This is a genomic window from Actinacidiphila sp. bgisy167 (assembly GCF_057707665.1).
On sequence record NZ_JBYIQP010000003.1, the window covers coordinates 1 to 57,671 of the forward strand.

General features: G+C 70.8%; 17 protein-coding genes (1 of these 17 running past the window's edge). 6 read left to right on the forward strand and 11 right to left on the reverse strand.

Features of this window, described 5'->3' with window-relative positions; genetic code table 11:
• Nucleotides 1–260: 260 nt before the first annotated feature.
• From AC3ET4_RS01790 to AC3ET4_RS01800, 3 genes are all read right to left on the reverse strand, one after another.
• Nucleotides 261–2,795 (reverse strand): CehA/McbA family metallohydrolase, encoded by a 2,535-nt coding sequence (locus AC3ET4_RS01790; protein ID WP_431945089.1) that lies wholly within the window; start codon nucleotides 2,793–2,795, stop codon nucleotides 261–263.
• Nucleotides 2,796–3,185: 390 nt separating this feature from the next.
• Nucleotides 3,186–4,787, reverse strand: a complete 1,602-nt coding sequence (locus tag AC3ET4_RS01795; protein WP_431945091.1) for an FGGY-family carbohydrate kinase — start codon at nucleotides 4,785–4,787, stop codon at nucleotides 3,186–3,188.
• Between the two features lie 116 nt (nucleotides 4,788–4,903).
• The gene (locus tag AC3ET4_RS01800; RefSeq protein WP_431945093.1) at nucleotides 4,904–5,338 is read right to left on the reverse strand and encodes a hypothetical protein; all 435 of its coding nucleotides are present in this window, start codon (nucleotides 5,336–5,338) and stop codon (nucleotides 4,904–4,906) included.
• Between the two features lie 510 nt (nucleotides 5,339–5,848).
• Between AC3ET4_RS01800 and AC3ET4_RS01805 the strand changes: the two genes are divergently transcribed.
• On the forward strand, nucleotides 5,849–6,598 hold the full coding sequence (locus AC3ET4_RS01805) for a lysophospholipid acyltransferase family protein (RefSeq protein ID WP_431945095.1): 750 nt from the start codon (nucleotides 5,849–5,851) through the stop codon (nucleotides 6,596–6,598).
• A gap of 145 nt (nucleotides 6,599–6,743) precedes the next feature.
• Here the strand turns inward: AC3ET4_RS01805 and AC3ET4_RS01810 are convergent, their stop codons facing one another.
• On the reverse strand, nucleotides 6,744–7,127 hold the full coding sequence (locus AC3ET4_RS01810; RefSeq protein ID WP_431945097.1) for a VOC family protein: 384 nt from the start codon (nucleotides 7,125–7,127) through the stop codon (nucleotides 6,744–6,746).
• Nucleotides 7,128–7,368: 241 nt separating this feature from the next.
• On the opposite strand from AC3ET4_RS01810, the gene AC3ET4_RS01815 reads away from it, so the two are divergent.
• From AC3ET4_RS01815 to AC3ET4_RS01830, 4 genes are all read left to right on the forward strand, one after another.
• Nucleotides 7,369–8,763, forward strand: a complete 1,395-nt coding sequence (locus AC3ET4_RS01815; RefSeq protein ID WP_431945099.1) for an MFS transporter — start codon at nucleotides 7,369–7,371, stop codon at nucleotides 8,761–8,763.
• A 304-nt stretch (nucleotides 8,764–9,067) separates the two neighbouring features.
• Complete coding sequence (locus tag AC3ET4_RS01820) at nucleotides 9,068–9,280, forward strand: MbtH family protein (protein ID WP_431945101.1); 213 nt, start codon at nucleotides 9,068–9,070, stop codon at nucleotides 9,278–9,280.
• A gap of 440 nt (nucleotides 9,281–9,720) precedes the next feature.
• Nucleotides 9,721–25,701: a non-ribosomal peptide synthase/polyketide synthase gene (locus AC3ET4_RS01825; RefSeq protein WP_431945249.1), complete on the forward strand. Its 15,981-nt coding sequence runs from the start codon at nucleotides 9,721–9,723 to the stop codon at nucleotides 25,699–25,701.
• A gap of 68 nt (nucleotides 25,702–25,769) precedes the next feature.
• The gene (locus AC3ET4_RS01830) at nucleotides 25,770–48,947 is read left to right on the forward strand and encodes a non-ribosomal peptide synthase/polyketide synthase (protein WP_431945103.1); all 23,178 of its coding nucleotides are present in this window, start codon (nucleotides 25,770–25,772) and stop codon (nucleotides 48,945–48,947) included.
• Nucleotides 48,948–48,988: 41 nt separating this feature from the next.
• Here AC3ET4_RS01830 and AC3ET4_RS01835 read toward each other — a convergent pair whose 3' ends face one another.
• Nucleotides 48,989–49,771, reverse strand: a complete 783-nt coding sequence (locus AC3ET4_RS01835; RefSeq protein ID WP_431945105.1) for a thioesterase II family protein — start codon at nucleotides 49,769–49,771, stop codon at nucleotides 48,989–48,991.
• 467 nt (nucleotides 49,772–50,238) lie between these two features.
• On the opposite strand from AC3ET4_RS01835, the gene AC3ET4_RS01840 reads away from it, so the two are divergent.
• Nucleotides 50,239–51,492, forward strand: coding sequence for an MFS transporter (locus AC3ET4_RS01840; protein WP_431945107.1), 1,254 nt, complete (start codon nucleotides 50,239–50,241; stop codon nucleotides 51,490–51,492).
• Between the two features lie 58 nt (nucleotides 51,493–51,550).
• On the opposite strand, the gene AC3ET4_RS01845 is transcribed toward AC3ET4_RS01840, so the two are convergent.
• From AC3ET4_RS01845 to AC3ET4_RS01870, 6 genes are all read right to left on the reverse strand, one after another.
• On the reverse strand, nucleotides 51,551–52,780 hold the full coding sequence (locus AC3ET4_RS01845; protein ID WP_431945109.1) for a L,D-transpeptidase: 1,230 nt from the start codon (nucleotides 52,778–52,780) through the stop codon (nucleotides 51,551–51,553).
• Between the two features lie 23 nt (nucleotides 52,781–52,803).
• Nucleotides 52,804–53,595, reverse strand: a complete 792-nt coding sequence (locus AC3ET4_RS01850) for a hypothetical protein (protein ID WP_431945111.1) — start codon at nucleotides 53,593–53,595, stop codon at nucleotides 52,804–52,806.
• A gap of 514 nt (nucleotides 53,596–54,109) precedes the next feature.
• Complete coding sequence (locus AC3ET4_RS01855; protein WP_431945113.1) at nucleotides 54,110–55,336, reverse strand: CU044_5270 family protein; 1,227 nt, start codon at nucleotides 55,334–55,336, stop codon at nucleotides 54,110–54,112.
• Entirely contained in the window at nucleotides 55,333–55,896 is a 564-nt protein-coding gene (locus AC3ET4_RS01860; protein ID WP_431945115.1) for an RNA polymerase sigma factor, read from the reverse strand. Before AC3ET4_RS01860 ends, AC3ET4_RS01855 begins: the two co-directional genes overlap by 4 nt.
• A 369-nt stretch (nucleotides 55,897–56,265) precedes the next feature.
• Nucleotides 56,266–56,712 (reverse strand): nitroreductase family deazaflavin-dependent oxidoreductase, encoded by a 447-nt coding sequence (locus AC3ET4_RS01865; protein WP_431945251.1) that lies wholly within the window; start codon nucleotides 56,710–56,712, stop codon nucleotides 56,266–56,268.
• A 307-nt stretch (nucleotides 56,713–57,019) separates the two neighbouring features.
• Nucleotides 57,020–57,671 carry the 3' portion of a helix-turn-helix domain-containing protein gene (locus tag AC3ET4_RS01870; protein WP_431945117.1) on the reverse strand. It continues 56 nt past the right edge of the window, so 652 of the gene's 708 nt are visible here — the last part of the coding sequence; its start codon lies off the right edge, out of view — the gene reads right to left on this strand; its stop codon occupies nucleotides 57,020–57,022.

Consider the following 57,671-nt stretch of genomic DNA (forward strand, 5'->3'; position numbering starts at 1 on the left):
GCCGCCTATCCGCGCGACCTCTTAGTTAGCCGAACGCGGCCCTCACGGCAAGGCCGGTCGCGGACGACGGCGGTCGGCGAGCCGACCGCCCGCGTGACTGACGCAGCGTCGGCTTCTGCCTCATGCACCGGCGCGGGCCGAAACGCGGGTGGAGCGCGGCGGGGCCCCGCCCGGACCGGTCAGGTGGAACTGCCGGTCCGAACGGGGCCCTGGAACGGGACGGTGCGGCGGCTCCTGGGTGCCGCCGGCAGCCAGCTCCCTCAGGCGAGCTTCACCCGGAAGACCTGCTGCGTCTCGTCGCGCTGGGTGCGGGTCGCGCCGCGGTCGCTGGTGAACACCACGACACCGCGGTGCAGGGCAGGCCAGGTGTTGTTGCCCTGCCGGCTCACCTGGGTGGCCGCGGACCAGCCCTTCTTGCGGTCGAGGGTGGCGGTGAGGACCTTCCACCGCCAGTCGGCCGAGCGGGAGTCGTACCAGACGGCGCGGACCGTGCCGTCGGGGTCCACCCCGAGCCTGGCCCGCTGGCTCATCGCGTCGGCGTCGAGGGCGACGTTCTCGAACGCCGTCCACGTGGTGCCGCCGTCGGTGGAGCGGCTCGCCCGCAGCTGGAGGTTGGCGCCGGAGCTCTGCAGCGCGCCGCTCTCCCAGATCGCGACGAACGTGCCGTCTTGGTCCACGGTCAGCGCCGGGTGACGGTCGGAACGGTCGCTGACCTTGCTGACCTGGACCGGGTTGCTCCAGGACTGGCCCGGCGCCTTGCGCACCGACGCCAGGATCTGCCAGTTGTCGGGATCGGTGCCGCCCGCGGCGGCCTGGCCGGCGGGCGGGGTGTGGCCGGTCCACAGCGGGTCCGGGTCGTAGCGGTCGTCCTGCCAGGTGATCACGGCGTGCCGGCCGTCGTGGACGGCGATCGCGGGGAACAGCGAGGCGGGGTAGCGCGGGGAGCGGGTGTCCTCGGGAACGCCGGGGCTGGTGGTCTTGCCCGCGGCGGAGACGTTCACCGCGGCCTTGTCGACGCCGACGATCTGCGCGTAGACGTCGAACGCTCCGCCGCTGTTGTCGGACCAGGCGACAAGGGGGTGCTTGTCGTCGACCAGAGCCAGCGCCGGGTGCACGGCGCGCCCCTTGCCCTTGCTGACCTTGCTCGGGGCCTTGAAGGACGTGCCGCCGTCGGCGCTGTGGGCCAGCAGGATCACCGGACGGTGCGGCTGCTCCTTGCCCTGCTCGTCCTGCCAGACCACCCAGACATCGTCGGACGTGGCAGCGATGCGCGGGAACCGCGCGGTGGCCGACCGGCCCGAGAGGGTGGCGGACGCGGTGGTCCTGCCCTTGGCGTCGAGGCGGCGGTAGACGACCTTGCTGGCGTGGTCCTCGTGCACCTCCGCCACCACGTGCGTGATGCCGCCGACGACCGCGACATCGGAGAAACCGGTGAACGCGCCCGGGTTGCCGACGACGAGTTCCGCCTTGTCGTGGGCGGTGTCGGCGGCCGGGAGCGGGATCTCGGGCCGCGGAACGGCCGGAGCGCCCACGGAGACGAAGATCGGCGAGGTGGCGCCCCGGAGCTGGTCCGGCAGGTTCGGGTCGGCGTCGGAACCGGAGGCGGCGCCGGGGGAACGGGCCTCGACCCGGAACCAGCCGTGGTCCGTGTCCTTGAGGACGAGCGGAAGCTCGTAGCTCTCGTTGGCACGCTGCGGACGGTAGGTCGCGACGGGCCCCGCCGAACGGCCGGGAGCCGCGTAGACGTGGACGGTGGTGCCCTTGCCGCCCTTGACCTTCACACGCAGTGCGGCCTTCTTGGGCAGCTTGCGGCTCGGCACGACCACTTCGTCGCCGCCGATCGCTTCGAACACGCCGTCGCCGTCGACGTCCGCCTCGATCGTCAGGAACGGCCCCGCGGTGTTCTGCGCGACCGTCGTACGGCCGCTGCGGAACCCGTCGAGGATGCCCAGGACCGAGCGCTCGGCCGCGAAGACGTGTGTGGTGGGCATGCCGGGGGCGTCGACGTCCCACAGCTCGCGGAAGTGGCAGTCGCTCGCCGCCGCCACGCCGAAGCGGAAGCCCGCGTTCCACCGGTTCTCCGCGTACTCGACCTGCTCGTCGGGGCCGGTGGAGACGTTGAGTACCTCGACGAGGTCCGCGCCCTGGACGCTGGCGTTGGCGCTCGGGCCGTCCGCCGGGGTGTACTCGCCGTCGTCGGGGTGGGCCTGCGACCACACGGCGCCCTGGGCGTGGGCGTCCCAGACCGACTGCTGTACGTGGCGGAAGGGCGCGGAGCCGGGCGGGTTGGCGCCGTCCACGATCACGTCCACGTTGCCCAGCACGATGGCGTGGGGAGAGCCGTTCGCCTCCTCGCCCGGGAGCAGCAGCAGTTTGGACGACTTCCACTGGGGGTCCCAGACCTGGTCGTACGTCCGGTGGTCGGTCAGGGGCATGAAGTCGAGCTTGGCCTCCTCGCCCTTCGCGATCTGGTCGCCGACGGAAAGGTTGCCGGGCAAGGTCTGGTGGGACGTCTGGCGGGGACCGCTGCCGTCCGACGAGTGGTCGTCGTGGACGTGGGTGTCACCCGCGAGCCATGTCCCCTTGGGGGCCTTCTTCCGGTTGAGCGCAGAGTGCCCGCCCGCCGGCTTGACCTTGCCGCCGGCCCCGGCGGCGGAACCCGTGGCCGCCTGGGCGGTGCCCACGCCGACGCCGACGGCCACGACGGCGGAACCCGCCATGACCACGAACCTCCGGCGGGTGAGGGCCGCCTCGGAACCGTGGTCCGGCTCGTCGGCCCGTGTTGCTGTTTCCATCTGCTGCGCCTTTGTGCGTGACGAACAAGTACGGGGCGCGCACCCGTTGTGCGCTGCCTCACAGAAGGACGGGTGAGCCACCTGCGGGCAACGCCGGTGTGACATACTGGTGAACGAATGCCATACGAGCTGACCGCGCCTCCTGCTCTCGTCACGCTGCCAGCCGCATCTTTTCTGTGCATGGGTCACATACCCCTCATGTGCGCGTGCCCCATGGGTCATTCGACCCTCATCGACAAGGTCGAACGGTTTTGGGGTGCCTCCGCCCGTGTCACCGCGCCGGACACAGCGTCTGTACACGTCCTTGGACCGTCCTCGTCGGTGGCCTCCTGTCACGGGTACGCCGGCGCCCCCGCTGTCCGGCCACACCGCCCAGGTGGTGCGGATCCGTCATGAGGGCGCACCGCCGGACGCGGCGTCCTCGGTGCCCGCGGCCTCGCGCCGCAGCCGGGCGAGGGCGTGGACCGTGTCGCGCGTCGCCGGGTACAGCTCCCGGTACAGACGGTGCAGCCCGTCGTATGCGGCACCCGCGGCCGGGTCCGGGACGCACCGGTCACGGACCGGATTCCACGCTGCGGTCGCCGCCTCGCCCTCCAGGTGGGCGGCCGCGAGCCGGGCGGCCCCGTAGGCGGCGCCGACGGTCACGGTGGGGATGTCCTGGGGCAGTCCGGTGACGTCGGAGACGATCCGCGTCCACAGCCCGCCCCGGGTCCCCCCGCCGACCGCGACGACCCTTTCGATGGCGGCGCCCGCCCGCCGCATGGCCTCGACGTTGTGCCGCACGCCGTGCGCGGTGGCCTCCAGCGCGGCCCGGTACAGGTCGCCGCGCGTGTGCTCGAGGGTGAGACCGGCGATCACGCCGCGCGCGTCGGGGTCGGCGATCGGGGTGCGCTCGCCCGCGAAGTAGGGGAGCATCGCGAGGCCGCGTGCGCCGACGCCGCTCTGCTCGGCCTCCGCCAGCAGGACCGCCCGGTCGGCCGCGCCGAAGAGGCCGCGCAGCCACTCGGTGACGGCTCCGGAGGTGGCCATGCCACCGGCCAGGGACCTGGTGCCAGAGTACGCGCCGACGGTGCTCCACAGCTCGGGCACCCGCAGTTGGCGGGTGACGGTGGCGATGAGGAACATCGTCGTGCCGTACATGAGCATCAGGTCGCCCGGTCGGGTCGCGCCGACGCTGACGGCCTCCGCCCAAGCGTCGACGGTGCCGGTGAGGACGGGTGTGCCGGGTGCGAGCCCGGTCGCGGCGGCCGCCTTCGCCGTCACCGTTCCGGCACGGTCACCGGGCCAGCGCAGCTCGGGCAGCTCCATGTGCGGCCATACCGCGTCCACCCAGGGGCGGTACCAGTCCTCGGCCCCGGTGTCGTAGAAGGGCACGGACTGACTGGCCGCATGGTGGTCCAGCACATAGGCGCCGGTGAGCCGGTGGACGAGGAAGGAGGACGGCATGAACAGCCGCCGGGCGGCCGCGAACACCTCCGGCTCGTGCTCGGCCACCCAGGCCACCTTCGGACCCACGGCCTGCGTGGAGAGGACGCTGCCGCACCGGTCGAGAACGGCCGGGCGGCCGAGTTCCGCGTCGAGCCGGGCGATCTGCGCGACGGCCCGCGTGTCCACCCCGTAGAGCACGGCCGGGCGCAGCGGCCGGCTCGCACCGTCGGCCAGCGCGACGCACGGGCCCATGCCGCTGATGCCGACCGCCGCCACCGGTCCCGGGCGTCCCACGCCGACGCCGGTTGGGCTGCTTCCGCCGCTCGCACCGCTCGCAGGGCCTGCGCCTCCCTTCGCGTCCGGGCCGCCCAGGTGACCTGACAGCAACTCGCGGGTGATGTCGCGGAACTCCCGCCACCACACTTCGGGGTCCATCTCGACGTGTCCTGGTCGCGGGCGGGAGACGGTGTGTGCGCGCACCGCGGTCGCGATCACCGTGCCCGAGGCGTCGACCAGGACACCCTTGCTGCTTGATGTGCCGATGTCGACACCGAGGTAGGCCATGACCGCATGTCACCACACCGCCGGGCGCCGACGACGGGCAACGCGGCCGCCCTTGACGGCCTCCGCCTTCCGCGCACCGCCGCCCGTCCCGACCCGGCCCCGCCCCCGGCTGCCGCTCAACCCGGTGGGCGGGAAGTGCGGCGGGCCTGCTTCATCTCGGCCTCGTACAGGTGGTCGCGCCCCTGTGCGAGTTCGTCGACGAGGCGCCGTTCAAGGTCCGCGAACCGCCGGTAGTAGGTCCGGTCGTAGGACTCGACGATCTGGAAGGTCCAGTGGCCGGGGATGACATCGCGTCCCAGGATCTCCCGTTCCACGACGTCGGCGTGTGACGCGTGACCGGCTTCCCTCAGCAGTCGGACGGTACGGTCGAGTTCGAGGTCCGCGGTCCCGGTCAGCTGGTGGAAGGAGTACAGGTGGCCGCGGGCGCGCTCGGTGGTCTCCAGTGCCTTCGACAGGGACCCGAGTGCCTCGACCGTCAGATCGGTCATCCCGGGCGGGCGCCGATGCGCGGCGTCCGGCGGCTGCTGCGGTGTGTCAGGTTCTTCGCTCATCCCTGCGGTATGCCACGCGAGGGCGCCGGCCTATCGCCGTCCTCCCCCACCCGAGGGTGCGGGCCGTCGCGTGGGCCGCACGTCCGCCCCGGTCACGGCCCCTCGCCGGTGTGCACGGGGGCGGCAGGCCGGAGCGGCCGGGTGACAAGGGCCACAGCGAGCCGCCGGGGGGGACGGCGGGTTGCCCGGCGGACTCCACGGCACCTAGGATCTTGCAAAGTCAAGTAATCTGTCGGCACCACGGCGGTCCCATGCGCACGTCCACGAGTCCCCCTTCGAGCCCGCCCCGAGCGGCGGCACCCGCGGCGGACATCCGCCCGGCGGCCTGAACCGACAGGGCCCGCATCAGCCGCGCCCCCCATGCCGGCCCAGGCCCGTGCGCGGCGACTCCCGCCGCGACCGACACAACGAGCACGGCACTTCACAGGGGCACCGGTCTGCCGCAGCACCGGGGAACGACAGGAACAAGGCGGCGCCGCATGACGCCGCACGAGCAGAGGAGGACCCGGGGTGACCGGCAGATCCCACAACCCCTATGGCTTCTGGTACCGGCTGGCGGCGGCCATCGCGAAGCCCGTGCTGTTCGTCCTCGTCAAACGCCAATGGCGCGGGCACGAGCACATACCCGCGGAGGGCGGCTTCATCACCGCCGTCAACCACATCTCGTACTTCGACCCGCTCACCTACGGCCACTTCCAGTACAACAGCGGCCGGCCGCCCCGCCTCCTCGCCAAGGCGTCCCTCTTCAAGATCCCCTTCGCCGGCACGGTGCTGCGCAAGACCGGCCAGATCCCCGTCCACCGCGGGACCGCCGACGCCGCGCTGGCGCTGAGGGACGCGATCACCGCCGTCAACAGGGGCGAGTGCGTGGCGCTGTACCCGGAGGGAACCGTCACGCGCGATCCGCAGCTGTGGCCGATGGTGGCCAAGACCGGTGCGGCGCGCATCGCGCTGACGACCGGCGCCCCGGTCATCCCCGTCGCCCAGTGGGGCGCCCACCGCATCGTGCCGCCCTACGCGCGCGGAGGCCGCGGCGACCGCCGGGTGCGGCTGGTGCCCCGTCAGGCCGTGCACGTCGTGGCCGGACCGCCGGTCGACCTCAGCCGCCACCACGGCAAGGACATCACCCCCGACGTCCTCAAGGAAGCCACCGAGGACATCATGGCCGCCATCACCGCGCTCCTCGCCGACATCCGCGGCGAGCAACCGCCCGCCGAACGCCACTCCGTGCGCCGTTTCCCGCGTCAGCAGGCCGGATAGCCGCACGACCGCCTTCGGCTCGCTCTGTCACCGGTGGCGGGGACGGGTCGTGCGAGACAGCGCCGCGGGCCGGCGCCGTCCGGTCCGCTCGTGCCGCCGTCCGTCTCCCCGCCGTCTCCCTCCCCGCCGTCTTCTGGCCGCCGGGTCAGGAGGCCGTCGCGGCACGGTCGGACGCACTGCGCAGGACGCAGAACTCGTTGCCCTCGGGATCCGCCAGGACGGCCCATCCCGAACCGTCGGCTTCCCGGCGGTCGGCCACCACGGTGGCCCCCAGACCGAGCAGCCTCTCGACTTCATCCTCGCGCGAGGTCTCCGGACGCAGGCACAGGTGCAGCCTGTTCTTGCACGACTTCGGCTCGGGGACCTCGTTGAAGTACAGCGACAGCCCTGTCGGCAGGATCACCTGCGTCTCCCTGTCCCCCGGTCCGGTGCCCGGGGGCAACGGGCGGCCGGTCACCCCGCCCCAGAACCTGGCCAGTTCATACGCGTCCGCACAGTCGATCGCCACGTTCTGCACTGTCGAAACCATGCGCACGAGCCTGCCAGATCCCGGAACATGGCAGAACAGCCGCGCGGAGACCGAATGCAGCGCTGCATCGATCGGTGAGCCGCTGTCACCCAACCGGGTGTCCGGGGGTGTCGATCGCGGATCGGTTGGCGCGGCGGGTTGATCCGGCGCGAACCGTTGCTTTGACTCCGTGCACGTGGCGACCAACGGTTCTTCCTCCCGTACTCCGCAGTCTCTGGGAGCGGCACTGGACGGTGCGGCGATGTCGCGGCTGCACATGAGGTTCTGGCTGCTGGCCGCGCTGGGGATCCTGCTCGACGGGTTCGACTTCTTCGTCATCGCGGTGGCGAACCCGCTGATCGCCAAGGACTTCGGGGGCAGTGCGGCAGAGCAGGGGGTGCTGTCGGCGGCCGCGATCGTGGGGGCGGTGTTCGGTGCGGCGCTGCTGGGGCCGCTGGGCGACCGGATCGGGCGGAGCCGGATCTTCAAGGTCGACCTGTGGCTGTTCGTGGTGTTCTCGGTGGCGTGCGCGTTCGCTTGGGACATCTGGTCGTTGATCGTGTTCCGGTTGCTGTTGGGGGTCGCGGTGGGGCTGGACTACCCGATCGCGGCGAGTTACGTGGCGGAGATCCTGCCCGCGCGGAACCGGGGGCGGTGGCTGGTCGGCGCGTTCAGCCTGCAGGCGGCCGGGATCGTGCTGGGGGCGGTGGTCGGAGTGGTGATCCTGCTGGTGCTGCCGGAGACGGGGTCATGGCGGCTCATGCTGGGCTTCGGGGTCCTGCCGGCGCTGCTGATCATCGTGCTGCGGCGTAATGTGCCGGAGAGCCCCCGGTGGCTCGCGCAGAACGGGCGCGAACGCGAGGCCTGCGAGATCGCGGAAGCCATGACCGGGCAGCAATGCCATGTGACGGAGGCGGACCGTGCACGGGGCGACCCGCCGTCGGAAGGATTGACGGCTTTTGCGCAGCCCCGATTGTTCTCCAGGCGGCTGTGGCGGCGCACGGTCTTCACCGCCGTCCCGTGGTTCCTGATGGACATCGCGACGTACGGGGTGGGGATCTTCACCCCGACGCTGCTCACGGGGCTCGCACTGAGCGGCGCGCACGCCACGTTCATCTCCGAGGACATCTCCTCGACCGAGGGCACGGCGGCCCTCGACGCCTTCCTGGTGGTCGGTTTCGTGCTGGCGATCGTGCTGGTGGAACGGGTGGGGCGGACGCCGCTGCAGCTCGCGGGCTTCGCCGTGATGGCCGTGGCACTGTGCCTGCTGGCCGTCGCCGAGTCGCTGCCCGGTGGCGGCGACGGTCATCTGCCCCTGGTTCTGGCGGGCTTCGCTCTGTTCAACACCTTCATGAACCTGGGCCCGAACGCCACCACCTTCGCCCTCCCTGCCGAGGTGTTCCCTTCCGAGGTGCGGTCCGCGGGCCATGGCTTCGCGGCCGCCTGCGGCAAGCTGGGCGCGGCTCTCGGGACCTTCCTCTTCCCGGTGTTGCTGGACGCCGTCGGGACCGCCGCACTGCTGTTCGGAGTGGCCGCCACCAGCGCACTCGCCTTCGTCGTGACGTGGGCCTTCCGCATCGAGCCCCGCGGGCGCTCCCTCGAGGAGCTATCCGGTGCCGAGACAGCTACACTCGCACCGCGCGTCACCCCGCCGTAACGGCCCATACGCCATGTGACGCAGGAACCAGCGTCGTTCCGGGCGGCGTCCCGGCCGACCTGAGCCCCAACCGCCCGCTCCACATCGCCGGTCCGCCATCCGGCGCAACCGGCACAGCCAGGACCCGCCTGGCTCCGGACAACGAAGCGGCTCACCTGCCACCTGCCACCTGCCACCTGCCACCGCAAGATCATCCTGGAGCCGGCCGGCGGTAACTCCACGTTTGCTTGTGATCGCTACGTTTCGCGGAGTCCAGTTCCGTGCTACCGCAGGCAATGTGCACGTACATCAGAAAGAACCAGACGTGACGAACCCGTTCGAGGACCAGCAAGCCCCTTACCTGGTGCTGGTCAACGCAGAGAAGCAGCACTCACTTTGGCCGACCTTCGTCGACGTCCCCGAGGGTTGGGACATCGCCTTCGGTGAGGCATCACGCCAGGAGTGCCTGGATTACGTCGAGCGCACATGGACCGACATGCGCCCCCAAAGCCTGATCGATGCCATGGACGGCCAATAAAGAGCGGCGACATCAGCCGTCCGTAGACCCTCAGCGGCTGCACTCGGCCGAGCAGCTCCAAGCCGGGACCGCCGCACGCGCTACACGTCTTCGCCGCTCTCGGAAATCCGAGACGGCTCTCCGGGCCCGGCGCCCCGGACCGAACGTGCGCCAAAGGCCACCTGCCACCTGCCGGGCCCCCGAACTCCTCACCCGTGCCGCATGAGCGGCAGCGCGTAACCGTGTGACCCGCGAGAACTCACCGCATCTTCGCAGACGGTTACAGGAATGCGCCGGTCGCCACTCGGGCGGGTCCAGCATGACACCGCGCTCGCGGCCGGACTTCTGGGACCTGAAGTGCAACGCGCCTGCCACTTCTGCGGCCTAACGGATACAAAGTCCGTGCAGAAATGAATTCGCGCTGATTTCTCGCTGGATATCAAGTACACGGGATGTTCGATATGCCGAACCATGCCACAACGGCCCTGACTGCAGCTCAGAAAGGCATTTGGTACTCCCAGGCACTGGATCCGACCAGCCCGGCCCAGAACATGGTGGAGTACCTGGAGATCTCCGGCCCTCTGCAGCTCGGCTTGCTGGAGAAGGCGTTCGGCCAGGTGCTGGCCGAGGCCGAGCTGTCGCATCGGAGGTTCGGGCAGAGCGACGACGGGCCGTGGCAGGTGGCAGAGCCCCTGCGTGACTACCGCTTGCCCGTGATCGACCTGCGGGATGAGCGCGCGCCCCTGGCGGCCGCCGAGGCATGGATGCGTGCCGACGCGGCACGTCCCGCCGATCTCGAACACGGCCGCATCATCACCTTCGCCGTGCTACTGGTGGGTGACGACAGAAGCATGGTGTACCTGCGGGCCCACCACATCGCAGTGGACGCCGTCGGATACGCGGTATGGCTGAACCGGGTCACGGATGTCTACACCGCCCTTGAGGAGGGACGGGACTGCCCGTTCACGCCGTTCGCGCCCCTCGAGGAGATCGTGGCCGACGACGAGGCGTACCGCGGGAGCGCGCAGTTCGCGCAGGACCGTGCGTACTGGACGGAGCGGATGGGGGACGCGCCCGACGTCCTTGCCCTGGCCTCACGGACGGCGTCGGCGTCCCACCATGCTCACCGCCGGACCGCCGTGGTTCCGGCTGAGATCGCGCAGTCGCTTCGACAGGTGGCCCGCGCGTCGGGCGTCGCCCTGCCGGCCCTGCTGATCGGGACCGCCGGGCTGTACGTGCATCGGGTGGCGCAGGTGCGTGATGTCCTGCTGGGACTGACTGTCACGGCGCGCAAGGGGTCGCGTGTGAGGGGGGCGGTGGCGAGCATGGCCCAGGCGCTGCCGCTGCGCCTGCGTATCACGGGTGGCATGAGCGTGCGTGACCTGGCTCGGGAGGCTTCTGCAGCGAGCCGGGGCGTTCTCCAGCACCAGCGTTACCGATACGCGGACCTGTATCGGGACCTGAAACTCGCCCCTGCGAACAGTCGCATGTTCGGCCCCGAGATCAACTTCCTTCCTGATGACCGGGCACTCCCCCGGTTCGGACGATGCGAGACCACCGCGCGCACTTACCTGGCGAACGGTGCGGTGGACGACCTGACGATCCTCGTATACGAGCGTGACGCAGGCCTGCGGCTGGATTTCCTGGCCAACCCCGCGCTCTACACCGAAGAAGAGAATGCCGCCCACCAAGCGCGGTTCGTCCATCTGCTCGCGGCCCTGGCCCGGCTGGAGCCCGATGCGCCGATCTCCCGGTTGGATGTGGCCACCCCGGTCGAACGCCACCGCACTTTGGTCGAGTGGAACGACACCACCTGTGACCTTCCCCTCCCGCCGCTTCCCACCTTGTTCGAGGCGCAGGTCGCGCGCACGCCGGACGCGACGGCGGTGGTGTCCGAGGACACCCGGTTGACGTATGCGGAGCTGAACGCCCGCGCGAACCGTCTGGCGCGGCTGCTGGTCACCAAGGGTGCCCGGCCGGAGGGCCGCGTGGCCATACTGATGGACCGTTCGGTCGACCTGGTGGTCGCCCTGCTGGCGGTGATGAAGTCAGGGGCTGCGTACGTGCCGGTCGATCCCGGTCATCCGGTCGATCGGATCGCCTATCTGATGGCCGACGCCCGGCCCGCGCTGGTGGTGACCACCCAGCCGGTGGCGCCGGTGTTGCCCGAAGGTACGGCGCCGCTGGTCGTGGATGCCCCGGAGACCGTCGAGGCGCTCACACGTCTTGACGATGGGGATCTGACCGACGCCGAACGCGGCGTGGCGCTGCATCCCGCTCACCCCGGTTACGTGATCTACACCTCGGGATCCACGGGCCGCCCGAAGGGGACGGTGATCTCCCACCACGCGCTCGACAACTTCGTCGCCGCCATGCGCGAGCACCTGACGCTGGACGCCGGCGACACCCTCGTCGCGGTGACCACGGTGGCTTTCGACATCCACGCGCTGGAGATGTACGTACCGCTGGTCGCGGGCGCCCGCGTGGTGATCGCCGACCACGACACCACCCGGGACCCACGGGCCCTGGCCGGGCTGATCCACCGGTCGGCGGCCACGGTGCTGCAGGCGACGCCCGCAGTGTGGCAGGCCCTGACTGCGGAGGCCCCGGACGCGCTGCCCCGACTGCGGGCCCTGGTCGGCGGCGAGGCACTGCCCCCCGCACTCGCTCGGCAGTTGACGGCGGCAGCGGTATCGGTGACCAACCTGTACGGCCCCACGGAGACCACTGTCTGGTCGACGCTGGCGACCTTGAACAGCGAACACGACAGCCGGGTACCGATCGGACAACCCATCCGCAACATGCGGGGGTTCGTGCTGGACGCCGCGCTTCGGCCGGTCCCGATCGGGGTCACCGGGGAGCTCTACATCTCCGGGGCCGGACTGGCTCGCGGCTACCTCGACCGGCCCGGCCTGACCGCGGAACGGTTCGTCGCCAACCCTCACGGCACTGCGGGCGAACGCATGTACCGCACCGGGGATCTGGCCCGCTGGAGCTCCGACGGACAACTGGAATACCTCGGCCGTACGGACGACCAGGTCAAGATCCGCGGCTTCCGCATCGAACCCGGCGAGATCGAAGCCGCCCTGGCCTCCCACCCGGCCGTCAGCCGGGCCGCCGTCGTCGCCCGCGAGGACCAGCCCGGCGACATGCGCCTGGTCGGCTACATCGTCCGCACCGCGGGCAGCGCCCTGCCCACGGACAGCACCGCCCTGCGCGCCCACGTCGCAGCCCTGCTGCCCGACCACATGGTGCCGGCAGCGGTCGTCGAACTGGACGATCTCCCGCTCACGGCGAACCGCAAACTCGACCGCAAGGCCCTGCCCGCCCCCGACTACGCCGCGGGTACCACCGGCCGGGGACCGGCGAACGCCCGGGAAGAAATCCTGTGCTCCCTGGCCGCCGAGGTCCTGGGCCTGCCGTCCGTCGCGGTCGACGACGACTTCTTCGACCTGGGCGGCCACTCCCTCCTCGCGACCCGTCTGGTCAGCCGGATCCGGTCCGTGTTCGGCGTCGAGGTCCCGATCCGGACCCTGTTCGAAACTCCCACGCTCCGAGAACTGGCCGCCCGGCTGACCACCTCCAGCGCGCCCCGCTCCCCGCTGGTGCCGACGCGACGACCGGAGCTGGTGCCGTTGTCCTTCGCCCAGCAGCGCCTGTGGTTCCTCGGCGAGCTCGAAGGCCCATCAGCCACCTACAACCTCCCGATGGCCCTACGGCTGACCGGCACCCTCGACACCCACGCCCTGCACGCCGCACTCCACGACGTGCTGGCCCGGCATGAAGTCCTGCGCACGGTGTTCGCCACCGTCGACGGCCAGCCGTACCAGCGGATCCGGGACCTCGACGCGCTCGGAGACCTCCTCACCGCCGTCGACGCCGAACGCGTCCCGCAGGCCGAGGCGACCCGCCTGGTCACCGAAACGGCGGAGCACCCCTTCGACTTGACACGCGATATCCCGCTGCGCGCCCGACTGCTCCGGACCGGCCCCGACGAGCATGTGCTGGTCGTGGTGGTCCACCACATCGCCGGTGACGGATGGTCCCTCGGCCCGCTCGCCCATGACCTCTCGACGGCCTACGCGGCCCGCACCGCCGGCAATTCCCCCGCATGGGCGCCGTTGCCCGTACAATACGTTGACTACAGCCAGTGGCAGCGCGACCTCCTCGGCGACGCGTCGGATCCAGCCAGTGTGCTGTCGCAACAGTTGGCTTACTGGCGCCAGGCGCTGAACGGGATCCCCGAGGAACTGGCCCTGCCGGTCGACCGACCCCGTCCACCGGCAGCCTCCCACCGGGGCACCACCGTGGACCTGCACATCGAACCGGACGTCCACCAAGCGATCGCGGACCTCGCCCGAGCACAGGGCGTCACCGTCTTCATGGTGCTGCAGGCCGCACTGGCCGTCCTGCTGCACCGCCTCGGCGCCGGCGACGACATCCCCATCGGCACCCCCGTCGCCGGACGCACCGACGAAGCACTCGACGACCTGGTCGGATTCTTCGTCAACACGCTCGTCCTACGCTCCGACCTGTCCGGCGATCCCACGTTCCTGGAGATGCTGAGTCAGGCACGCGAGACGGCCCTGGGCGCCTACGGGCACCAGGACGTGCCCTTCGAACGCCTGGTGGAAGTGCTCACGCCGACCCGGTCCGTGGCCCGCCACCCCCTGTTCCAGGTGATGCTCACCCTCCAGAACACCACCACGCCGAATCTCGAGCTGCCCGGCCTGACCACCGCGGTCTGGCCCACCAGCGGCGGTCCCGCCAAGTTCGACCTGGACGTCCGGCTCGACGAACACCTCACCGACCGCGGTACCCCCGCCGGTCTGCGCGGAGCGATCACCTACGCCACCGACCTCTTCGACCACCGCACCGCCACCAGCATCGCCGAGCGATTCATCCGAGTCCTCGCAACGGTCACCGCACAGCCGTCCGTCCCCGTGAGCCGGATCGACATCCTCAGCCCGGTCGAACACCACCGCATCCTGGTGGAATGGAACGACACCACCCGGGAACTTCCCCTCGCGACGCTTCCCGAACTGCTCCAGGCGCAGGTCGCCCGCACCCCCTCCGCGTCCGCCGTGGTGTTCGAAGGCGTCGAAGTCTCCTACGCCGAACTCGACACCCGCGCCAACCAGCTCGCTCGACTGCTGATCGAACACGGAGCAGAGCCCGAGCAACTGGTCGCACTGGCACTGCCACGGTCCGTCGACCTCATCGTCGCCATCCTGGCCGTACTCAAGACAGGGGCCGCCTACCTCCCCATCGATCCCGATCATCCGATCGATCGAATCGCCTACGTCATGGCCGACGCCCGGCCCGCGCTGGTGGTGACCACCCGTACGGTGGAGCCGGTGCTGCCCGAGGATGCGGCACGGCTGGTGGTGGACGCCTCGGAGACCGTGGAGGCGATCTCGCGTCTCGACGGCGCGGACCTGACCGACACCGAACGCGGCACGTCACTGCTGCCCGCCCACCCCGCGTACGTCATCTACACCTCCGGATCCACAGGCCGGCCGAAGGGCACCGTGGTCTCCCACCACGCACTCGGCAACTTCATCACCGCCATGCGCGAGCACCTGGCGCTGGACGCCGGCGACACCCTCGTCGCGGTGACCACGGTGGCCTTCGACATCCACGCCTTGGAGGTCTACGTACCCCTCATGTCGGGTGCCCGCGTGGTGCTCGCCGACCGGGACACTGCCCGCGACGCACAGGCCCTGGCCAAACTGATCCACCGGTCCCAGGCCACGGTGCTGCAGGCGACACCCGCAGTGTGGCAGGCCCTGACCGGGGAGGCCCCCGAGGCCATCGACGCACTGCGGGCACTGGTCGGCGGCGAGGCACTGCCCCCCGCGCTCGCCCGATCATTGACGGCGGCCGCGGCGTCGGTCACCAACCTGTACGGCCCCACGGAAACCACCGTGTGGTCGACGAGGGCAACCCTGAACCCCGGACACAACGGCCGTGTGCCCATCGGACAGCCCATCCGGAACACCCGCGTTTACGTCCTGGACGCGGCCCTCCGGCCGGTGCCGACCGGCGTGGCCGGAGAGTTGTACGTGTCCGGGGCCGGCCTGGCCCGGGGGTACCTCAACCGATCCGCACTGACCGCGGAACGCTTCGTCGCCAACCCCTATGGCACACCCGGCGAACGCATGTACCGCACCGGGGACCTCGCCCGCTGGAGCGCCGACGGACAACTGGAACACCTCGGCCGCACCGACCACCAGGTCAAGATCCGCGGCTTCCGCATCGAACTCGGCGAGATCGAGACGGCACTGGCCTCCCACCCGGCCGTCATCCAGGCCGCCGTCATCGCCCGCGAGGACCAGCCCGGCGACAAGCGCCTGGTCGGCTATGTCATCCCGAGCGACCACACGGACGGGGTGGACGTCGCGGATGTCCGCGCCGGCCTGTCAGCCGTGTTGCCGGACTACATGCTGCCTTCGGCGATCGTGGCACTGGACGCGCTCCCGCTCACGGCGAACGGCAAACTGGACCGCGAAGCACTCCCCGCCCCCGACTGCACTCCGACCACCGACGGCACCGGCCGCGGTCCGGTCAACGCCCAGGAGGAAAGCCTGTGCGCCCTGGCCGCCGACGTACTCGGCCTGCCGACCGTCGGAATCGACGACAACTTCTTCGACCTCGGCGGGCACTCGCTCCTCGCAACACGCCTGATCAGCCGCATCCGATCAGCGTTCGCAGTCGAGGTGCCGATCCGGACACTGTTCGAGGCTGCCACCTTCCGCGAACTCGCCGAGCGGCTGACCACCACCGCCCCCTCCAGGCCTGCCCTGGCGCCGGCGCTGCGACCGAAGCTCGTGCCGCTGTCCTTCGCCCAACAGCGCTTGTGGTTCCTAGGCGAACTCGAGGGCCCCTCCGCCACCTACAACATCCCCCTGGCCCTGCGGCTGACCGGCACACTCGACACCGACGCCCTGCACTCCGCACTCCGCGACGTCGTGAACCGGCACGAAGCCCTGCGCACCGTGATCACCACCACCGACGGCCAGCCCCACCAGCGCATCGCGCGCGCCGACGCAGTCGGTGACCTGCTCACCGTGATCGATGGCCAACAGGCCTCGCAGGGCGAAGAGGAGGCGGTGGCGCTCCCCTTCGATCTGGCGCACGAGATCCCGCTGCGGGCCCGGCTGATCCGGATCAGTCCCGACGAGCATCTGCTGATCGTCGTGGTCCACCACATCGCCGGTGACGGATGGTCGCTCGGCCCGCTGGCACACGACGTGTCGACCGCTTATGCCGCCCGCTCCACCGGCCGTGTACCGAGATGGGAGCCGTTGCCCGTCCAGTACGCCGACTACAGCCTGTGGCAGCGGGAGTTGCTGGGAGACGCGGGCGACCCCAGCAGCCTCCTGAGCAAGCAGCTCGCATACTGGCGACAGGCGCTGGGCGGAATCCCGGAAGAGCTCGATCTGCCCTACGACCGGCCGCGTCCACCAGTGGCCAGCCACCGCGGCGGCACCGTCGAGCTGCACATCGACGCAGACACACACCAGGCCGTCGCAGACCTGGCACGAACGCACGACGTCACCGTGTTCATGGTCGTCCAGGCAGCACTGGCCGCCCTCCTCCACCGCCTCGGCGCCGGAGACGACATCCCCATCGGCACCCCCGTCGCCGGCCGCACCGACCACGCGCTCGACGACCTCGTCGGATGCTTCGTCAACACCCTCGTCCTACGGAACGACCTGTCAGGGAACCCCGACTTCGTTCGACTCCTCGAACGCGTCCGTGAACGCGCACTCAACGCCTACGCACACCAGGACGTGCCCTTCGAACGCCTGGTGGAAGACCTCGCACCCACCCGGTCCATGGCCCGCCACCCCCTGTTCCAGGTGATGCTCACCCTGCGGAACACCACCACGCCGGACCTCTCACTCCCCGGCCTGAACATCGACGTCCTGACCACTGGCGACAGCCCCGCCAAGTTCGACCTCGACATCCAGCTCAACGAACACCTCACCGAGCACGGCAAGCCCGCCGGCCTGCACGGTGCCATCACCTACGCCACCGACCTGTTCGACCACCACACGGCCGCCGGCGTCGGCGAACGCCTCGCCCGTGTCCTCGAAACCGTCACCGCGAACCCGTCGGTGCCGGTGCACAGGATCGACATCCTCAGTCCCGTCGAACACGACCGCGTCCTCGCGGGTTGGAACGACACCACCCGGCCCATGCCGCAAGCCACCGTGACGGAGCTGTTCGAGGCCCAGGTCGCGCGCACTGCTTCCGCTCCCGCCGTGGTGTTCGAAGGCGTCGAAGTCTCCTACGCCGAACTCAACACCCGCGCCAACCAGCTCGCCCGACTGCTGGTCGGTCACGGGGCAGGGCCCGAGCAACTGGTCGCTCTGGCGCTTCCCCGCTCCGTCGACCTCATCGTCGCCGTCCTGGCCGTATTCAAGACGGGGGCCGCCTACCTGCCCATCGATCCCGGTCACCCGGTCGAGCGCATCGCGTATCTGCTTACTGAGGCCCGGCCCTCGGTCCTCATCGCCGCTGACGCGACGTGGGAGGGTCTGCCGAGTGTCGACGCAACTCGTCTGTCACTCGACGATCCGCGGCTGCGGCAGGACCTGTCGGGCCGCGCTGCGCATGATCTGTCCGACGGGGAGCGGCGCAGCCCGTTGCTGCTCGATCACAGCGCGTACGTCATCTACACCTCCGGCTCCACGGGGCATCCCAAGGGCGTGGTGGTCACACACCGTTCGCTCTCCAACAACATCACCGCCGTCGCGCCGGAGTACGGGATCGACAGGCGTTCGCGGGTGCTCGGGGCGACGGCGTTCAGCTTCGATGTGTCGGTGCAGGACCTGTTCGTCACCCTGGTCTCCGGTGCGGTACTCGTGCTGGTCGCCGATGACGATCGGGTCGACCTCGAGCGCCTGCGGGATGTGATGCGTGCGCAGGGCGTGTCGGTGGCGCATGTGACACCGGGAGTCGCGCGGCAGCTGGACCCTGCGTGCCTGCCGCAGTTGCGGATGCTCGTGGTGGGGGGTGAAGCCCCGGACGCGGGTCTCGTCACCCGGTGGGTCACTGCCGATCGGGAGTTCTACAACAGCTACGGGCCGACGGAGACGACCATCGGGTCCACGCTGATGCGGTGTGCCGCACCGTCGTGGAGCCGTACTCCGCCCATCGGCCGGCCCATAGCGAACACCCGGGCCTTCGTGCTGGATCGGTGCCTGCGGCCCGTGCCGCCCGGGGTGGCCGGGGAGCTGTACCTGGCGGGTGTTCATCTGGCGCGGGGATACCTGGACCGTTCCGGGCTGACGGCAGAGCGGTTCGTCGCGAATCCCTACGGGACCTCCGGCGAGCGGATGTACCGGACCGGGGACCTCGCCCGCTGGAACGCCGACGGGCAGCTGGAATACCTCGGCCGCGCCGACGACCAGGTCAAGATCCGCGGCTTCCGCATCGAACCCGGCGAGATCGCGGCCGCTCTTCTCTCCCACCCGGCCGTCACCCAGGCCGCCGTCATCGTCCGCGAGGACCAGCCCGGCGACAGGCGCCTGGTCGGATACATCGTCCCGGAGAGCGGTCCGGACGTTGTGGACATCACGGACGTCCGTGCCCGTCTGTCAGCCGTGTTGCCGGACTACATGCTGCCTTCGGCGATCGTCGCGCTGGACGCGCTCCCGCTCACGGTGAACCGCAAAGTGGACCGGAAGGCGTTGCCCGCGCCCGACTACACCGCCACGAGCCCGGGCCGGGAACCGCGGACCCCCCAGGAACAACTCCTCAGCCAGGCGTTCGCCGACGTCCTCGGCCTCCCCCACGTCGGGGTCGACGACGACTTCTTCGACCTCGGCGGCCACTCCCTGCTCGCCACCCGCCTCGTCAGCCGCATCCGCACCACCCTCCGGGCCGACATCCCGGTTCGCGCCCTGTTCGAAACCCCCACCGTCGCCGGACTCGCCCTCCGCCTCGCCGAGGGCGGCGCCGACGCCCCACGCCTGCCACTGGCGGTCCGGCCGAGGCCCAGCACGGTGCCGCTGTCGTACGCCCAGCAGCGCCTGTGGTTCCTGGAACAGCTGACAGGACCGTCCGCGCTCTACAACATCCCCATCGCCCTCCGCCTCACCGGCGACCTCGACCCCGAGGTCCTGCGAACCGCTCTCACCGATGTCGTCACCCGCCACGAGGTCCTCCGCACCGTTTTCGGGGTTGTCGACGGCGCACCTGAGCAGCGCGTCCTCGCCCACCAGGCGATCGACCTGCCGCTCTTCCCAGAGCAGGTGCCGGAGGGTGAACTGGCGTCGGCAGTGACCGGAGAAGCCCGTCGCCCCTTCGACCTGACCGACGAACTCCCCATACGAACACGGCTGTTCGCTGTGGCGCCACAGGAACACGTTCTGGTCCTGGTGTTGCACCACGTCGCCGGGGACGGCTGGTCCCTCGCGCCACTCGCCCGCGACATCTCGACCGCCTACACGGCTCGCGCCAACGGACAGGCGCCGGACTGGGAGCCGCTCCCGGTCCAGTACACGGACTACGCCCTCTGGCAGCGCGACCTTTTGGGCGACGGCCGGGACGCAGAGAGCGCCCTGAGCCGACAGTTGGGCTACTGGCGCGAGACGCTCGCCGGCCTGCCGGAAGAACTCGCCCTTCCCACCGACCGGCCGCGGCCACCGGTGGCCACCCACCGCGGCGGCACCGTCGGCGTTCGTATCGACGGCGAACTCCACCAGCGGATCACCAGCCTGGCCCGCGCCGAGGGCGTCACCGTGTTCATGGTGCTCCAAGCCGCCCTCGCGACCCTGCTCTTCCGACTCGGCGCAGGCGTCGACATTCCCATCGGGACCTCGTTGGCCGGCCGCACCGACGAAAGCCTGGACGAGCTGGTCGGGTTCTTCGTGAACACCTTGGTGATCCGCACCGACATATCGGGGGATCCGTCCTTCCGTGAACTGATGCACCGCGTACGCGAACGGGGTTTGGAGGCCTTCGCCCACCAGGACGTGCCGTTCGAAAGACTTGTGGAAGACCTGGCCCCCAGTCGGTCCATGGCCCGCCACCCCCTCTTCCAGGTCATGCTCGCTCTGCAGAACACCGCCCCGGCGAGCCTCGCTCTGCCCGGTGTCGATACCCACCTCATGACCACGGGTGACCAGCCTGCCAAGTTCGACCTCGACTTCCAGTTCCGCGAAGGCCACGCCGGCAGCCTGATCGGCTCCATCACCTACGCCACCGACCTCTTCGATCACGGCACGGTGGAGTCACTGGCCGAGCGGTTGGTTCGCATCCTCGACACCGTGACCGCCGACCCCGCACGGTCCGTCACGGCCATCGACCTTCTCAGCGCGGACGAGCGCCACGACGTGCTGTCGGCCTGGAACGACACGGCGCACGAGGTACGGGTCGCGACGCTGCCGAACCTCTTCCAGGCACAGGCCGCGCGCACCCCCGACGCCACCGCCGTGGTCTTCGAACACGTCAGGCTGTCCTACGCCGACCTCAACGCACGTGCCAACCGGCTCGCCCGCCTCATGGCCGGACGCGGCGCCGGACCCGAAAGCCTCGTCGCGGTCCACCTGGAGCGCTCCGCCGATCTCGTCGTCGCCCTGCTGGCCGTCCTCAAGACAGGCGCCGCCTACCTCCCCGTCGACCCGGACCACCCTGCCGACCGCATCACCCGTCTCCTGGCGGACGCCGGACCCGTGCTTCTGCTGACCAGCGCCGCCCTGAAGCCGGCGATCCGCGGACAGGTCCCCACCCTCGTCCTCGACGACCCGGAGCTGACCACCACACTCAGCCGCCTGTCCACACGCGACCTCGAGGACGGCGACCGCACCTGCGGCCTTCTCGTCGACCACCCGGCGTACGTCCTCTTCACCTCCGGGTCCACCGGACGACCCAAGGGCGTCACGATCACCCACCGGGGCCTGGTCAACCGATTGGCGTGGATGCAGGACGCCTACCGGCTGACCTCGGACGATCGGGTGGTGCAGAAGACGCCGTTCGGGTTCGACGTGTCGGTGTGGGAGTTCTTCTGGCCGCTGCTCGAAGGTGCGACGCTGGTGGCGGCCCGTCCGGGCGGTCACCGTGACCCGGGGTACCTGGCCGGGCTGATCCAGCGCGAGCAGGTCACCGTCGCCCACTTCGTCCCGTCGATGCTGCAGGCGTTCGTCGCCGAACCCACTGCCCAGGAGTGCACCTCGCTGCGGGCCGTGGTCTGCAGCGGCGAGACGTTGTCAGCCTGGTTGCGGGACCGGTTCCACGCGGCGCTGTCGATCCCGCTGCACAACTTGTACGGCCCGACCGAGGCATCCATCGATGTCACCGCCTACACCTGCGAACCCGGCGCCGCCACCGGCGGCGTGGTGCCCATCGGCCGACCTCTGTGGAACACGCGCGTGTTCGTGCTGGACGCCGCGCTGCGACCCGTACCGCCCGGCGTGGCCGGCGAACTGTACCTGGCCGGGGCACAACTCGCCCGGGGATACCTCGACCGGCCGAGCCTGACCGCCGAACGGTTCGTCGCCAACCCCTACGGCGAGCCGGGTGAACGGATGTACCGCACAGGTGATCTGGCCCGGTGGAACGCCGACGGACAACTGGAGTACATGGGGCGTACCGACGACCAGGTGAAGATCCGCGGGTTCCGCATCGAACTCGGCGAGGTCGAGGCAGCCCTCCTCACCCACCCGTCCGTCACGCGAGCGGCCGTGGTCGTCCGGGAGGACCGGCCAGGCGACAGGCGTCTGGTCGGGTACGCGGTGGCGGCCGGCGACGCTGACGTCGCCGAGCTCCGAGCGCACTCGGCTCGGGTGTTGCCCGAGTACATGGTCCCGGCCGCCATCGTGGTGCTCGACGAACTGCCCCTGACGGTCAGCGGCAAGCTCGACCGGCGGGCGCTGCCGGCACCGGAGTACAGTGCCGGGTTCGCCGGGCGTGGGCCGTCGACGGTGCAGGAGGAGATCCTGTGTGCGCTGTTCGCCGAGGTACTCGGCCTGCCCTCCGTCGGTGTCGATGACGATTTCTTCGAGCTGGGCGGGCACTCCCTGCTGGCGGTGACGCTTGTGGAGCGGGCCCGGGCGGCGGGTGTCGCGGTGGATGTGCGGACGCTCTTCACCAGCCCGACCGTGGCCGGTCTGGCGGCACTGCACGACGCTCCGAGGCTGGTGCTGCCCACCAACGGCATCCCCGCAGGTGCCACGACCATCACTCCGGAGATGGTGACGCTGGCCGACCTCACGACGGAGGAGATCGCTGACATCACCGCGCAGGTGCCCGGCGGTGCGGCCAACATCGCCGACATATACCCGCTGGCCCCGCTCCAGGAAGGCATCCTCTTCCACCACCTGCTGGAGGGCGAGAACGGCACCGATCTGTACACGCTGCCGTACGTCCTGCGCTTCGACTCCCGGCAGCGGGTGGACGACGTTCTCGCCGCCGTGCAGCAGGTGGTCGACCGGCACGACATCCTGCGTACGGCCTTCCTGTGGGAAGGTCTCCGGGAACCCGTCCAGGTCGTCCTGCGCACCGCCCCCGTTCCGGTCACGATCCTCCCACTGGAGGGCACGGACGCCGTAGGCAGCCTGCTGGCCACACGCACCACGCCGATGGACGTCCGGCGCGCCCCACTGATGCAGGCCGGCGTCGCGCAGGACCCGGACGGCCAACGCTGGTACGTCCTGCTCGAAGTGCATCACCTGGTGCAGGACCGTACGTCCCTCGCCCTGGTCTTCGAGGAGATCCGCGCGATCCTCTCCGGAAACGGAGACACGCTGCCGTCGCCGCTGCCGTTCCGTGAGTTCGTCGCACGGGCACGGCTCATGATCTCGGCTCAGGAGCACGAGCGGTTCTTCGCGGAGCTTGTCGGGGACGTGAGCGAGCCGACCGCGCCGTACGGGCTGCTGGACGTGCACGGCGACGGCCGCGGCGTGTCCGAGGCGCGCATGCCACTGGATGGCGAGGTGGCGCAGCGGCTGCGTGAGCAGGCGCGGCACCTGGGTGTCAGCCCGGCGACGCTGTTTCACGTCGCGTGGGCGCGCGTCGTGTCAGCCACCTCCGGCCGCGACGACGTGGTGTTCGGCACCGTGCTGTTCGGCCGGATGAACGCCGGAACCGGCGCTGACCGGGTGCCCGGCTTGTTCGTCAACACACTGCCCACCCGCCTCGTCGTCGGCTCCATGAGCGTGCGTGACGCCGTGGACGCCATGCGGCGGCAGCTCGCGGATCTGCTGGTGCACGAGCACGCACCGCTCATCCTGGCGCAGCGGGCCAGCGCCCTTCCCGCTCGGACGCCGCTGTTCACCTCTCTGTTCAACTACCGGCACGCCGAGGACACCGCCGCACCGACCCCCGAGGGCGTCGAACTGCTGCACGGCCACGAGCGCACCAACTACCCGCTGGAATTCGCCGTCAACGACCAGGACCCCCTGTTCACCTTCACCGTCCAAGCGGTGGCGCCGGTCGATCCGCGATCGGTGGGCGCCTTCATGCACACCGCGGTCGAGGATCTCGTCACTGCGCTCGAGGACGATCCCGGGCGGCCGTTGCGTGCGATCCACGTTCTGGACGACAAGGAGCGCCGACTGCTGGTCGAGTGGAACGACACCGCCCGCGACGTCGCCCCCGCGACGCTTCCCGAGCTGTTCCAGTCGCAGGCGGCCCGGACCCCGGACGCAGTCGCGGTGGTGTTCGAGGGCCTCCAGCTCACCTACGCGGAGCTGAACACGAGGGCCAACCGGCTGGCACGACTGCTGGTGGAGCGTGGTGCGGGTCCCGAGCAGCGGGTGGCGGTCATGATGGACCGCTCCCCGGATCTCGTCGTCACCCTGCTCGCCGTGGTCAAGGCCGGCGCGGCATACGTGCCGGTCGACCCCGAGTACCCGGCCGAGCGGGTGGCCTACGTGCTGCGGGACGCCAAGCCCACGCTGGTGGTCACCACCCGTCACATCGGAAGCGCTCTACCCGGAGCCGTGGCGCGGGTGGTGCTGGACGACCCCGCGACCATCACCGAGCTGGCCGGACAGGCCGGCGACGACCTGTCCGACGCCGACCGCGGCGGGGCACTGCTCCCGGCCCACCCCACCTACGTGATCTACACCTCGGGATCGACCGGGCGACCCAAGGGCGTGACGGTCCCCCACGCGGGTGTCGTGAACCGACTCGCGTGGATGCAGGACGCCTACCGCCTCACCCCGGACGACCGTGTCGTGCAGAAGACACCGTTCGGGTTCGACGTATCGGTCTGGGAGTTCTTCTGGCCCCTGCTCGAAGGCGCCACCCTCGTCATGGGCCGCCCCGGCGGACACCGCGACCCCGAGTACCTGGCCGAGCTCATCAAGCGCGAACACGTCACCATCGCCCACTTCGTCCCCTCCATGCTTCAGGTCTTCATCACCGCAGCCGAAACCTCCCCATGGGCCCTGCCATCGCTGCGCGCGGTCATGGCCAGCGGCGAAGCCCTGCCCGCCGAACTGCGGGACCGCTTCATGACCTCCTTCGGCGTCCCCCTGCACAACCTGTACGGGCCGACCGAAGCCTCGATCGACGTCACCGCCTTCACGTGCGAACCCGACGCTCACAACGACGGCGTCGTGCCCATCGGCCGCCCGGTCTGGAACACCCAGGCCTTCGTACTCGACACAGCACTGCGCCCGGTACCGCCCGGCGTCGCCGGAGAGCTGTACCTGGCCGGGATCCAACTGGCCCGTGGATATCTCGACCGGCCCGCACTGACCGCCGAACGGTTCGTAGCCAACCCCCACGGCGAACCGGGCGAGCGCATGTACCGCACCGGAGACCTCGCCCGCTGGACCACCGATGGGCAACTCGAATACCTCGGCCGCACCGACGACCAGGTCAAGATCCGCGGCTTCCGCATCGAACTCGGTGAAATCAAGACCGCACTCCTCGCCCACCCGGCCGTGGGCCAAGCCGCCGTCATCGTCCGGGAAGACCAACCCGGCGACAAACGCCTCACCGGCTACATCGTCCCGGCGAGCGAGTTGTCCACCGAGGACGTCGACGCCTTCCGAGCGGCGGTCGGTGCTCTGCGGAACCATGTCGCGACCCTGCTGCCGGAATACATGGTCCCGTCCTCGATCGTCGTCCTGGACGCGCTGCCGCTGACGGTGAACGGCAAGCTGAACCGTGCCGCCCTCCCAGCGCCCGATTACGCCGGCCAAGGCGAGCGCAGGGAACCTGCGTCAGCCGAGGAAGCCGCTCTCTGCGACATCTTCGGCAAGGTGCTGGGCGTCCCCGGCTTCGGAGTGGACGACAACTTCTTCGACCTCGGCGGGCATTCCCTCCTCGCGACCCAGCTCGCCGGTCACATCCGCGCCACCCTCAACAGGGAAGTGCCGATCCGCGCGATCTTCGAAACGCCCACTCCCGCCGGACTGGCGAAGCGGCTGGGACCGGAGAAGCACAGCCGGCCCGTCCTGCGTCCCCGGCCGCGCTAGGTCGCCGCTCCGCCCGTTCCCGCGCACCTCACCTGTTCAGTCCGTCATCTGTCGTAGAGAGCACTCCGATGATTCCTCTGTCCTTCGCCCAGCAGCGGTTGTGGTTCCTCGGTGAACTGCAGGGACCCAACGGGATGTACAACATCCCGATCACTCTGCGGCTCACCGGTGACCTGAACCAGGAGGCCCTGCGCACGGCACTGGCGGACCTGATCGAGCGGCACGAGGCGCTCCGTACACTGATCGCGACGGTTGACGGCGTCCCCGAGCAGCGGATTCTCTCCCCCCACGACGCGGGCCTGCGGCTACCGGTGATCGATGTGGCGGAAGACGAGATCGCGCGGGTGGTGGCCGAGGAATCCGCCCGCCCGTTCGACCTCTCCCGCGAGATCCCCTTGCGGGCATGTCTTCTCGCGGTGGCGCCACGGGACCACGTACTGGTCCTGGTGACCCATCACATCGCGAGTGACGGCTGGTCCCTGGCGCCCTTGGCGCGGGACGTCTCCACCGCCTACACCGCCCGGTCGGGCGGCCATGCCCCCACCTGGGAACCTCTGCCGATCCAGTACGCCGACTACGCGCTCTGGCAACGTGAACTCCTCGGGGGCGAGGACGACCCGGCGAGCTTCCTTGAACAGGAACTGTCGTACTGGCGGGAGGCTCTGGCCGACCTGCCGGAGGAACTGCCCCTGCCGTTCGACCGGCCGCGTCCGGCCGCGCCGAGCCACCGCAACGGCAGCGCCGACCTCGGCATCCCCGCCGAGCTGCATCGGCGGCTTGCCGCCCTTGCCCGGGCCGAGGGCGTCACCATGTTCGCGGTGCTCCATGCCGCGCTCGCCACCACGCTCTCCCGTCTCGGCGCCGGCACCGACATCCCCATCGGCACTCCGGTAGCCGGGCGTACCGAAGTCGCGTTGAGCGACCTCGTCGGCTTCTTCGTGAACACCCTGGTGGTGCGCGCCGACCTGTCGGGACGCCCCTCCTTCCGCGAGGTGCTGGCCCGGGTGCACGAGCGGAATCTGGACGCGCTCACCCACCAGGAACTGCCCTTCGAGCGGCTGGTCGAGGACCTCGCGCCCGCTCGGTCGCTGGCCCGTCAGCCGTTGTTCCAGGTCATGCTGGCGTTGCAGGACAACGTCGAGCCGGCCCTCACGCTGCCCGGCCTCGATGTGACCGTGCTGGCGAGCAGGGAGGCGCCGGCCAGGGCCGACCTCGCCGTTTCCATCAGGGAAACCTTCGGCCCCGGCGGCGCCCCGACCGGTCTCATGGGTGGCATCGGTTACGCGGCGGACCTGTTCGACCACGCCACCGTACGGACGCTGGCCGAGCGGTTCGTCCGGGCACTGGACGCCGTGACCGACGACCCGGCACAGCCCGTCGACGCCATCGACCTGCTCAGCCCGGCCGAACGCCGGCAGGTCGTGGTCGAATGGAACGACACCGCGCACGACGTCCCCGCGGCAACACTGCCCGCACTGTTCGAGGCGCAGGTGCTTCACGCCCCCGCCGCGACGGCGGTGATGTCCGAGGGTGTCGAGATCTCCTACGCCGACCTCAACGCCCGCGCCAACCGGCTCGCCCGCCACCTGGCCGACCACGGCGTCGGCCCGGAATCCCTCGTCGGAGTGCATCTCGAGCGCTCCGCCGATCTGGTCGTCACCCTCCTGGCGGTGATGAAGGCCGGCGGCGCCTACCTCCCCATCGACCCCGACCACCCCGCCGACCGGATCGCGTACCTGCTCTCCGACGCCCGGCCCGCCCTCGTCGTCACCACCAGCGCTCTCCAGCCGCGTCTGCCCGCCGGTGACACGGTGCGGCACCTCGTCCTCGACGCCGCCGCCACGGCGTTCGCCCTCGACGGCCTGTCCTCGACCGACCTCGACGACCGTGACCGCCACGGTGCGCTGCTGCCCGCGCACCCGGCGTACGTCATCTACACCTCCGGCTCGACCGGACGGCCCAAGGGGGTCGCCGTACCGCATCAGGGGGTGGTCAACCGCCTGAAGTGGATGCAGCACCAGTACCCGATCGGAGCCTCGGATCGGGTACTGCAGAAGACCCCGTTCGGATTCGACGTGTCGGTCTGGGAGTTCTTCTGGCCCCTCCTCCAGGGCGCCGTCCTGGTCGTGGCCCGCCCCGGGGGACACCGCGACCCCGCCTACCTGGCCGCTCTGATCCAGACGCGGCAGGTCACCGTCAGCCATTTCGTTCCCTCCATGCTGAAGGCCTTCCTCACCGAGCCCTCGGCCTCCCGCTGCACCACGTTGCGCGCCGTCCTCTGCAGCGGCGAAGCCCTCACCCCCGAACTCCGCGACCGGTTTCTGCGCACGCTGAACACCCCGCTGCACAACCTCTACGGCCCCACCGAAGCCTCCATCGACGTCACCCACGCCTCGCATCTCACAGGTGACGACTCGACCGTCCCCATCGGCCGACCCGTGTGGAACAGCCACGCCTACGTCCTCGACTCCTCTTTGCGCCCCGTTCCCCCCGGCGTCCCCGGCGAGCTCTACCTCGCCGGCGTCCAACTGGCCCGCGGCTACCTCGAACGCCCCGGCCTCACCGCCGAACGCTTCGTCGCCAACCCCCACGGCCGGCTCGGCGAACGCATGTACCGCACGGGCGACCTCGTCCGCTGGACCACCGACGGACAGCTGGAGTACCTCGGCCGGACCGACGACCAGGTCAAGATCCGCGGCTTCCGCATCGAACCCGGCGAGATCGAAGCCGCCCTCACCTCCCACCCGGCCGTCGCCCAGGCCGCCGTCACCGTCCGCGAGGACCAGCCCGGCGACAAACGCCTCATCGGCTACGTCGTCCCGAAGACCGGCACCGACGGCACCCACGTCCGCAACCACGTCGCCGGCCTGCTGCCCGACCACATGGTGCCCTCGGCCGTGGTCGTCCTGGACGCCCTGCCCGTGACGGTGAACGGCAAGCTCGACCGGGCCGCCCTGCCCGCGCCCGGCTACAGCACGGGACACACCGGCCGAGGGCCGCGCACCGCCCGCGAGGAGATCCTGTGCGACGCCTTCGCCGAGATCCTCGGCCTGCCGCGCGTCGGGGTGGACGAGAATTTCTTCGACCTCGGGGGGCACTCGCTGCTGGCGGTGACGCTGGTGGAACGGCTGCGCGCGCGCGGCCTGTCGGTCGATGTGCGGTCCCTGTTCACCACGCCTACCGTGGCCGGTCTCGCGGCGACCACCGGCCGAGCCGAGGTGCAGGTTCCCCCGAACCGCATCCCGGCCGGTGCGCGGGTGCTCACGCCGGACATGCTTCCCCTGGTCGACCTCGACACGGGGCACATCGCGGAGATCACCGCTCGCGTCCCCGGCGGCGCCGCGAACGTGGCGGACGTGTACCCGCTCGCTCCACTCCAGGAAGGCATCCTCTTCCACCACCTCATGGGCGGCGAGGCCACGGATGACGTGTACGTGCTGCCCACCGTCCTTCGCTTCGCTTCCCGCGAGAGACTCGACGCGTTCGTGACCGCCCTGCAGAAAGTGGTGGACCGGCACGACAACTTGAGGACCGCGGTGCTCTGGGAAGGGCTGCCCGAGCCGGTGCAGGTGGTGCTCCGGCGCGCAGTGCTGCCGGTGCGGGAGGTCGTGCTGACCGGTGACGCCGACGTTCCGGCGGGCGACCACGAACTGGTCGCCCGGCTGCTGGCGGTGTGCCCCTCGTCGATGACCGTCAGCCGTGGTCCTCTGCTCCGTATGCACGTGGCCATGCAGCCCGGCAGCGACCAATGGCTCGCGCTGGTGCAGGTCCACCACCTGATCCAGGACCACACCGCGCTGGACGTCATTCTGAGCGAGGTGTACGCGTTCATCGACGGACGCGACGACGAACTGCCCGCGCCGTCGCCGTACCGCGACGTCGTCGCGCAGGCACGGGCTCAGGTGTCCCGGCAGGAGCACGAGACGTACTTCGGTCGCCTGCTCGGCGACGTCACGGAGCCGACCACCCCGTTCGGGCTGGTGGACGTCCACGGGGACGGCACGGGAGCCGCCGAGTACACCGCCCCTATGGATCCGCGACTGTCCGGGAGGCTCCGTGAGCAGGCACGTCGCCTCGGGGTGAGCCCCGCGACGTTGTTCCACGTCATATGGTCCCGCGTGCTGGCCGCGACCTCGGGCCGCGACGACGTGGTCTTCGGGACGATCCTGTTCGGCCGGATCGGCACGGGGGCCGAACGGGTCGTGGGTCTGTTCATCAACACCCTCCCGGTCCGTGTCAGCACCCGCGGCTCCAGCACACGCGACGTCGTGCGCGCCGTACAGGCCCAGCTTGCCGAGTTGTTGCTGCACGAGCACGCACCGCTCGCGTCGGCACAGCGGATGAGCGGGATACCCGGGGAAGCCCCGCTGTTCACCTCGCTCCTGAACTACCGTCACAGCAGGAAGGACTCCGCACAGGCACGTGCCGGGCTTCCGGGCGTGGAGGTGCTTTTCACCCAGGAGCGCACGAACTACCCCGTGGGAATGATCGTCAACGACACCGGCGACGAGTTCGTCCTCACGGCCCAGGTCGTCGCACCCGGGTCGCCCGACGTCCTGTGCGCCATGATGGAGACAGTCGGCGAAGGGGTGGTCGCGGCGCTGGAGACCGCACCGGATGCGCCGCTCGGCGACATCCCGGTGCTGACGGCCGACGAGCGCCGGCGTGTCCTGGTCGAGTGGAACGACACGGCGCGGGACGTGCCGGCGACGACGCTGCCCGAGCTGTTCCAGGCCCAGGTCGCCCGCACGCCCAGCGCGACAGCGGTGGTGTTCGGTGACACCGAACTGTCCTACGCCGAGCTCAACGGCCGCGCCAACCAGCTCGCCCGCCACCTCGTCGAGCACGGTGTCGGACCCGAACGACTGGTCGCCGTGGCACTCCCCCGCTCGATCGACCTCGTCGTCGCCATCCTGGCCGTGACGAAAGCCGGCGGCGCCTACCTGCCGATCGACCCCGCCTACCCCGCCGACCGGATCGCGTACCTGCTCACCGACGCCCGGCCCGCGCTCCTCATCGCCGACGGAGCAACGCGACAACTGGCCACAAGCGGCGACGTCGCACAGCTGTCCCTGGACGTTCCCCAGCTGCGACAAGCACTGTCGGTCCTCCCCGACCACGACCTGCAGGACGCCGAGCGACTCTGCCCTCTCCTGACCACCCACCCCGCCTACGTCATCTACACCTCCGGGTCGACCGGCCGCCCCAAGGGCGTCACTGTCACCCACCACGGCCTGTCGAGCCTGATCACCGCACAGGCCGAGGCATTCACCATCACGCCTGCCAGCCGCGTCCTGCAATTCGCCTCACCCAGCTTCGACGCCGCCCTCGCCGAGATCGCCGTCACCTTGTGCACCGGCGCCACCCTCGTCACCGCCGCTCGAGAGGACCTCCTCCCCGGCCCGGCACTGACCCGCCTGGTCGCCCACCAGAACGTCACCCACGCCACCCTCCCCCCTGCGGCCCTCCCCCACCTCACCCCCCACGAGCTCCCCCACCTCACCACCCTCATTACCGCAGGCGAAGCCCTCCCGGCCCACCAGGTCACCCCCTGGGCGGCCGACCGCAACTTCGTCAACGCCTACGGCCCCACCGAAACCACCGTCTGCGCCACAACCGCCCGGCTCGCTCCTCACACTGGCGCCGCCATCGGCGCCCCCATCGCCAACACCCGGGTGTTCGTGCTGGACGCGGCACTTCGGCCGGCGCCGGTCGGCGTGGCCGGGGAGCTGTACATCTCCGGCGCCGGGCTGGCCCGCGGTTACCTGAACCGCCCCGGCCTCACCGCCGAGCGCTTCGTCGCCAACCCCCACGGCGGGCCGGGCGACCGCATGTACCGCACCGGGGACCTGGCCCGCTGGAGCGCCGACGGGCAACTGGAATACCTCGGCCGCACCGACGACCAGGTCAAGATCCGCGGCTTCCGCATCGAACCCGGCGAAGTCGAAGCCGCCCTGGCCTCCCACCCGGCCGTCACCCAGGCCGCCGTCATCGTCCGCGAGGACCGCCCCGGCGACAAACGCCTCACCGCCTACGTCGTGCCCACCACCCCGGACGTGGACGCCGCCGCGATCCGCAGCCATGTCACCGACCTGCTGCCCGACCACATGGCGCCCTCGGCCGTGGTCGTCCTGGACGCGCTCCCGCTGAGCCTGAACGGCAAGCTCGACCGCAAGGCCCTTCCCGCGCTCGCGTACGGGACAACCGAGGCGATCCGGGAGCCGCGAACCCCGCAGGAACAGCTCCTGTGCCAGATGTTCGCCGACGTCCTCGGCCTGAAGGACGTCGGGGTGGACGACAACTTCTTCGACCTCGGCGGCCACTCCCTGCTGGCCACGCGCCTTGTCAGCCGCATCCGCACCACCCTTGGCCTGGAACTCCCGATCCGGGCCCTGTTCGAAACGCCCACCGCCGCCGGACTCGCGGGCCGTCTGACCGATGCCGGGACGGCGCGCCGGGGGCTGACCACCGGACCGCGCCCCCAGGTCGTCCCCCTGTCATTCGCCCAGCAACGGCTGTGGTTCCTCGGTGAGCTCGACGGACCCTCCGGCCTGTACAACATCCCCATAGCCCTCCGGCTCACCGGCGACCTCCGCCCCGAGGCCCTCCGCACCGCCATCCACGACGTCATCACCCGGCACGAAGTCCTCCGCACCGTCTTCCCGAGCGTCGACGGCTCGCCCAGCCAGCGCATCCTCGGCCCGGAGGCGATCGACCACCGGTTCCAACTGCCCGTGATCGACGTTCCCGAAGGTGACATCGTCCGGGCCGTCAGGGAGGAGGCCGCACGCGGCTTCGACCTCGGCCGCGACATCCCCCTACGGGCACGGCTGTTCGCGGTCACGCCGCAGGACCACGTCCTGGTCGTGATCCTCCACCACATCGCCGGCGACGGGTGGTCGCTCGCACCGCTGGCACGGGACATCTCCACCGCCTACACCGCCCGGGTGGACCACCGGATTCCCGCCTGGGAACCCCTCCCGGCCCAGTACGCCGACTACACACTCTGGCAGCGTGAGCTCCTCGGGGACGAGGACGACTCCGGGAGCCTCCACGGCACGCAGCTGACCTACTGGCGTGAGACGCTCGCCGGTCTGCCGGAAGAACTCGCCCTGCCCGCCGACCGTCCCCGGCCGACGGTGGCGTCCCACCGCGGGGCCACGGCCGACATCAGCGTCGACGCGAACCTGCACGCGCGGCTGACCGCGCTGGCCCACGCCGAGGGCGTCACCATGTTCATGGTGCTCAACGCCGCACTGGCGACACTGCTCTCCCGCTTGGGGGCGGGTACCGACATCCCCATCGGCACCCCGGTCGCCGGACGTACCGATGAGAGTCTGAACGACCTCGTCGGGTTCTTCGTCAACACCCTGGTGATCCGCACCGACGTATCGGGCGCGCTCTCATTCCGGGAGGTGCTTCGGCGCGTCCGCGAGCGGAGCCTGGGCGCCCTCGCCCACCAGGACGTACCGTTCGAACGCCTGGTGGAAGACCTCGCCCCCGCCCGCTCCATGGCCCGCCACCCGCTGTTCCAGGTCATGCTCGCCCTGCAGAACACCACCGAGCCGGCACTCGGCCTGCCCGGCCTGAGCAGCCGCCTCCTGCCCAACGGGGACCAGTCCGCCAAGTTCGACCTCGACGTCCAGCTCCGCGAGACCCACGCCGGCGGCCTCCCGGCAGGCCTGACCGGCACCGTCACCTACGCGGCCGACCTGTACGACCGCACCACCGTGGACACCTTCATCCATCGGCTCATACGAGTCCTCGACGCCGTGACCACGGACCCGGCACTTCCGGTCACCGGCATCGATCTCCTCAGCGAAACCGAACGCCGACAGGTACTCGTCGCGTGGAACGACACCGGCCGGGATGTGCCGCAGGCCACGCTGGCGGAGTTGTTCGAGGCCCAGGTGGCCCTCAGGCAGGACGCCATGGCGGTCGAGTTCGGCGACGTCGCGTTGTCCTACGCGGAACTGAACACGCGGGCGAACCGCCTGGCGCGGCTCATGGGCTACCGCGGCGTCAGGCCGCGGGACCGGGTGGCGGTGATGATGGACCGCTCGGCTGATCTTGTGGTGGCAGTGCTGGCGACAGTCAAGGCCGGGGCGGCGTACGTGCCGATCGACCCGACCTATCCGGCTGACCGGATCGCCTTCATGCTGGCGGACGCCCAGCCTGCCCTCCTGGTCACGCAACAGGCCCACGTCCGCGCGGACATCCGCGGGGAGCGCCTCGTGGTGGACGATCCCGCCACGACCGCCGAGTTGGAGGACCTCTGTCGGGAGGACCTTTCGGACACCGACCGGGGCGGGAGCCTGCCGGCCACCCACCCCGCGTACGTGATCTACACCTCCGGGTCGACGGGGCGTCCCAAGGGGGTGGTCGTACCGCAGCAGGCGGTCGTCCGTCTCGTTCGGCAGGCGAACTACGTCTCGTTGGGCACTGACGACGTGGTCGCTCAGGCGTCGTCGGTGTCGTTCGACGCGGCCACCTTCGAGATCTGGGGTGCGCTGGCCAACGGCGCCAGGCTGGTGGGCGTCGACCGGAATGCGCTGCTGTCGCCCGAACAGCTCGCCGCGCAGATCGAGCGCAGCGGGATCACCACCATGTTCGTCACCACCGCGCTGTTCAACCGCCTGGCGGCGGAGCCGCACGAGGGGCTCGGACGCCTGCGGCACCTGCTGTTCGGCGGCGAGGCAGTCGACCCCTTGAGCGTGCGGCGGGTCCTGGAGCTCGCCGCGCCGGAGCACCTGCTGCACGTGTACGGGCCGACGGAGACGACGACGTTCGCGACCTGGCAATTGGTGGAGCGGGTCGAGGACGGTTCCGTGCCGATCGGCAGAGCCGTCTCCGGCGACCGGCTGTACGTCCTGGACAACGCTCTGAAGCCGGTGCCGCCGGGGGTGGCCGGAGAATTGTATGTGTCGGGGGCCGGATTGGCCCTTGGATATGTCAACCGGCCGGCGCTGACCGCGGAACGGTTCGTCGCCAGCCCCTTCGATGGGCCGGGCGAGCGGATGTACCGCACCGGAGACCTGGTCCGGTGGACCGCTGACGGACGACTCGAGTATCTCGGCCGTACCGACGACCAGGTCAAGGTCCGCGGCTTCCGCATCGAGCCCGCCGAGATCGAGACCGCTCTGGCCTCCCACGCCGCCGTCGCCCAGGCCACCGTGGTCGTCCGCGAGGATCATCCCGGAGACAAGCGCCTCGTCGGCTACATCGTCCCGGGCGACAACCCGGACGGCGCCGACCTCGGCGGCGGGGCGGTCCGGGAGTACCTGTCCCGTCTGCTTCCCGACTACATGGTGCCCTCAGCGGTGGTCGTCCTGGACGCCCTCCCCCTCACGATGAACGGCAAGCTGGACCGGAAGGCGTTGCCCGCACCCGACTACACCGCCACGAGCCCGGGCCGGGAACCGCGGACCCCCCAGGAACAACTCCTCAGCCAGGCGTTCGCCGACGTCCTCGGCCTCCCCCACGTCGGGGTCGACGACGACTTCTTCGACCTCGGCGGCCACTCCCTGCTCGCCACCCGCCTCGTCAGCCGCATCCGCACCACCCTCGGGGCCGAGATCCCGATCCGTGCCCTGTTCGAGACCCCCACCGTCGCCGGAGTCGCCCAGCGTGTGACCGAATCCGAGACGGCAGGCCAGAGGCTGACCGCCGGGCCGCGCCCCGCGACGGTGCCGCTGTCCTTCGCCCAGCAACGCCTGTGGTTCCTCGACGAACTCGAGGGACCCTCCGGGCTCTACAACATCCCCATCGCCCTCCGTCTCACCGGCGACCTCGACCACGACGCCCTGCGGACCGCCCTCACCGACGTCATCGCCCGGCACGAGGCTCTGCGCACCGTCTTCCCCAGTGTCGAGGGCACGCCGGAACAGCACATCCTCAGCCCGGACGCGATCGACCTCCGGCTGCTCGCGGTCGAGGCATCAGAAGGCGAGCTCGAGCAGGCGGTGGCCGACGAGTCCCACCGCCCCTTCGACCTGGCTCACCACATCCCGCTGCGAGCACGGCTGTTCGCGGTGACGCAGCGAGAGCACGTCCTCGTCCTGGTCCTCCACCACATCGCCGGTGACGGCTGGTCACTTGCCCCCCTGGCGCGGGACGTCGCCACCGCGTACGCAGCACGGTCGGGCGGCGACGCCCCGGACTGGGAACCGCTCCCGGTCCAGTACGCCGACTACACCCTCTGGCAGCGCCGCCTCCTGGGAGACCCCGACGACCCCGAAAGCCCGCACAGTGCGCAACTCGCCTACTGGCGAGAGGCACTGGCCGATCTGCCGGAGGAGCTCGTCCTGCCGGCTGACCGCCCACGGCCCCCCGTGGCAACCCACCGGGGCGGCACCGCGCACCTGCGCATCGCCGCCGACCTGCACCAGCGGCTCAGCGCCCTGGCGCGCGCCGAAGGCGTCACCATGTTCATGGTGCTCAACGCCGCACTGGCGACACTGCTGTCCCGTCTCGGCGCGGGCACGGACATCCCCATCGGTACGTCCGTGGCCGGCCGCACCGACGAGAATCTGGACAAGCTTGTCGGGTTCTTCGTGAACACCCTGGTCATCCGCACCGACGTGTCGGGAAACCCGTCGTTCCGGGAGATGCTGCGCCGCGTCCGCGATCGGAGCCTGGGCGCCCTCGCCCACCAAGACGTGCCGTTCGAACGCCTGGTGGAAGACCTCGCCCCCACCCGGTCCATGGCCCGCCACCCGCTGTTCCAGGTCATGCTGGGCCTGCAGAACACCGCATCGCCCGCCCTCGACCTGCCGGGACTCGCCACGGACCTGCTGCCGACCGGCGACCAGCCCGCCAAGTTCGACCTCGACGTCCAGCTCCAGGAGTCCTTCGCCCCCCACGGCCGGCCGAACGGCCTGAGCGGCGTCATCACCTACGCGACCGATGTGTTCGACCACACCACGGTCGTCACTCTCATCGAACGGCTCGTCCGGCTCCTCGAGGCCGTGGCTGCCGACGCCGCCCGTCCCGTCACCGGCATCGACCTGCTCAGCCCGGCCGAACGTCGCCAGGTCCTCGTGGAGTGGAACGACACGGCCCACGAGGTGCCGGCGTCAACGCTTCCCGAGTTGTTCCAGGCGCAGGTGGCCCGGACACCGGACGCCACGGCCGTCGTTTTCGAGGACAGCGAGGTGTCCTACGCCGATCTCAACGCACGCGCCAACCAGCTCGCCCGCCTCCTGGTCACACACGGCGCCGGCCCCGAACGGCTCATCGCCCTGGCACTCCCCCGCTCGACCGACCTGATCGTCACGATTCTGGCCGTACTGAAAACAGGCGGCGCCTACCTCCCCGTCGACCCCGACCACCCCGCCGACCGGATCGCCCACCTGCTCACCGACGCACGGCCGGAGCTTGTGGTCACCACGGAAGCCGTCAACCCGGACGGGAACGTCCCCCGGCTCGTCCTCGACGACCCGCACACGGCAGGCGTCCTCGACGACCTGCCCGACGGCGACCTCGACGACGTCGAGCGGCACGGCGTGCTGCTGCCCGAACACCCGGCGTACGTCATCCACACCTCCGGCTCCACGGGACGGCCCAAGGGCGTGACCATCACCCACCAGGGCGTGGTCAACTACATCGCCCGCACCTGGCACGCCTATCCCCATCTCGGGGGCAGCACTCTGCTCCACGCGTCCATAGCCTTCGACCTCGGCGCCACGGCGCTGTACGGCGCGCTCACCAGCGGCGGACGACTCCACATCGCCACCTGGGACGAAACGCTCCCCGCCACCCTCGCCGGCCACGAGATCACCTTCCTCAAGGCCACCCCCAGCCACCTGGCGTTCCTCCAGACTCTCCCCGGCAACTGGGCGCCCACCGGGCAGCTCATGCTCGGCGGAGAACCCCTGCGCGCGGCGCAACTCCAGCAGTGGCATCGTGATCACCCGGACGTGCCCGTCGTCAACCACTACGGACCGACGGAGACCACCGTCGGGATCACCGACCACCCCGTGATCGCCGCCGGCGACACCGGGCAGGGGATCACGCCCATCGGCCGCCCGATGTGGAACACCCAAACCTATGTCCTCGACCCGGCCCTGCGGCCGGTTCCCCCCGGCACCCCCGGCGAGCTGTACGTCGCCGGCGCCCAACTCGCCCGCGGATACCTCCACCGCCCCGCCCTCACCGCCGAGCGCTTCGTCGCCAACCCCTACGGCCCGTCCGGCCAGCGCATGTACCGCACCGGCGACCTCGCTCGCTGGACCAGCGACGGCCGGCTCGAATACCTCGGCCGCACTGACGACCAGATCAAGGTCCGCGGCTTCCGCATCGAACCCGGAGAGATCGAGGCCGCCCTCGCCTCCCACCCCGCGGCCGTGCAGGCCGCCGTGGTCGTCCGCGAGGACCGCCCCGGAGACAAACGCCTCATCGGCTACATCGTCCCGGCAACGGACGTGGACGGCGCCGCCGTCCGCGCCCACGTCGCGGGTCTGCTGCCCGACTACATGGTGCCGTCGGCAGTCGTGGTCCTGGACGCGCTCCCGCTCAACGCCAACGGGAAGCTCGACCGCCGTGCCCTCCCCGCGCCCGCCTACGAGACGACCGGGGGAAGCCGGGAACCACGGACTCTCCAGGAAGAACTCCTGTGCCAGGTGTTCGCGAGCATCCTCGGCCTGCCGCACGTCGGGGTGGACGACGACTTCTTCGACCTCGGCGGCCACTCACTGCTCGCCGTACGGCTGGTCAGCCGCGTCCGCACGGTGCTCGGGGCGGAGGTCCCCATTCGGGCCCTGTTCGAGAGCCCCACGGTCGCCGGGCTCGCGGCCAGGCTGGGGAACATGGGTGAGGGACGGCCCCGGGTCACGCCCAGGCCGCGGCCGGACGTCCTGCCGCCGTCCTTCGCCCAGACGCGGCTGTGGCTGGTGCGTGAGCTGGAAGGCGGAAACGCCAACTACAACATCCCGGTGGCCCTGCGGCTGACCGGAGACCTGGACATCGAGGCGACACGCGCCGCCCTGCACGATGTCCTCGTCCGGCACGAAGTGCTGCGAACCGTTTTCCCGGCCCCCGACGGCGCGCCGCAGCAGTCGGTTCTCCCGTCGGAGTCCGTGTCCTTCGGCATCCCGCTCATCGACGTATCCGAGGCGGACCTGCGCGCGGAGATGGCGCGGGTGTCGCGCTCCGCGTTCGAACTGCGCACCGACATCCCGCTGCACGCCTGGCTCTTCAGGCTGGGCCCGCGGGAGCACGTGCTGGTGATCGTGGTGCACCACATCGCCGCCGACGCGTGGTCACTGGTCCCTCTGGCAAGGGACGTGTCGGCCGCCTACACGGCCCGGGCCCAGGGCAGGCCGCCCGTGTGGGAACCGCTGCCGGTCCAGTACGCCGACTACTCCCTGTGGCAGCGTGAGCTCCTCGGAGACCCGGAAGACCCCGCGAGCCTCCACCACACCCAACTCGCCTACTGGCGGGAGAGGCTGGCCGGGCTGCCGGAAGAGCTCGCCCTGCCCGCCGACCGCCCCCGGCCCCGGACGGCCACCCACCGGGGCGACACCTCCGGCCTGCACATCGGCCCCGGCCTGCACCAGCGGCTGACCGCCCTGGCGCGCGCCGAAGGCGTCACCATGTTCATGGTGCTCAACGCCGCCCTCGCGACACTGTTCTCCCGCCTCGGCGCGGGCACCGACATCCCCATCGGCACCCCCGTCGCCGGACGTACCGACGAAAACCTCGACCAGCTCGTCGGCTTCTTCGTCAACACCCTGGTCATCCGCACCGACCTGTCCGGCGACCCCACCTTCCGCGACCTGCTCCACCGCGTCCGCGACGAGAGCCTGGGCGCCCTCGCACACCAGGACCTGCCGTTCGAACGGCTGGTGGAGGACCTCGCCCCCGCCCGGTCCTCGGCGCGCCACCCCCTCTTCCAGACCATGCTCGTGTTGCAGAACGTCGCGCCCGCCACGCTCGACCTGCCCGGACTGGACATCGAGAGACTCGACGTCGGCGACAACCCGGTCTTCGACCTGTCCTTCGTCCTGGGAGAGGAGTTCGACGCCGAGGGCGGCGCCGAGGGCGTGAACGGAATCGTCACGTTCGCCGCCGATCTTTTCGACCGCCCAACCGTCGACATGCTCGTCGACCGGCTTGTCGAGCTGCTGGACGCGGTAACGGCCGACCCGGACCTTCCGGTGGGCCGCCTTGATGTGCTGGGTGCCGATGAGCGCCGGCGTGTCCTGGTGGAGTGGAACGACACCGCCCGCGACCTGCCTGCGGCGACGCTGCCCGAGCTGTTCGAGACCCAGGCCACCCGCACCCCGGACGCGACCGCCGTCGTGTTCGGCGACACCGAACTCTCCTACGCCGACCTCAACGCCCGCGCCAACCTCCTCGCCCGCCACCTGGTACAGCAGGGCGCCGGACCCGAGCAACTGGTCGCCCTGGCACTCCCCCGCTCCACCGACCTCATCGTCGCCATCCTGGCCGTCGCCAAAGCCGGCGCCGCCTACCTGCCGATCGATCCCGCGTACCCTGCCGACCGGATCGCCTACCTCCTCACCGACGGCCGGCCGGCACTCGTCATCACCAGCGAAGCGGCGCGGGGGAAACTGACCGCGGCCGACGTCGCACAGCTCTCCTTGGACGACCCCCGACTGCGACAGGCCCTGTCCGGCCTCCCCGACCAGGACCTGCCGGACAGCGAACGACGCGCTCCCCTGCGCACCGCCCACCCCGCTTACGTCATCTACACCTCCGGCTCCACCGGCCGTCCCAAGGGCGTCACCGTCACCCACCACGGCCTGTCGAGCCTGATCACCGCGCAAGCCGAGAAGTTCGCGATCACCACCGCGAGCCGCGTCCTGCAGTTCGCCTCACCCAGCTTCGACGCCGCTCTCGCCGAGATCGCGGTGACATTGTGTAGCGGTGCCTGCCTTGTCCTGGCGGCTCAGGAGGACTTGGCGGGCGGGCCTGAGATGACCCGCCTGATCACCGCCGGCGGGGTGACTCATGTGACCCTGCCGCCGGTCGTCCTGGCCGAGCTCGCGCCGGACAGCCTGCCCACGGTGACGACGCTGGTGACCGCCGGCGAGTCGCTGCGGCCGGATCTGGTCGGCCGCTGGGCGGCGGGGCGGCGTCTGGTCAACGCCTACGGCCCGACGGAGTCGACGGTCTGCACGACGATGGGGGTGCTGAGCGCCGACAGCGCGGTCCCGTACATCGGGCAGCCGATCGCCGACACCCAGGTGTTCGTGCTCGACGTCGCGCTTCGGCCAGTTCCGATCGGGGTGGCCGGGGAGCTGTATGTCTCCGGGGCGGGTCTGGCCCGGGGATACCTCGGCCGGCCCGCGCTGACCGCGGAGCGGTTCGTCGCCAACCCGTACAGCAGGGCGGGCGATCGGATGTATCGGACCGGGGACCTGGCCCGGTGGACCGCCGACGGGCAACTGGAATACCTCGGCCGTACCGACGACCAGGTCAAGATCCGCGGCTTCCGCATAGAGCCCGGCGAAGTCGAAGCCGCCCTGGTCTCCCACCCGGCTGTCGCCCAGGCCGCCGTCGTCGTCCGCGAGGACCAGCCCGGCGACAAACGCCTCACCGCCTACGTCGTGCCCACCACCCCGGACGTTGACGCCGCCGCGATCCGCAGCCATGTCACCGCCCTGCTGCCCGACCACATGGTGCCGGCGGCGGTCGTCGAACTGGACGCGCTCCCGCTGACGGTGAACCGCAAGCTGGACCGCAAGGCCCTTCCCGCACCCGACTACGCTGCCGGTGCCAGCGGCCGGGGTTCGGCGAACGCCCAGGAGGAGATCCTGTGCGCGGTCTTCGCCGACGTGCTTGCCGTGCCGTCGGTCGGGGTCGACGACGACTTCTTCGACCGCGGCGGCCACTCCCTGCTCGCGACACGGCTCGTCAGCCGCATCCGGTCGGCGTTCGGCGCGGAAGTCCCGATCCGGACCCTGTTCGAGGCCCCCACCCCCGCCGCCCTCGCCGCCCGGCTGACCACCTCCGGCACGTCCCGGCCCCGACTGGCATCGGCGCAGCGACCGGAGCTGGTGCCGCTGTCGTTCGCCCAGCAGCGCCTCTGGTTCCTGGGCGAGTTGGAAGGTCCGTCCCCGACCTACAACATCCCGATGGCGCTGCGGCTGACCGGCGCCCTCGACACCGATGCCCTGCACGCCGCGCTGCGCGACGTCGTGGGTCGGCACGAGGTCCTGCGCACGGTGATCACCGCGGTCGACGGCCGGCCCCACCAGCGACTCGTGGGTGCCGACGCCGTCGGCGACCTGCTCACGGTCCTCGACGCCCGACGCCTCCCGCAGACCGAGCTCACCCGCCTGGTGGGCGAAGCAACGCAGCACCGCTTCGACCTTGGAGGCGAACTCCCTCTACGAGCACGACTGTTCCGGACCAGTCGGCACGAGCACCTGCTCGTCGTGGTGATGCACCACATCGCCGGAGACGGCTGGTCCCTGGGACCGCTGGCCCACGACGTGTCGACCGCCTACACCGCCCGCGCCAACGGCCAGGCGCCGGCCTGGAAACCGCTCCTCGTCCAGTACGCCGACTACAGCCTGTGGCAGCGGGAGCTGCTGGGCGCCGCGTCCGATTCCGCCAGCCTGCTGTCGGAGCAGTTGGCCTACTGGCGTAAGGCACTGGACGGGGCGCCGGAGGAACTGGCACTACCGGTCGACCGACCGCGTCCACCGCTGGCCACCCACCGAGGCGGCACCGTCGACCTCCACATCGACGCCGAAGTCCACCAGGCAGTCGTGAACCTGGCCCGAGCACACGGCGTGACCGTGTTCATGGTGATGCAGGCAGCACTGGCGGTCCTGCTCAACCGCCTCGGCGCCGGCGACGACATCCCTATCGGCACCCCCGTCGCCGGACGCACCGACGAAGCGCTCGACGACCTCGTCGGTTTCTTCGTCAACACCCTCGTCCTGCGCTCCGACCTGTCCGGGAACCCGGACTTCACCCAACTCCTGCAACGCACCCGCGAGCGCGCACTCCATGCCTACGCACACCAGGACGTCCCGTTCGAACGCCTGGTGGAAGAGCTCTCGCCCGCCCGGTCCATGGCACGCCACCCCCTGTTCCAGGTCATGCTCACCCTCCAGAACACCGGACAGGCCCAGCTCGACCTGCCCGGCCTGACCGTCGACGCACTGCCCACCGGCAACGGTCCCGCCAAATTCGACCTGGACCTCCAACTCCGCGAACGCCACACCCACGACGGAACCCCCGCAGGCCTGCACGGCGCGCTCACCTACGCCACCGACCTCTTCGACCACGACACGGCCGCCCGTGTCTGCGAACGATTCAACCGCGTGCTGGAAACCGTGACCGCCGATCCGTCAGTGCCGGTCAACCGCATGGACGTGCTCGGCGCCACCGAGCGGAACCGCATCCTGCTGGAGTGGAACGACACCGCCCGCGACGTTCCCCTCGCGACCCTTCCCGAGCTGTTCCAGGCCCAGGCCGCCCGCGCCCCGGACGCCACCGCGGTCGTGTTCGAGGACACCGAACTGTCCTACTCCGCACTTAACGCCCGTGCCAACCGACTCGCACGCCTCCTCATCGACCGAGGCGTACGGCCTGAGGACATCGTCGCTCTGGCACTGCCGCGGTCGATCGACCTCATCGTCGCCATCCTGGCGGTGATGAAGGCCGGTGGCGCCTATCTGCCGATCGATCCCCGTCATCCCGCGGATCGGATCGCCTACGTGCTCGCCGACGCCCGACCGGCCGTCCTCGTCACCGGCGCAGCCGCGCAGGACGAACGGGCACTCAGCGATCTGGTGTGCCTGTCGCTGGAGGATGCGCAGCTGCGGGACACCCTGGCGGCCTACCCCGCCCACGACGTGATCGACGCCGAACGTCACGGTCCGCTCCGGACCGGCAACCTCGCGTACGTCATCTACACCTCTGGCTCCACGGGCAGTCCCAAGGGTGTCCTGGTCACACACCGAGGTGTGCCGAACCTCGCCGCCGATCACATCGAGCGCCTCGAGATCGGACCGGAGAGCCGGCTGCTCCAGTTCGCCTCACCCAGTTTCGACGCCTCGGTGGCCGACATGTGGCCGGCGTGGCTGGCGGGTGCGGCAGTGGTGCTGGCTCCCGCTGACCAGATGGTCCCCGGTGCGCCGTTGGCGAGGCTGGCCGCGCGGCAGCGCGTCACGCATGTGACCCTGCCCCCCGCAACGCTGCCCCTGCTCGCCTCGGCGGGCGGTCTCCCGGAGGGGACGACTCTGGCCGTCGCCGGAGACGTGTGCCCGCCGGAGACCGCGGAGCGGTGGGCGCGCGGCCGGCGCATGCTGAATGTCTACGGGCCGACAGAGGCAACGGTCGCCTCGCTGGCCAGCGCCCCCTTGTCCGGGTCCGGTACTCCGCCCATCGGCGCACCCTTGTGGAACATGCGCGCTTACGTGCTTGACTCCGCTCTGCGACCGGTACCCCCCGGCGTCGCCGGCGAGTTGTATCTGGCCGGCGTGCAGCTGGCCCGGGGATATCTCGACCGGCCCGGCCTGACCGCGGAGCGCTTCGTCGCCAACCCCTATGGCACCGCGGGCGAGCGGATGTACCGCACCGGCGACCTCGCCCGCTGGACCGCCGACGGGCAAGTGCAGTACCTCGGCCGCACCGACGACCAGGTCAAGATCCGCGGCTTCCGCATCGAACCCGGCGAGATCGAAACCGCGCTCCTCACCCACCCAGCCGTGAGCCAAGCCGCCGTCGTCGTCCGCGAGGACCAGCCCGGCGACAAACGCCTGGTCGGCTATGTCGTCCCCACCACGTCGGACCTGGACAGCGCCGCGGTGCGCGCCCACGTCGCCACCCTGCTGCCCGACTACATGGTCCCGTCGGCGATCGTCGAGCTGGACGCGCTCCCGCTCACGGCGAACCGCAAACTCGACCGCAAAGCCCTGCCCGCCCCCAGCTACGCCGCCGGAGCCAGTGTCACCGGCCGGGGTCCGGCGAACGTGCAGGAGGAGCTCCTGTGCGCGGTCTTCGCCGACGTCCTCAACCTGCCGTCCGTCGGAGTCGACGACAACTTCTTCGAACTGGGCGGGCACTCCCTGCTCGCGGTGGCACTGGTGGAGAGGGCGCGTGAGCGAGGCATCACCGTGGATGTCCGCTCGCTGTTCGTCAACCCGACGGTGGCGGAACTGGCAGCGGCCGCCCCGCGGACGGGCCGGCAGGTGGCCGTCCCACCGAACGGCATCCCTGCCGACGCCACGGCGATCACGCCGGAGATGGTGACGCTGGTCGACCTCACCCGCGAGGAGATCGACCGGATCGTCGCCGCCGTTCCGGGAGGGGCGGTCAACATCGCCGACATCTACCCGCTGGCCCCGTTGCAGGAGGGCATCTTCTTCCACTCCCTGATGGAGGACGGGAACGTCGGCGACCCCTACGTCCTGCCGATCGTGCTGGGCTTCGACTCCCGGACACGGGTGGAGGCGTTCCTCTCCGCGGTGCAACGGGTCGTCGACCGGCATGACATCCTGCGGACCTCCTTCGTCTGGGAGGGACTGCGCGAGCCCGTCCAGGTGGTGGCGCGCCAGGCACTGCTCACCGTGCGGGAGGTGGACCTCCCCGCAGGCACGGGTCATGGCAGCTCGGACACGGCGGACAGGCTCCTCGCCGCGTGCCCGCCGCGCATGGACCTCTCCCGAGGCCCGTTGCTGCACGCCCATGTGGCACGGCAACCTGGTGGGGACCACTGGACGGTGGTCCTGCAGGTCCATCACCTCATCCAGGACCACACCGCGTTGGACGTGGTCATGGCCGAGGTGGCCGCCTTCCTCGACGGGCGGCAGGACGCCCTGCCCGAGCCGCTGCCCTTCCGGGAGTTCGTCGGCCAGGCCGCCACGGGAGTGTCCCCCCGGCAGCACGAGTCGTTCTTCGCTGCGCTGCTCGGCGACGTGAGCGAGCCGACCGCGCCCTACGGCGTGCTGGACGTCCTCGGAGACGGCCGTGACGTGGCCGAGGCGCGCATGCCACTGGACTCGGGCCTCGCGGCGAGGCTGCGTGAGCAGGCGCGGCACCTGGGTGTCAGCCCGGCGACGCTGTTCCACGTCGCGTGGGCGCGCGTCGTGTCAGCCACCTCCGGCCGTGACGACGTGGTGTTCGGCACCGTGCTGTTCGGCCGGATGAACGCCGGAACCGGCGCTGACCGGGTGCCGGGATTGTTCATGAACACCCTTCCCGTCCGGGTGAATGCGAACGCCGGGGCCGTGCTTGACGCGGTGCGGGGGATGCAGCGGCAGCTCGCGGAGCTGCTGGTGCACGAGCACGCCCCCTTGACGGTGGCGCAGCAGGCCAGTGCGGTCCCCGCTCGGACACCGCTGTTCACCTCGCTGTTCAACTACCGCCACAGCGCGGCTGCCGCCGCCGGCGCCGGGCTGGACGGAGTCGAACTGCTCCAGGCACACGAGCGCACCAACTACCCTGTCACGGTCAGCGTCGATGACACCGGTGAGGGCTTTGCCGTGAAGGCTCAGACGGTGTCACCGATCGAGCCCCTCGCCCTTGCCTCCATGGTGATCACGGCAGCCGAGGCCATCGTTTCCGCGCTGGAGAAGGCACCGTCGACCGCACTCAACCAGGTCGTGGTGCTGGAGAACGTCGAGCGGGAGCGGATCCTCCTCGAGGGGAACGGCACTGCCCGCCAGGTTCCTCCCGCCACGCTTCCCGAGTTGTTCCAGTCGCAGGCGGCCCGGACCCCGGACGCGACCGCCGTGGTGTTCGAGGGCCTCCGGCTCTCCTACGCGGAGCTGAACGCGCAGGCCAACCGGCTGGCACGACTGCTGGTGGCACGCGGCGCGGGTCCCGAGCAGCGGGTGGCAGTCATGATGGACCGCTCCCCGGATCTCGTCGTCACCCTGCTCGCCGTGCTCAAGACCGGCGCAGCATACGTGCCGGTCGACCCCGAGTACCCGGCCGAGCGGGTGGCCTACGTGCTGCGGGACGCCAAACCCACCCTGGCGGTCACCACCCGCCACATCGACAGCGCTCTACCCGAAGCCGTGGCGCGGGTGATGCTGGACGACCCCACGACCCTGACCCAGCTCAAAAGGTCAACAGGCACGGACCTCTCCGACACCGACCACACCACAACCCTGCTGCCCGCCCACCCCGCTTACATCATCTACACCTCCGGCTCCACCGGACGACCCAAGGGCGTGACCGTCCCCCACACCGGTGTCGTCAACCGGCTCACCTGGATGCAGGACGCCTACCGCCTCACCCCGCACGACCGCGTCATACAGAAGACACCGTTCGGATTCGACGTATCGGTCTGGGAGTTCTTCTGGCCCCTGCTCGAAGGCGCCACCCTCGTCATGGCCCGCCCCGGCGGACACCGCGACCCCGAATACCTGACCGAGCTCATCCAGCGCGAACACGTGACCATCGCCCACTTCGTCCCCTCGATGCTCCAGGTCTTCGTCACCGCGGCCGAGACGGCACAATGGACGACGCCGTCCCTGCGCGCCGTCATGGCCAGCGGCGAAGCCCTGACCGCCGACCTGCGGGACCACTTCACGAAGGCGTTCGACATCCCCCTGCACAACCTGTACGGGCCCACCGAGGCATCCATCGACGTCACCGCCTACACCTGCGAACCCGATACCGACACCAGCGGTGCCGTACCCATCGGCCGCCCCATCTGGAACACCCAGGCCTACGTGCTCGACGCCGCACTGCAACCGGTACCGCCCGGCGTCGCCGGAGAGCTCTACCTCGCCGGGACCCAACTCGCCCGGGGATACCACGACCGGCCCGCACTGACCGCAGAACGCTTCGTCGCCACCCCCCACGGCGAACCCGGCGAACGCATGTACCGCACCGGCGACCTCGCCCGCTGGAACACCAACGGACAACTCGAATACCTCGGCCGCACCGACGACCAGGTAAAGATCCGCGGCTTCCGCATCGAACCCGGCGAGATCGAAACCGCACTCCTCACCCACCCAGCCGTGAGCCAAGCCGCCGTCATCGTCCGCGAAGACCAACCCGGCCACAAACACCTGGTCGGCTACGTCGTCCCGGCGAGCGGTCCGGACGGCGGTGTCGACTTCACGGAACTCCGTGCGGGTCTGTCCGCCATGTTGCCGGAGTACATGGTCCCGTCCGCGATCGTCGTCCTGGACACCCTGCCGCTGACCGTGAACGGCAAGCTCGACCGCACGGCACTGCCGGCACCGGACCACACCACCGGGCACACGGGCCGGCAACCGCGAACCACCGACGAGAACGTGCTCCGCGAGATATTCGCCGACGTCCTCGGCCTCGGCCTTCCCGCGGTCGGGGTGGATGACAACTTCTTCGACCTTGGTGGGCACTCGCTGCTCGCCGTGCGGCTGCTGGGTGAGATCCGCAACGCCACCGGCTCGCATCTGTCGCTCATGAGCGTGTTCCAGAACCCGACCGTGGCGGGCCTGGCATCGATACTCGGCACCGGCACCGGCACCGGGGAGGACCTCTTCCAGCCGGTGATCGCGCTACGCGGGCACGGCGACCGGCCGCCGCTGTTCTGCCTTCCCCCTGCCAGCGGTTTCGGCCTGTCCTACATCGGTCTGGTGCGGCACCTGGACACCGGCCAGCCCGTGTACGGACTGCAGGCTCCGGGCGTCACCCGAGCGCAGGCTGTCCCGTCCGACCTCAACGCGCTGGTCACCTGGTACGTGGACCACATCACGAGCGTCCAGCCGAGCGGCCCCTACCACCTGCTCGGCTGGTCCATGGGCGGCAACCTCGCGCATGCCGTCGCGGTACGGCTCCAGCAGACCGGGCAGGAGGTGGCCCTGCTGGCCATGATGGACGCCTATCCACCGGACATCGACGCGCCGCACGAGGATGCCGACGACCACACCGTCATGCTCCAACTGCTGCTTGCCCTCGGGAGCACGCTGGACACACGGGAGCACCCGCTCACCGTGCCCGAGACGCTGGAGATCATCAGGGAGGAATTCGCCGGTTTGGAGGAGCTCACCGAGGACCACCTCCGAGGGGTCATGCAGAACACCCGGGACAACTGGCGGATGGTCCGGGGCACTCCACCGGGACGATTCGCCGGCGACATGCTCCATTTCCCCGCGACCGAGAGCGGGTTCTCGCAAGAAGAGGTTCTCCAGCAGTGGGCACCCCACTTCACCGGGCGCCTGCAGATCCATCCCGTCGCTTCCTCACACAACGACATGACCCGGCCCGAGCCCCTGCGTCAGGTGGCGACGGCACTGGCCGCCGTCTTGGCGAGACGTTCGCAATGACGTCGGGGGCCCACGCGCGATCTCGCGCGTGGGCCCCCGGGTCAGTTCGCCATGCGCAGACGTGAGAACAGGTCCTTCACGAGACTGCCGGCTTCCTCCACGAGGTAGAAATGACCGCCTTCGAAGGACCGGACGTGAAACCCTGACCGTGTGATCGCGGACCAGGCCGCGACGGAATCGTGTTCCAGATCCGCCTCGCCGTTCCCGTAATAGGCGACGACGGGAACATCGAGGCGGGACTCCTCGTCGGGAATGCGAGCGTCGTAGCGTTCCAGCAGGCGGTAGTCCGCGCGTATCGCGGGTAGCACGAGCTCACGCAAGGCCGCGTCTCGAAACACCTCTGCCTGCGTGCCACCCAACTCGACCAGCTCCGCCACCAGTTCCTCTTCGGGGGCATCTGCCAGCGCCGGCCGTCTCTCCCTTCCCGGTCCGCCGCGTCCTGACACGAACAGCCCGGTCAGGGTCCGTCCGTGTTCCTCCCGCAGACGAGTGGCGAGCTCATAGGCGACGGACGCCCCCATGCTGTGTCCGAAAAAGGCGACAGGAACATTGAAGAGATCGCGAGACGCATGGGACAGATCAGCGACCAGCTCGTCCATCGTCTCGGCCGGAGCGTCCAGGAAACGGCTCTCGCGTGCCGGATACTGGGCGGCGAGCAGCTCCACGCCGTTCGGTACGAGATCCTTCCACCCACGGAAGAAGCTGGCGTTGCCGCCCGCGTGGGGGAAGCACAGGAGTCGCAGCCCGGGGGCCGGAGCGGACCGGATGGTCCGGAACCAGCGACTGGTCGCCGTCTGAGACGTGCCGGTTTTCTGAGGGTTCACTCGGATCCATCCGGTTGAGGTGTCCGGATCGCACGCTCGGCACCCATGCGCGCGGCGTCGGGCGACGAGCCGCGTCACCTCGATGGTTCTCGGCAGTGGGCCCGGCCGGCGCGTGCTCCGGAGTATGCAGCGCTTGTCAGGCAGAGTTTATCGCCGGTCGTCGGCCGCAGCGCACTGGGCGCCGCCACCGGTTGGACCGTGCCTCTGCCGCGGTGAGCCGACCACGCGTGCGGTCCGCCGAAAGGGCGGGGCATGCCGACACGGCTGCGTGCCGCGCTCGGTGAGCGTTGACACGTTCCGCCGGAGGCGAGCGCATTGGTATTAACGGGCTGTCAACCGGACGTCGCCCCGGATGTCCCCGCCCGTTGTGCCGGCCCGCGCAGTATGGTCACTCGCTCCGGATGCGCTGCGGCCGAATCCGACCCGCGATCGTCCACCTCCGGCTCCGAGGAACCCGCAACTCAGCCATGAGCTTTCCCACTCCCGGCGGCCGCGATCGACTGCCACGCCCGTTCTACGCCGTGTGGGCTTCGGTGACGGTCTCCGGCATCGGTGACGGCATGCGCCTGGTCGCTCTTCCGCTGCTCACCGCCGGCCTCACGGACGACGCCCGGCAGGTCGCCCTGGTGGCCTTCGCCGGGCAACTCCCCTGGCTCCTGGTGAGCCTGGTCTCCGGCGCACTGTCGGACAGGTTCGAGCGCCGTCGCGTACTGTGCCTGGTCGACGTGGCCCGTGCGGTCGTAATGGCCTGCCTGGCGCTCCTCACCCTCGTCGACGGCCTGTCCATACCGGTGCTGGCCGGTGGGGCTTTCCTCCTGGGCTGCGGCCAGACCCTCTTCAACGGAGCGTGGTCGGGCATCGTGCCCGGGCTGGTGCCGCCTGAAAGGCTGACCAAGGCGAACGCGCGCCTGCAGGTCAGTGCGCTGCTCGTCGGTACCCTGCTGGGCACCCCGACGGGGGCGGTCCTGTTCGGCGTCACGCCGGTGCTTCCGCTCGCCGTCGACTCGATGTCGTACGCGTGTTCGGCGGGATTGATCCTGCTGGCCGCGGGCCGTGGCCGCACCCGTCCCGAGGGAGGCGGCCCGATACGGCGATCACTGCGCGAGGACGCCCTCCAAGGGCTGGTGTGGCTGTGGAGGCACCGGCTGCTGCGGCAGTTGTGTGCGGTGTCCGCCTTGAGCAATCTCGTCGTGGTCGGTCTGATGTCCGTCCTGGTCCTGTACTCCCGCCAGACGTTGGGGCTGGAAGGTCCCGGCTTCGCGGTGCTGACGGTGGCCTACGCCGTGGGAGGCATGGCGGGGGTGCCGCTCGCACCCCTGTTGGAGGCCCGGATCGGGGCCCACCGGGTGCTACGGATCGGCATGGCGGCCACAGCGGCGCTCTGCGCCGGGATCGGTTCGACCTGGTCCGTCCCGGTGGTGGCGGTGTTGATCGCCGTGTACGGCACGGTGGGCTTGGTGTGTAACGTCACGGCGGTGTCGCTACGTCAGTCACAGGTTCCGGAAGGGTTGTCGGGTCGCGTCACGATGTCCTTCCAGATGGCCACCATGTGCGCGGGCGCGCTGGGGACCCTGCTGGCGGGGCTGGCGTATCACGGCATCGGCCCGCGGGCGCCGTTCATGGCGGGGGCGGTACTGCTGCTCTACCTGGCCGGCGCCTGTTTCCGACGTCCGCGGACCGCCGTCCCGGCGGAAGCCTCCGCCGTCTCGGCCTACCGCTGAGCCCCGCACCGGTCCGGACGGCCGGCACCCGGCAGGGGCCGGCCCGGCTGGTGCCCGGCTACGTGAGCGCCGATCCGGCCTTCCACTGCTCCCAGGACATGTTCCAGCCGTTGAGGCCGTTGCCGGGGGCGACGGTGCGGTCGCGGGAGTGCTTGACGACGACCACGTCGCCGATGAGGGAGTTGGTGTAGAACCACGCCGCGTCCTGCTCGGAGTCGCCGCCTCCTCGGACGTCGTTCAGCCCCACGCAGCCGTGGCTCACGTTGGAGTGCCCGAAGACGGAGTCCGCCGCCCAGTAGTTGCCGTGGATGAAGGTGCCGGAGGTGGACAGGCGCATCGCGTGCGGGACGTCGGGGATGTCGTACTCCCCCGCGTAGCCGACCGTGGCGCCGTTCATACGGGTGGAGACGAGCTTCTCGGAGATCACCATCTGCCCGTTGTACGTGGTGCTGCCCGGCGCGCCGGCGGTGATCGCGATCGTGCGGACGGCCTTGCCGTCGCGTTCGACCCGCATGGTGTGCGTGCCCGCGTCGACGGCGGAGACCTGGCGGCGGCCGACGGTGAAGCGGACGGTCTTGTCCTGGGTCCCGTAGGCGTTCGCGGCGCCCTTCACCCCGTCCAGGCGCAGGTTCAGGGTGACCTTGGAGTGTGCCTTCCAGTACGTCTCGGGGCGCAGGTCCAGGCGCTGGTCACCGAACCAGTGGCCGACCACCTGCTGTCCGCTGTCACTGGTGACGCGTATGCCTTCTTCGACGGCCTTCTTGTCGGTGACCGGCTTGTTGAAGGTCAGCGACACCGGCATGCCGACACCGACGGTCGAGCCGTCCTCGGGGGTGAAGGTGCCGATGAGGCGGTCGTTTTTGGCGAGCGTGGTGAAGGACAGGCGCCGGGTCTGCTTCCCGCCCGCCTCGTCGGCGGCGTGGACGACGAGGCGGTACGAGGTGCCGTAGGCCAGGGCCGCCTTCGGGGACCAGCTGCGGTGGTCGCCGGCGGTGGTGCCGGGCACCGCGTCGCCGCCCGCGGTGGTGAGGGTGACGGACGCTATCGTCCCGCCGGCGACCTCGACCCGGCCCGCGCCGCTGACGGACGCGTGGCGGTCGCCGTCGGCGGCGCCGGTGGTGAGCCGGAAGACGGTCGCGGCGGCCCGCGGCGTGGCAGAGGAGCCGGTGGGGGCCGGAGTCCCCCGGGCGGCGGACGTCGCGGCGGGCTGCCCGCTCGCGCAGGCGGTGAGCACCGATGCTCCGCCGAGGGCGAGGGCGAGGGCGGTGAGCTTGGGACGGGAGGGCACGCCTGCTCCTGTCGGGAGGACGGTCATCGGGCGAGGGAGGCCGCGTCACCCATGACGACGACGGGATGGTCGGCCGGATCCAGGGCCAGCAGCAAATCCTTCATGTGCGCCTTGGAGATGCTGACGCAGGCGTGCGTGGGACCGCCGTGGTCGACGTGGATCCATATGCCGCCGCCGCGGTTGGCGCCCATGGGCTGGGCGCCGTCCATCGGGGACGTGCCGGGCCGCCGGTTGTAGTTGATGGCTATGACGTAGTCGAAGGAACCGGCGAGCGGTTCTCCCTCGAAGCCCGTACCGCCGACGGAGAAGGCGCCGGAGCGGTGGTAGGGCAGCTCGGTGCCGGGGTCGGCCAGCCGTCCGCCGGCGTCCGTGAGGCCGAACACCCCTATGGGGCTGTGCAGATCGCCCGCGTAGTGCTCGTCGGTCCAGCCCTTGTAGCCGTTGTGCGCGTCCCACACGGCGCCAGGGCGCCAGCCGCCGTCCACGCGCTCGTGGAGGACGACCTTGGATTTCGCCGACTTCTTGCCGGCTCCCGTGACGATGACGACCTGACGGGCGCCGGCCGGGACCTGCGCGAGGGTCTTGGGGCCGAGCCCCGGCAGCCGGTCGGGGTACTGCGGCTTCGGCGGGGCCGTCGTCGGAGCCGTCGAGGGGGACGCGGGCGCGGCCGTGGGCACGGCGGCGTCCTGGACGACCGACGCCGTCTCGGCTGCCGGACCGGGGTTCCCCTCGGGGAGGTACTGGAAGGCGGCGATTCCCAGTGAGGAGACGACGACGGCCGCAGCCGCGGTCATGTAGGGCCTGTTGATGCGCATGGGTGCGGACTTTCTCGGGAGACGGTGATGCGGAGGGGGGAGACCCCGGTGGCGGGGGCGCGCTGGAGCCGGGCACCGGGCGGGGTCCGCGGGAGGTGCGGAACGACCTGCAGCGGCGCCCGTGTCAGGTCCCGTCCCTGGGTGGGGAGTTCACACCCGCTCAACCGGGCGGCCCCGTGTTCGGGTTGCCTCGATGTCGAAGGGTTTCCCGGGTGGCGGTGCGCCGGTGCCGTGCGGACGGGTCAGCCGGCAGGGCGCCGCGGAGCACGTCCCGTCGTGCGGGACGGCGCACGGCAGCGCCGAGCGGCCTCGAGCGCTCTCGGACGGTGCGGGGCGGCGGGCGGTGGCGCCGACCGTCGCCCGGGGATCCGCGGCGTCACATCAGCGGCGTATCCCCGGCACGCCGGCGGGCGCCCGCGGGCCGCGGGCCGGCCCGCGGGGCGACGGTTCTCTCGTGGATCCATGCGGGCCTCGGCCGGCCCTTCCGGACTCAGAGGCCGCGCGGCGCGACCTCTCAGTCGCGGGCGTTGTCCGGCACGGTGATCTGCTTCTCGCCCCAGCTCATCCGGGTGGTCGCGCTGTAGTTCACCGTCGTCCCGGCGGTGAGGCCGGCTTCCCTGGCGCGGGCGGACGGTTCCACGAGCACGAGTTCGTCGCTGAGCATGGCGCCGTTGGACGGGTCCACGATCAGCCGCTCGAGGGTGGTGCCCAGGGGTCCGTCGTAAGTGACGGGGAATTCGACGGCCACGCCTTCACGCCCCAGGGGATCGGTGGCCTGTCCCGTCACCCGGACCCCGGGCAGATCCGCCATCACCCGGTACGCGGCCGCCCGCACTCCGGGCTTCACGGGCATCGTGACGAGGTTGCCCGCCTGGCGCAGCATCCAGGCGCTGCGTCCCGCGGTGCCGGTGTCCGCGCCGTTGTCCTGCGCGTACAGCCGCTCGAGGTAGCGCCGCAACTCGTCGCTGGTGGCGGGCAGTGCGCGCAGGTCCTTGTAGGAGACGTTGCGCGGGCCGACGGCGTAGATCTTGTCGTCGTCGTTGGTCCGCAGGACCAACGGCCGCCCCTTCCCGAACGAGAAGAGCAGCGAGCCGTGCGCCTTCCCCTTCCCGGTCTCGACCGGCACGGAGCGCGGTGAACCCGCGGCGCGCCAGCGGGCCTCGTCCGCCGCGGTCAGGGGCTCCGTGACGGAGTCCAGGCCGGTGACCATCAGACTCCCGGTTCCGGGGCGCACACCCACCGACCACTGCGAGACGGACGATGAGCGCACGGCGAAGAGGTGCCCCTCCGCACCGCCGACGTCCACGTTCTGCGAGTGGGTCGTGGTCTGCCAGTACGTGCCCTCTTCGACCGAGGACTCCGCCTGCCTCGCCGCGCTGAGCAGTTCGATGTGGCCGTCGACACGGAAGTCACCGCCCTCGCCGGGGACGCCCGTGGTGGAGGACGGCGGCTGGGCGGTCGGCTGGTCGGCGGGCTCCCGCCAGTCGACGGCGCCCACGGCCACCACGGACACCGCCACGGCGGCGAGCGCCGCGGCGCCCAGCGGACGGAAGGCCCTGGCACGGCGCGGTGCGAGGAAGCGTGCCGCCGGACCGTCCGTCGGCGTCATCACGATGCGCGCGAGATCCTCACGCTGCCGGGCGGGGTCGACCAGCCGGGCCGGGTCCAGTGCGTCGGGCCGCGCGTCCGCGAGCACCTTCAGGACATCGGGCCGCCCGGAGGGCCGGGGGGACTTCTTCACGCGCGTGCTCCTTCGCGATGAGCGGGGTACGGGGCCTGTGCGGGGGGTGCGGACGCCGGCTCCGGCGGAGCAGCTCCGAGTGCCTTCTCCAGGCGGCGGCGCGCCCGGTACAGCCGGACGGTGAGTGTCGCGGTGGTGCAGTCCAGGACCTGCGCGGCCTCCTTGGCGCTCAGGCCGTGCCAGGCGATCAGCGTGAGCAGCTCCCGGTCGGCATCCGGCAGGCCGGCGAGGGCCTGCAGCGCGTCGTGCCGCCCGGTGACCTCCGACGCGACGTCGCCGGCGCCGGACCCGGTGCCACTGCTGATGCGCCGTGCTTCCTCGACGGCGAGGAGGTACTGGTGGGCGTCCCGGCGGCGCAGTTCGCGCACCAGGTTGCGGGCGACGCCCAGGAGCCACGGCAGTGCCGGGTGCGGGATGTCCCGCACCCGCCGCCAGGCGACGGTGAACGTCTCGCTGGCGATGTCCTCCCCTACCTGCCGCCCGACCAGGCTGGTGGCGTAGGCGAGGACTCGTGGGTAGCACTCCTCGTATACGTCCCGGAAGCGTTGGGCATGTGTCACGCGCCGTCCCCTCATCTCGCACTCTCACCATGCAATGAGCGCGGCGGCCGGTTTCTTACATCCGGCAGCGACAAATCTCACGGATGTGGTCCACATCACGCGGGAACGGAGGGTAGGAGCGGTGATCCGGGCCCGGCATGCGGCGCGCCGCCCTCACCCGGCACGGGTCCGGGGGCTGCGGCCCGGACCGGTGTCACCCGGCCGGGCCGACGGGCGGCCCGCACGGTCACGCGCCGCTTCCCGCACCGACCCGCGCCGCAACGGCATGCCGATCTCCCCCCTCGCGGGCCCCCTGAGAGGTCGCGGCGCCCCGGCACGAAGATCGGCCGCCGCCCCGTGCCGGGGCGGCGGCCGTCGCGGGGGAGCGGGTCAGTGCGGTGCGGGCGCCGGCTCCAGGACGAAGAGCGGGATCTCGCGGTCGGTGTTCTTCTGGTATTCGGCGTAGTCGGGCCACGCCTCCACCGCCCGCTCCCACCATTCGGCCCGCTCGTCACCGGTGACCTCCCGGGCCGTCATGTCGCGGCGCACCGGGCCGTCCTGCAGTTCCACCCGGGGGTCGGCGACCAGGTTGTGGTACCAGACCGGGTGCTTGGGCGCGCCGCCCTTGGACGCCACGACCGCGTAGCGGCCCTCGTGCTCCACCCGCATGAGCGGCGTCTTGCGGACCTTGCCGCTCTTCGCGCCCAGCGTCGTGAGGACGATCACGGGCTTGCCGCGCAGCGTTGTCCCCTCCGTCCCTCCCGAGCCCTCGTACAGCTCGACCTGGTCCCGGACCCACTGCTCGGGGCTCGGCTGGTACTCGCCCACCAGAGGCATGTCGTTCTCCCATCTCGGCCATGCGACGTCGTCGCCCTGGACATCCTCGCCCACCCGCCGCCTTCCCGGCGGCACCTCCCGCTGTCGGGCCGCCGTACTCCGTGCCGATCACGCGAAAGGGGGTCGGCTCGAGACCGCGCCGGACCTCGCGGGCACCGGCGGCGAGAGCATTGCGCAGGCCGCGGGGCCGGGCGGCACCATGCGGCCGCGCCGGAACGGCGCGGCCGACGGCGTGACGGCGCCGGCGTCACCCCTGGGGGCGGGTCGCACGGGCCGGGCCCGGGTGGAGGGGGCAAGGGCGTCCTCGCTACCCTGGCTGCGGGAGCGACCGGATGGCCCTGCCGCTCACCTCGCGCGGCACGACGCGGATCCACAGCTCCCGCTTCCCCCCGGCCCAGGGCTCGCCCCCGGGGCGTCGGCCGAGGGCCTGCGCGGCGGCGGCGTCGGAGATCGGCTCGGCGGCTCCCGCCACCAGGACGCTCCAGCCGACCCGGTGCTCCTCGTCGACGAAGTCCGTCTCGAAGGCGACGCTCGTGCCGGACGCGACGGCCGCCGCTCCGGCCGGATCCGTCCGGTAGGCGATCGTCCGCCCGTCCACCCGGTAGTTGACGGGCATCACGACCGGCGCCTCGTCGTCCTCCCTGCCGGCCTCGTAGGCCACGCGGCCGATGCCGTGCGTGCCCAGCCGTTCCCAGCACTCGCCCTCGGACAGGCGCTGCAGCACCGGCCGGGCCGCGGGGCCGCCGCGTCCCGGCGGCGCCTCGCGGGAGCCCGTGACCAGCTCCTCGTACGGCATTCCCAGCACACGGGCGACGCGCCGCAACGCGTCGGCGTCGAAACCGGCTCCCAGCTCCTCCACCTGCCGCAGGTACGCGGTGGACATCCCGGCCCTCAGGGCCAGTTCCTCACGGGACATGCCCAGCTGCTTCCGCCGCACCGCGACGCGGCCGGCCACGTCC

Excerpts from the sequence above, each read along its gene's own strand:
- AC3ET4_RS01830 (WP_431945103.1), top strand. The coding sequence starts at position 25,770 with ATGATTCCTCTGTCCTTCGCCCAGCAGCGGTTGTGGTTCCTCGGTGAA.
- AC3ET4_RS01790 (WP_431945089.1), bottom strand. The coding sequence starts at position 2,795 with ATGGAAACAGCAACACGGGCCGACGAGCCGGACCACGGTTCCGAGGCG.
- AC3ET4_RS01815 (WP_431945099.1), top strand. The coding sequence starts at position 7,369 with ATGTCGCGGCTGCACATGAGGTTCTGGCTGCTGGCCGCGCTGGGGATC.
- AC3ET4_RS01865 (WP_431945251.1), bottom strand. The coding sequence starts at position 56,712 with ATGCCTCTGGTGGGCGAGTACCAGCCGAGCCCCGAGCAGTGGGTCCGG.
- AC3ET4_RS01840 (WP_431945107.1), top strand. The coding sequence starts at position 50,239 with ATGAGCTTTCCCACTCCCGGCGGCCGCGATCGACTGCCACGCCCGTTC.
- AC3ET4_RS01825 (WP_431945249.1), top strand. The coding sequence starts at position 9,721 with ATGCCGAACCATGCCACAACGGCCCTGACTGCAGCTCAGAAAGGCATT.
- AC3ET4_RS01800 (WP_431945093.1), bottom strand. The coding sequence starts at position 5,338 with ATGAGCGAAGAACCTGACACACCGCAGCAGCCGCCGGACGCCGCGCAT.
- AC3ET4_RS01850 (WP_431945111.1), bottom strand. The coding sequence starts at position 53,595 with ATGCGCATCAACAGGCCCTACATGACCGCGGCTGCGGCCGTCGTCGTC.
- AC3ET4_RS01810 (WP_431945097.1), bottom strand. The coding sequence starts at position 7,127 with ATGGTTTCGACAGTGCAGAACGTGGCGATCGACTGTGCGGACGCGTAT.
- AC3ET4_RS01795 (WP_431945091.1), bottom strand. The coding sequence starts at position 4,787 with ATGGCCTACCTCGGTGTCGACATCGGCACATCAAGCAGCAAGGGTGTC.